Source organism: Peribacillus muralis, assembly GCF_001439925.1.
Taxonomy (GTDB): Bacteria; Bacillota; Bacilli; order Bacillales; family DSM-1321; genus Peribacillus; species Peribacillus muralis.
In genome coordinates, this window is record NZ_LMBV01000021.1 from 1 (window position 1) to 57671 (window position 57671).

At 41.8% G+C, this 57671-nt stretch carries 61 protein-coding genes and 2 other annotated features (1 of these 63 running past the window's edge); of the genes, 15 read left to right on the plus strand and 46 right to left on the minus strand.

All coding sequences use genetic code 11. The features are described 5' to 3' along the window. Positions 1-91 precede the first annotated feature (91 nt). From ASU00_RS19035 to ASU00_RS19065, 7 genes are all read right to left on the minus strand, one after another. The gene (locus ASU00_RS19035; RefSeq protein ID WP_082630478.1) at positions 92-2248 is read right to left on the minus strand and encodes a penicillin-binding protein; all 2157 of its coding nucleotides are present in this window, start codon (positions 2246-2248) and stop codon (positions 92-94) included. A 2-nt stretch (positions 2249-2250) separates the two neighbouring features. Beyond that, the gene (gene ftsL / locus ASU00_RS19040; protein ID WP_057915054.1) at positions 2251-2607 is read right to left on the minus strand and encodes a cell division protein FtsL; all 357 of its coding nucleotides are present in this window, start codon (positions 2605-2607) and stop codon (positions 2251-2253) included. 25 nt (positions 2608-2632) lie between these two features. Beyond that, the gene (rsmH, locus tag ASU00_RS19045) at positions 2633-3571 is read right to left on the minus strand and encodes a 16S rRNA (cytosine(1402)-N(4))-methyltransferase RsmH (RefSeq protein ID WP_057915055.1); all 939 of its coding nucleotides are present in this window, start codon (positions 3569-3571) and stop codon (positions 2633-2635) included. Positions 3572-3622: 51 nt separating this feature from the next. Then, positions 3623-4054, minus strand: a complete 432-nt coding sequence (gene mraZ / locus ASU00_RS19050; protein ID WP_057915056.1) for a division/cell wall cluster transcriptional repressor MraZ — start codon at positions 4052-4054, stop codon at positions 3623-3625. A 325-nt stretch (positions 4055-4379) separates the two neighbouring features. Continuing rightward, positions 4380-6008 carry a bacillithiol biosynthesis cysteine-adding enzyme BshC gene (gene bshC / locus ASU00_RS19055; RefSeq protein WP_057915057.1) on the minus strand — a complete coding sequence of 543 codons (1629 nt, stop codon included), beginning with the start codon at positions 6006-6008 and terminating at the stop codon, positions 4380-4382. 109 nt (positions 6009-6117) lie between these two features. Then, positions 6118-6510: a DUF3397 domain-containing protein gene (locus tag ASU00_RS19060; protein WP_057915058.1), complete on the minus strand. Its 393-nt coding sequence runs from the start codon at positions 6508-6510 to the stop codon at positions 6118-6120. 4 nt (positions 6511-6514) lie between these two features. Further along, positions 6515-7399, minus strand: a complete 885-nt coding sequence (locus ASU00_RS19065; protein WP_057915059.1) for a 2-dehydropantoate 2-reductase — start codon at positions 7397-7399, stop codon at positions 6515-6517. A 445-nt stretch (positions 7400-7844) separates the two neighbouring features. Between ASU00_RS19065 and ASU00_RS19070 the strand changes: the two genes are divergently transcribed. Then, entirely contained in the window at positions 7845-8333 is a 489-nt protein-coding gene (locus ASU00_RS19070) for an N-acetyltransferase (protein WP_057915060.1), read from the plus strand. Positions 8334-8365: 32 nt separating this feature from the next. On the opposite strand, the gene ASU00_RS19075 is transcribed toward ASU00_RS19070, so the two are convergent. The 4 genes from ASU00_RS19075 to ASU00_RS19090 form a co-directional block, all read right to left on the minus strand. Continuing rightward, entirely contained in the window at positions 8366-8983 is a 618-nt protein-coding gene (locus ASU00_RS19075; protein ID WP_057915061.1) for an RsfA family transcriptional regulator, read from the minus strand. Between the two features lie 79 nt (positions 8984-9062). Continuing rightward, positions 9063-9812, minus strand: a complete 750-nt coding sequence (locus tag ASU00_RS19080; protein WP_057915120.1) for an enoyl-CoA hydratase/isomerase family protein — start codon at positions 9810-9812, stop codon at positions 9063-9065. A 154-nt stretch (positions 9813-9966) separates the two neighbouring features. Continuing rightward, positions 9967-10140, minus strand: coding sequence for a 50S ribosomal protein L32 (rpmF, locus tag ASU00_RS19085; protein ID WP_034313929.1), 174 nt, complete (start codon positions 10138-10140; stop codon positions 9967-9969). Positions 10141-10205: 65 nt separating this feature from the next. After that, complete coding sequence (locus ASU00_RS19090) at positions 10206-10727, minus strand: YceD family protein (RefSeq protein WP_057915062.1); 522 nt, start codon at positions 10725-10727, stop codon at positions 10206-10208. Positions 10728-10933: 206 nt separating this feature from the next. Between ASU00_RS19090 and ASU00_RS19095 the strand changes: the two genes are divergently transcribed. Beyond that, positions 10934-12145: a nucleotidyltransferase gene (locus ASU00_RS19095; protein ID WP_057915063.1), complete on the plus strand. Its 1212-nt coding sequence runs from the start codon at positions 10934-10936 to the stop codon at positions 12143-12145. Between the two features lie 54 nt (positions 12146-12199). On the opposite strand, the gene ASU00_RS19100 is transcribed toward ASU00_RS19095, so the two are convergent. Continuing rightward, positions 12200-13225, minus strand: coding sequence for a SepM family pheromone-processing serine protease (locus tag ASU00_RS19100; RefSeq protein ID WP_057915064.1), 1026 nt, complete (start codon positions 13223-13225; stop codon positions 12200-12202). Continuing rightward, on the minus strand, positions 13215-14012 hold the full coding sequence (locus tag ASU00_RS19105) for a patatin-like phospholipase family protein (RefSeq protein ID WP_057915065.1): 798 nt from the start codon (positions 14010-14012) through the stop codon (positions 13215-13217). Before ASU00_RS19105 ends, ASU00_RS19100 begins: the two co-directional genes overlap by 11 nt. Before the next feature lie 279 nt (positions 14013-14291). Between ASU00_RS19105 and ylbJ the strand changes: the two genes are divergently transcribed. After that, the gene (gene ylbJ, locus ASU00_RS19110) at positions 14292-15509 is read left to right on the plus strand and encodes a sporulation integral membrane protein YlbJ (protein ID WP_057915066.1); all 1218 of its coding nucleotides are present in this window, start codon (positions 14292-14294) and stop codon (positions 15507-15509) included. Positions 15510-15560: 51 nt separating this feature from the next. Here ylbJ and coaD read toward each other — a convergent pair whose 3' ends face one another. Continuing rightward, positions 15561-16046: a pantetheine-phosphate adenylyltransferase gene (gene coaD / locus ASU00_RS19115; protein ID WP_057915067.1), complete on the minus strand. Its 486-nt coding sequence runs from the start codon at positions 16044-16046 to the stop codon at positions 15561-15563. Next, a complete protein-coding gene (rsmD, locus tag ASU00_RS19120) occupies positions 16047-16622 on the minus strand; it encodes a 16S rRNA (guanine(966)-N(2))-methyltransferase RsmD (protein ID WP_057915068.1) in 576 nt (191 codons plus the stop codon). It lies immediately after the preceding gene. Between the two features lie 467 nt (positions 16623-17089). On the opposite strand from rsmD, the gene ASU00_RS19125 reads away from it, so the two are divergent. Continuing rightward, positions 17090-17479, plus strand: a complete 390-nt coding sequence (locus tag ASU00_RS19125; RefSeq protein WP_057915069.1) for a DUF7147 family protein — start codon at positions 17090-17092, stop codon at positions 17477-17479. Between the two features lie 35 nt (positions 17480-17514). Here the strand turns inward: ASU00_RS19125 and ASU00_RS19130 are convergent, their stop codons facing one another. After that, on the minus strand, positions 17515-17790 hold the full coding sequence (locus tag ASU00_RS19130) for a YlbG family protein (protein WP_057915070.1): 276 nt from the start codon (positions 17788-17790) through the stop codon (positions 17515-17517). 136 nt (positions 17791-17926) lie between these two features. Here ASU00_RS19130 and ASU00_RS19135 point away from each other — a divergent pair, with 136 nt between their 5' ends. Further along, complete coding sequence (locus ASU00_RS19135; RefSeq protein ID WP_057915071.1) at positions 17927-18250, plus strand: hypothetical protein; 324 nt, start codon at positions 17927-17929, stop codon at positions 18248-18250. A 132-nt stretch (positions 18251-18382) separates the two neighbouring features. Here the strand turns inward: ASU00_RS19135 and ASU00_RS19140 are convergent, their stop codons facing one another. The 4 genes from ASU00_RS19140 to ASU00_RS19155 are packed head-to-tail and all read right to left on the minus strand — an operon-like array spanning position 18383 to position 20062. Continuing rightward, positions 18383-18832: a YlbF/YmcA family competence regulator gene (locus ASU00_RS19140; RefSeq protein WP_057915121.1), complete on the minus strand. Its 450-nt coding sequence runs from the start codon at positions 18830-18832 to the stop codon at positions 18383-18385. A 60-nt stretch (positions 18833-18892) separates the two neighbouring features. Next, the gene (locus ASU00_RS19145; RefSeq protein ID WP_057915072.1) at positions 18893-19318 is read right to left on the minus strand and encodes a hypothetical protein; all 426 of its coding nucleotides are present in this window, start codon (positions 19316-19318) and stop codon (positions 18893-18895) included. A 60-nt stretch (positions 19319-19378) separates the two neighbouring features. Continuing rightward, positions 19379-19621, minus strand: coding sequence for a YlbE-like family protein (locus ASU00_RS19150; RefSeq protein ID WP_057915073.1), 243 nt, complete (start codon positions 19619-19621; stop codon positions 19379-19381). A gap of 12 nt (positions 19622-19633) precedes the next feature. Continuing rightward, entirely contained in the window at positions 19634-20062 is a 429-nt protein-coding gene (locus tag ASU00_RS19155; RefSeq protein WP_057915074.1) for a YlbD family protein, read from the minus strand. A 129-nt stretch (positions 20063-20191) separates the two neighbouring features. Here ASU00_RS19155 and ASU00_RS19160 point away from each other — a divergent pair, with 129 nt between their 5' ends. Then, positions 20192-20701, plus strand: coding sequence for a PaaI family thioesterase (locus ASU00_RS19160; RefSeq protein WP_057915075.1), 510 nt, complete (start codon positions 20192-20194; stop codon positions 20699-20701). Positions 20702-20729: 28 nt separating this feature from the next. Here ASU00_RS19160 and ASU00_RS19165 read toward each other — a convergent pair whose 3' ends face one another. Continuing rightward, positions 20730-21767, minus strand: a complete 1038-nt coding sequence (locus tag ASU00_RS19165) for a CAP domain-containing protein (RefSeq protein WP_082630481.1) — start codon at positions 21765-21767, stop codon at positions 20730-20732. Positions 21768-22116: 349 nt separating this feature from the next. Here ASU00_RS19165 and ASU00_RS19170 point away from each other — a divergent pair, with 349 nt between their 5' ends. After that, entirely contained in the window at positions 22117-22479 is a 363-nt protein-coding gene (locus tag ASU00_RS19170; protein WP_057915076.1) for a YugN family protein, read from the plus strand. A gap of 1096 nt (positions 22480-23575) precedes the next feature. Here ASU00_RS19170 and ASU00_RS19175 read toward each other — a convergent pair. The 7 genes from ASU00_RS19175 to cyoE all read right to left on the minus strand — a co-directional run bounded on the left by ASU00_RS19175 (position 23576) and on the right by cyoE (position 30481). Then, on the minus strand, positions 23576-24037 hold the full coding sequence (locus tag ASU00_RS19175; RefSeq protein ID WP_053345207.1) for a DUF420 domain-containing protein: 462 nt from the start codon (positions 24035-24037) through the stop codon (positions 23576-23578). Positions 24038-24279: 242 nt separating this feature from the next. Further along, complete coding sequence (gene ctaG, locus ASU00_RS19180; RefSeq protein WP_057915123.1) at positions 24280-25182, minus strand: cytochrome c oxidase assembly factor CtaG; 903 nt, start codon at positions 25180-25182, stop codon at positions 24280-24282. Positions 25183-25334: 152 nt separating this feature from the next. After that, complete coding sequence (ctaF, locus tag ASU00_RS19185) at positions 25335-25670, minus strand: cytochrome c oxidase subunit IVB (RefSeq protein WP_057915077.1); 336 nt, start codon at positions 25668-25670, stop codon at positions 25335-25337. Positions 25671-25673: 3 nt separating this feature from the next. Next, positions 25674-26303, minus strand: coding sequence for a cytochrome (ubi)quinol oxidase subunit III (locus ASU00_RS19190; protein ID WP_057915078.1), 630 nt, complete (start codon positions 26301-26303; stop codon positions 25674-25676). Continuing rightward, positions 26303-28174 carry a cytochrome c oxidase subunit I gene (gene ctaD / locus ASU00_RS19195; protein WP_057915079.1) on the minus strand — a complete coding sequence of 624 codons (1872 nt, stop codon included), beginning with the start codon at positions 28172-28174 and terminating at the stop codon, positions 26303-26305. Before ctaD ends, ASU00_RS19190 begins: the two co-directional genes overlap by 1 nt. Positions 28175-28198: 24 nt before the next feature. After that, the gene (gene coxB / locus ASU00_RS19200; RefSeq protein ID WP_057915080.1) at positions 28199-29281 is read right to left on the minus strand and encodes a cytochrome c oxidase subunit II; all 1083 of its coding nucleotides are present in this window, start codon (positions 29279-29281) and stop codon (positions 28199-28201) included. Between the two features lie 261 nt (positions 29282-29542). Further along, positions 29543-30481 carry a heme o synthase gene (gene cyoE, locus ASU00_RS19205; protein WP_057915081.1) on the minus strand — a complete coding sequence of 313 codons (939 nt, stop codon included), beginning with the start codon at positions 30479-30481 and terminating at the stop codon, positions 29543-29545. A 617-nt stretch (positions 30482-31098) separates the two neighbouring features. Between cyoE and ASU00_RS19210 the strand changes: the two genes are divergently transcribed. After that, positions 31099-32091, plus strand: coding sequence for a COX15/CtaA family protein (locus tag ASU00_RS19210; protein WP_057915082.1), 993 nt, complete (start codon positions 31099-31101; stop codon positions 32089-32091). A gap of 391 nt (positions 32092-32482) precedes the next feature. Here ASU00_RS19210 and pyc read toward each other — a convergent pair whose 3' ends face one another. Together pyc and ASU00_RS19220 are read right to left on the minus strand one after the other, a co-directional pair. After that, positions 32483-35920, minus strand: a complete 3438-nt coding sequence (gene pyc / locus ASU00_RS19215) for a pyruvate carboxylase (RefSeq protein WP_057915083.1) — start codon at positions 35918-35920, stop codon at positions 32483-32485. A gap of 573 nt (positions 35921-36493) precedes the next feature. Beyond that, the gene (locus ASU00_RS19220) at positions 36494-36775 is read right to left on the minus strand and encodes an Fpa/YlaN family protein (RefSeq protein ID WP_057915084.1); all 282 of its coding nucleotides are present in this window, start codon (positions 36773-36775) and stop codon (positions 36494-36496) included. 224 nt (positions 36776-36999) lie between these two features. Here ASU00_RS19220 and ASU00_RS19225 point away from each other — a divergent pair, with 224 nt between their 5' ends. After that, entirely contained in the window at positions 37000-37503 is a 504-nt protein-coding gene (locus ASU00_RS19225) for a hypothetical protein (RefSeq protein ID WP_082630483.1), read from the plus strand. A gap of 57 nt (positions 37504-37560) precedes the next feature. Here the strand turns inward: ASU00_RS19225 and ASU00_RS19230 are convergent, their stop codons facing one another. Next, complete coding sequence (locus tag ASU00_RS19230) at positions 37561-38892, minus strand: PhoH family protein (RefSeq protein ID WP_057915086.1); 1332 nt, start codon at positions 38890-38892, stop codon at positions 37561-37563. A gap of 265 nt (positions 38893-39157) precedes the next feature. Between ASU00_RS19230 and ASU00_RS19235 the strand changes: the two genes are divergently transcribed. From ASU00_RS19235 to ASU00_RS19240, 3 genes are all read left to right on the plus strand, one after another. After that, positions 39158-39757 carry a YhcN/YlaJ family sporulation lipoprotein gene (locus tag ASU00_RS19235; RefSeq protein WP_236712780.1) on the plus strand — a complete coding sequence of 200 codons (600 nt, stop codon included), beginning with the start codon at positions 39158-39160 and terminating at the stop codon, positions 39755-39757. A gap of 160 nt (positions 39758-39917) precedes the next feature. Then, on the plus strand, positions 39918-40118 hold the full coding sequence (locus ASU00_RS24720; RefSeq protein ID WP_082630487.1) for a YlaI family protein: 201 nt from the start codon (positions 39918-39920) through the stop codon (positions 40116-40118). Continuing rightward, positions 40063-40533, plus strand: coding sequence for a hypothetical protein (locus ASU00_RS19240; RefSeq protein WP_162531825.1), 471 nt, complete (start codon positions 40063-40065; stop codon positions 40531-40533). The genes ASU00_RS24720 and ASU00_RS19240 overlap by 56 nt, the downstream gene beginning before the upstream one ends. A gap of 37 nt (positions 40534-40570) precedes the next feature. Here ASU00_RS19240 and ASU00_RS19245 read toward each other — a convergent pair whose 3' ends face one another. Genes ASU00_RS19245 through typA form a run of 3 tightly spaced genes read right to left on the minus strand, consistent with a single transcriptional unit; the run spans position 40571 to position 43038 of the window. After that, positions 40571-40855, minus strand: coding sequence for a hypothetical protein (locus tag ASU00_RS19245; protein ID WP_057915126.1), 285 nt, complete (start codon positions 40853-40855; stop codon positions 40571-40573). Positions 40856-40859: 4 nt separating this feature from the next. Next, the gene (locus tag ASU00_RS19250; protein WP_057915087.1) at positions 40860-41168 is read right to left on the minus strand and encodes a YlaH-like family protein; all 309 of its coding nucleotides are present in this window, start codon (positions 41166-41168) and stop codon (positions 40860-40862) included. Positions 41169-41190: 22 nt separating this feature from the next. Further along, the gene (typA, locus tag ASU00_RS19255; RefSeq protein WP_057915088.1) at positions 41191-43038 is read right to left on the minus strand and encodes a translational GTPase TypA; all 1848 of its coding nucleotides are present in this window, start codon (positions 43036-43038) and stop codon (positions 41191-41193) included. Between the two features lie 124 nt (positions 43039-43162). Between typA and ASU00_RS19260 the strand changes: the two genes are divergently transcribed. After that, positions 43163-43345: a YlaF family protein gene (locus ASU00_RS19260; RefSeq protein WP_057915089.1), complete on the plus strand. Its 183-nt coding sequence runs from the start codon at positions 43163-43165 to the stop codon at positions 43343-43345. Positions 43346-43410: 65 nt separating this feature from the next. Here ASU00_RS19260 and ASU00_RS19265 read toward each other — a convergent pair whose 3' ends face one another. Both ASU00_RS19265 and ASU00_RS19270 read right to left on the minus strand, forming a co-directional pair. After that, the gene (locus tag ASU00_RS19265; RefSeq protein ID WP_057915127.1) at positions 43411-44214 is read right to left on the minus strand and encodes an inositol monophosphatase family protein; all 804 of its coding nucleotides are present in this window, start codon (positions 44212-44214) and stop codon (positions 43411-43413) included. 291 nt (positions 44215-44505) lie between these two features. Continuing rightward, positions 44506-44703, minus strand: coding sequence for a hypothetical protein (locus ASU00_RS19270; RefSeq protein WP_057915090.1), 198 nt, complete (start codon positions 44701-44703; stop codon positions 44506-44508). Positions 44704-44901: 198 nt separating this feature from the next. On the opposite strand from ASU00_RS19270, the gene ASU00_RS19275 reads away from it, so the two are divergent. Then, entirely contained in the window at positions 44902-45522 is a 621-nt protein-coding gene (locus tag ASU00_RS19275; RefSeq protein WP_057915091.1) for a YktB family protein, read from the plus strand. 1637 nt (positions 45523-47159) lie between these two features. On the opposite strand, the gene trpA is transcribed toward ASU00_RS19275, so the two are convergent. From trpA to ASU00_RS19320, 9 genes are all read right to left on the minus strand, one after another. Next, positions 47160-47939 carry a tryptophan synthase subunit alpha gene (gene trpA / locus ASU00_RS19280; protein ID WP_057915092.1) on the minus strand — a complete coding sequence of 260 codons (780 nt, stop codon included), beginning with the start codon at positions 47937-47939 and terminating at the stop codon, positions 47160-47162. Further along, entirely contained in the window at positions 47932-49137 is a 1206-nt protein-coding gene (trpB, locus tag ASU00_RS19285) for a tryptophan synthase subunit beta (protein ID WP_057915093.1), read from the minus strand. The genes trpA and trpB overlap by 8 nt, the downstream gene beginning before the upstream one ends. Next, positions 49138-49755: a phosphoribosylanthranilate isomerase gene (locus tag ASU00_RS19290; RefSeq protein WP_057915094.1), complete on the minus strand. Its 618-nt coding sequence runs from the start codon at positions 49753-49755 to the stop codon at positions 49138-49140. Between the two features lie 10 nt (positions 49756-49765). Next, entirely contained in the window at positions 49766-50542 is a 777-nt protein-coding gene (gene trpC, locus ASU00_RS19295) for an indole-3-glycerol phosphate synthase TrpC (protein WP_057915095.1), read from the minus strand. After that, positions 50542-51564 carry an anthranilate phosphoribosyltransferase gene (gene trpD / locus ASU00_RS19300; protein ID WP_057915096.1) on the minus strand — a complete coding sequence of 341 codons (1023 nt, stop codon included), beginning with the start codon at positions 51562-51564 and terminating at the stop codon, positions 50542-50544. Before trpD ends, trpC begins: the two co-directional genes overlap by 1 nt. 29 nt (positions 51565-51593) lie before the next feature. Further along, entirely contained in the window at positions 51594-52199 is a 606-nt protein-coding gene (locus ASU00_RS19305) for an anthranilate synthase component II (protein ID WP_057915097.1), read from the minus strand. Next, the gene (gene trpE, locus ASU00_RS19310; protein WP_057915098.1) at positions 52196-53590 is read right to left on the minus strand and encodes an anthranilate synthase component I; all 1395 of its coding nucleotides are present in this window, start codon (positions 53588-53590) and stop codon (positions 52196-52198) included. The genes ASU00_RS19305 and trpE overlap by 4 nt, the downstream gene beginning before the upstream one ends. 124 nt (positions 53591-53714) lie before the next feature. After that, positions 53715-53951, minus strand: a binding site (T-box leader). Positions 53952-53985: 34 nt separating this feature from the next. Further along, positions 53986-54223 (minus strand) — a binding site (T-box leader). Between the two features lie 72 nt (positions 54224-54295). Beyond that, positions 54296-54568, minus strand: coding sequence for a UPF0223 family protein (locus ASU00_RS19315; RefSeq protein WP_057915099.1), 273 nt, complete (start codon positions 54566-54568; stop codon positions 54296-54298). Positions 54569-54626: 58 nt separating this feature from the next. Further along, positions 54627-55586 (minus strand): NAD(P)H-dependent flavin oxidoreductase, encoded by a 960-nt coding sequence (locus ASU00_RS19320; protein ID WP_057915128.1) that lies wholly within the window; start codon positions 55584-55586, stop codon positions 54627-54629. Positions 55587-55963: 377 nt separating this feature from the next. On the opposite strand from ASU00_RS19320, the gene ASU00_RS19325 reads away from it, so the two are divergent. After that, complete coding sequence (locus ASU00_RS19325; protein WP_057915100.1) at positions 55964-57421, plus strand: aminotransferase class I/II-fold pyridoxal phosphate-dependent enzyme; 1458 nt, start codon at positions 55964-55966, stop codon at positions 57419-57421. A 164-nt stretch (positions 57422-57585) separates the two neighbouring features. Here ASU00_RS19325 and ASU00_RS24725 read toward each other — a convergent pair whose 3' ends face one another. Next, on the minus strand, positions 57586-57671 hold the 3' portion of the coding sequence (locus ASU00_RS24725; RefSeq protein ID WP_082630489.1) for a GapA-binding peptide SR1P. Its footprint extends 40 nt past the window's final position; the window shows 86 of its 126 coding nt (coding positions 41-126); the start codon falls outside the window, past its right edge; it ends in the stop codon at positions 57586-57588.

The window sequence follows — 57671 nt, forward strand, 5'->3', positions numbered from 1 at the left end:
AGTATATAAAAAAATACCTGTATATAAAACACTCTTTTTCAAGTGTCCTAACTACAGGTACCAGTTTATATGGATTCCCCCTCTATCATACTCATTCAGTTTTCTCATTCGTCGGTATATCCTCAGTAGCTCCATCAGGCTGGGATAATTCTATAGTGAAGGAATCGCCTTCCTTCACCTTTTTCCCTGCTTCGAGATTCTGTTTACTCACATATCCCGTTCCTGTCGTTTTCAGGTCCAGTTTTGCGACCTTAGCCAATTTCATGACGTCCCTCAATGACCATCCTTTCATATCAGGAACCTTCATTTCACCTTCCGTTCTCAAGATGATCTTTTCACCCTGTAAAAGCGTACTTCCAGCTTTCGGGGATTGATCGAGAACTCTACGCCCGTTCCCTATCGTGCTTACATCATAGCCAAGCTCCTTCAGCTCCTTCGTGGCAGAGCTGTCAGTTTTATTCGTATAGTCAACGATTTTACTCGCTTTTTGTTTCTTAACATCAGATGGCTTGATGTTTAAATATTGCAGGCTATTTTGCATAACCGGATTGAATATCTCTGACAATGGGTCGGCGCCAACAGAAGATTCACCTAACTTAGGCTGCTTGACCGCGACATACATGACCAATTGCGGGTCATCTTTTGGAGCCATCCCTAAAAAGGAAAATACGTAGTTATTTTTCCCTACTAGATATTTGCCTGTCGGACCGGCAATTTGTGCTGTACCGGTTTTTCCTGCGACTTCATATCCGTCAAGGGCATATTTGCTTCCTGTTCCCTTTTTCGCAGAAATCACCGTTTCCAAATAGTCACGCACCTGCTTGGCTGTCTCTGCTGATATCGGGTTCCCATTCACTTTCGGCTTTGTCGTTTTCAAAACCTTTCCTGTATCTTGATCGGAGATGCTTTTGATTACATAGGGCTGCATCATTTTCCCTTCATTGGCTATCGCGGAAGCAGCCTGGATTTGTTGGATCGGGGTGACGGTCGAGCCTTGTCCAAAGGCCGTTGTCACTTTTTCAAGCTTGTACTTATATTGAATTTTACCCGTTATTTCGTTCGGCAAATCAATTCCCGTTTTGTTATCGAATCCGAATTTAGTCAAATACTCCCTGAAGGTATCCGCTCCGATCTTATCCATTGCAAGTGTTGCGAAAGCGACATTGGAAGAACGTTGAACCCCTTCAAGAAATGTCATGCTTTTCCCTCTTTCGATTCCACTGTGATCATGAATTTCCCCTGAACCGGCTTTGTAGGTTCCCGCAACAAAACTGTCATTCGGATTGAAGACCCCTTCCTCGACAGCAGCAGCAAGCGTGAAGGTTTTCATGGTTGATCCTGGCTCGAATGTTTCTTCAATCGCAAGGTTTCGCCAAGTATCCGTGAGCCCCACCTTCGTTATTGGATGGAAGGTGGGCCTTTGTCCCATCGCCACAATCTCTCCCGTTTTAGGATTGGATACGATCGCGATGATTTGCTCGGGATCATATTTTGCCTGCACCTTGCTCAATGAATCTTCCAAGAAGGTTTGAATTTTCTTGTCGATGGTCAACATCACGTCATTGCCATTATCCGGGGCGACCACTTTTTCCTTCGCATCCGGTAAAAGGAATCCCTCTGAGTCACTGTCAAATGTCAGCTTTCCATCCCTTTCCTGCAATTCTTTATTGAGATACCTCTCAATGCCAAACTTACCAGTCATTTCTTCTGTCTTTTCATCTTTTTCCACATACCCTATCAAATGGGATGCGAAGATTCCATTTGGATAAAATCGTTTATTCGTCCTTCCGAATGTAATACCCGGCAGCTGCATTTTTTCGATTTTCTGTTTGACGACCTGCGTCAAATCCTTGCCCGCGCTGCCAAACTCAACCTGATATGGCCCTTTTTTCGTAAGACGTTCATAAATTTCCTGTTCATCCATGTCAATATATTTAGCAAGCTTAGCAGCGGTCATTTCGGGATCCTTGACGTGCTCAGGTTCTTTTTTACTGAGTACAGCTCTTAAGATATAGGCAGAAGTATCCTCGGCGATGACTTCCCCCTTTGTATCGAGAATGCTGCCCCTTTTTGCTTCCAGGACCTGTTTCTTTTCATATTTCTTTTCGATTTTCGAAGCGAGCACCTCCCCGCCTGCTGTTCCTGTCACCTGAATATACAAAAAGCGGCTGATTAAAACAAAAAAGAGCAGGCCGAATAAGAAGAATAATCCGGCTGCCCCATGCTTCATATTTTTTTGTTTCTGCATTATCACTGCACACCCTTCACATTATTCTTATTTAACTTGAACCCAAGCGCTGCAGCTTTTTTCCAAATTCTCTCGTATGTACTAAGTTCGGCAACTTGCACTTTCAAATCGTCATTCACTTTGCTCTGTTCGTCAATTTTCGATTCAACAAGCTGGATCTCTTTATTCGTTTCATATATGGCCGCTTGATTAGAGACGATCTTCACTCCCATAAACGCAACCATAATAGCAAGGGCACATAGTAAGAAAACTTCACCAATGGATATTTTCGCCTTACGGATGACCACTGTTTGCTGTGCCTGTTGCTGGTGTTGGTCTTCATATTGCTGTTCTTGCATTTTTTTGGCAATGGAACTCATTCCTATTCCCCCTTACTGATATTCTCTATATTTTTTGCTTTTGAGCAATTCTTAACTTAGCCGAACGTGAACGATTATTCCCTTCCAATTCAGCTTCTGAAGGTAAAATCGGTTTTCTGGTAATAATTTTCAAGGTTGGTTTGAATTCATCCGGGATGATAGGAAGCCCAGGCGGAAGGTCCGGCATGCTGCTTGCTTTTTTGAATACCGTTTTGCAAATCCGATCTTCAAGCGAATGGAATGTAATGACCGATATCCTGCCTTCCATATCCAAAAGCGAAATCGCTTGTTCCAGAGAGTCCTCGAAAACGCCAAGCTCATCGTTCACGGCAATCCTGATTGCTTGGAATACACGTTTCGCAGGATGTCCGCCTTTACGCCTGGCAGGGGCAGGGATTCCATCTTTTATCAGCTCTACAAGCTCAAACGTCGTTTCAATCGGTTTTATCTCACGTGCCGCTTCAATTTTCCGGGCAATTTGCTTGGAAAACTTTTCTTCTCCATATTGAAAGAATATCCTAAGCAAATCATGGAATGACCATGTATTCACGACATCATAGGCAGAGATGGCAGCGCTTTGGTCCATCCTCATGTCCAGGGGCGCATCATGGTTATAACTGAACCCACGTTCAGGTGTATCCAATTGGGGCGATGACACACCTAAATCGTACAAGATCCCATCCACTTTCTCGATTCCCCGGGCATTCAACTCTTCTTTTAAGTATTTAAAATTATTCGGAACAAGAACAATACGCTCACCATAGCTTTCCAGTTTTTCCTTAGCATTTCGAATCGCCGTTTCGTCCTGATCAAAAGCATAAAGCCTGCCCTTGTCAGAGAGCTGTGAAAGCAAGTATTCGCTGTGACCGGCTCCTCCTAAAGTACAATCCACATAAACTCCATCAGGTTTGATATTCAATCCATCAACCGTCTCTTTTAATAACACTGTAGTATGTTGAAACATGTTAGTCATCCTTCCAATCGGTTATTGAGTGACTCTATTCTGAGGGCAGCCTTAAATATCAAAGCCAATCATATTTTCTGCTATCTCAGCGAAAGAATCCTCCGAAGCTGAAAAATAGTTTTCCCAAAGGGATTTGCTCCAAATCTCAATACGATTGGTAACACCAAGAATTACACATTCTTTTTCCAATTGGCCATATGAAGTAAGCGGCGCGGGGATATTAATTCGCCCTTGTTTATCAATTTCGCATTCTGTTGCTGCGGAAAAGAAAAATCGGGTAAAGGCTCGGGCATCTTTTTTTGTTAAAGGCAAGGCTTTCAGCTTTTCTTCAAGCAGCTTCCACTCTTCCATAGGGTAACCAAATAAACATTGATCGAGTCCGCGGGTAAGAACAAATTGCTCCCCGAGATTGTCCCTGAATTTCACGGGGACGATCAACCGGCCCTTTATATCGATGTTATGATGGTACTCTCCCATGAACATACCCATTACCCCCACATTCTAATCTCAATGTACCACAATCCCCCACCTTTCTCCACTTGTTTTTACTTTCTCCTTCCAAGTAAAAATTCCCTTCTTTTCTATGCAAGTTTTATTAAGCCAAATTAACCAAAAAAACGTGCATTTCCCTCGAATGGACTCAGACTAGGACACAGTCCCACTATTCCTGTCGAAGCCATACTTGACAAGTGCCCTGGAAACAGAAAAAAGACAGGCTTATCGCCTATCTTTTTTTACTCTCTGTCAGGATTGGTATGTGGCAACCTTTTGACTGGTCCCCCACCTTCCCCCAAAACGGATGGTGTTTCTAAATGAAAATCAGTTTATGCTGATTATTGAATTGGTAATCCAGCTTCATGATATCGCGAATGAATTCCGGTCCATATTGATTCAGGTAATAAAACGCATTCCAAATCCTCTCTTGGGGCGATTCCAGTGGATAAAGAGAATGGGCGATCCGTTCATATTTTTTCAAGGTAACCGAATGGCGTTCCTTTGTACGGTCACCGATTCTACCATATATGAAATCTAATTGCCTTTGGATGAATTCAATGTTTTTATTCAGCATCGGCTCAAGCCCTTTATCTAAAGAAACGGCATGATCGGAAAGTTTTTTATGGTTCTCTTCAAGCTGTGATTTCAGGTTTTCGAACAGATCAGCCGTTGTCTCATCTTCCACCGCTTCCAAGTACCGTTTCACAGCATTAACGGTTCCTTCAGTCAGAACAGTATCCAAGGTCAGTTCCATTTCCTCTAGATCCGTTTGGACACCCCGCTCCACAATCGTGATGTTTAGCCTAGGGATGATCGGCGGCATCTTCATCGAAAACAACTCAAATGCCCGTTTTAATTCAGCCCAATAGGCAATCTCCCCCGGACCTGAAATGAAAGCCAATACCGGAAATAGCATTTCCTGCATAAGCGGTCGCGTGATGACATTGTTGCTTAGCCGTTCCGGATGATTGTTGGCTACCATCAGCAGTTCCGACTCGGAAAACGAAGCCTCTGTGTTTTTGCCGCTAAAGCCGCCTTCCACACGTTCCAGTAAACATCGATCTTTTTTTTCTGGATCATAATAAAATAAATTCGCTGCTTGTTTATCCATTTCTATCATTTTAGGATATCCTTTTGCATGCATGAATGATTGTTGATCCTCGACCACTTCAGCAATCCGCTCACTTTTTTTAATCATCGAGACAAAGTGGCCCTTTTCGATTTGCCTTAAGTCCGGATCTGCTGCATCGACGAGTAAAAGACCATATTCATGGAACCACTCATGTATCAGCCGGGCAAAAAAGTCGACGAAGGTTTTCGATTCCCTGATCGTTTCTTTCATATTAATCAGGAGTTTATTCGTAAAGGCCGTTTCACCATAGGTTTCAATGATTTCTTCGAACCACTTCTCTGCCTTATCCGATTCAAGCTCCACATCCGATACCATCGTTTTATAAGGCTGATAAGAAGGATACGTTTTTTTGTGCGGCTTTCCGTTTTTCATAACATACACATGATTGACCTCAGCCAAATCATGATCTTCGCCAGCTATCCAAAAAACCGGTATGACCGGTCGCCCCAGTTCTTTCTCCTGTTCTTTTGCAAGCTTAACGATCGAAATCACTTTATGGATGGTATACAGCGGACCAGTCAGCAATCCAGCCTGCTGTCCGCCAATTACGACAACGGAATCATCCCTGCGCAACCTTTCAATATTTCCTTTAACTGCCTCACTACTCGAAAAACGGGACATATATCGTTGTATGTAATCGGATAATTCACGACGTGAAAAAGCACGGTTCATCAATTCATCATATCTATCGCGATAAATATCCGGCTTAGATAAGTCATAATGAAAATAATCCTCCGCTTCAAGACGATTTTGTAGATAGTCCGATGCAAAACGGTTTAAAGATGGTAACGCGAGATCTTTCATCTCCATTTCTGTTCTCCCTTTCTCTGCAACTACAATTCTTTTTAGAGTATAACATTCCAGTTTAAGAAAACAAAAGAAGTTGCCCAGCAGCAGAAAATTGATGTGGCGTTCTATTTTATGTAGTAAATATCTCCGTAATACTTGTAATTAAACCTATGGAAAATAATAGAATATACATAACGAAAAAGAAGGCGAAGTTCACTCTCCAAAAGCCCTTTACCACCTTACGGAAAATGATTTCCTCTTTCAACTTATAATGGACCATGGCCACCACGAATGCGTTGCCAATCATGATCAGCAAGATCACCCAAAGGATGTGCTTATCCCAAATTGCAATGATTAAATAATGGACGGATATTACGAATAGTAGCGCACTCATGTCCATCGCGAACTGAACGGAGCGCCTATGGTTTCTCGTGATTTGTTTGGCACCTATAAAAAAAAGTATGTACCCTATAAAAGGCAAGGTAATAAAAATCGCGGCAACACTTGAAACAACGTTCGGCACACCCTCATCCCCCCCGAGACTCTTTCCCCTTGATCATCTTATATAGAGAAGACGCCAGGCCATTCTTTTTCCCATTACGGTTGGCCACCGTAAGGATATGGCCCAATATAGCATCGATTTCCGTTTGGCTGCCCTTTTCCAAATCTTTGAGCATCGACGAACGATTTCCTGCAGTTGCCATGCAAACGGATTTAACATGTTCAAAGGACTCTGCTTTATTCTCCACCTCCAAAATGTCGGAGATTTCATTGAAAAGCTCTTTAAACAATTGATAATAAAAAGCATTGCTGATCAAATCTCCATTTTCCACTTGCAGGATCGCTGTTAATGGGTTGATTACTGCATTAACGACAAGTTTATCGAGGAGGATCGATTGATAGTCCTCGCTTTTCGCAAATGGAAAACGGTCGAACTCTTCATTCACTAACGATAGGTGATCAAGCTCACCTCTATAGGCGGCCACCCTGGTGATGCCAAGACCGGTATGCTCAACGGTATTGGCATCATGTCTTAAGGCTCCATGTTCCACGACCCCAACATAGATGTACGGAGAGTGCAGCTGTTTCAAATGAGTAATATGGCCGTAGCCATTCTGCAAGAAAAGCATTGGCACACCAAGGCGATTGATTGCAGGCAGGATTTGTTGAAGCTGGTATTGTTTAACTGCCGTTATAAGAAGGTCTTGTTCGGTTATCCCTTCATCCAGGCTTTTTGAAAAGATGTTGTCCAACAACCGGCTTTCACCTTCTTTTATAAGCAGGAGCCCGTCATGACTGATGATTGAGGCCTGTTGTGCCGTGCGGGTGTATAGAGTCACACGATGTTTGTCACACAAATGAGATGCAAACAGTAACCCGATCGCCCCTCCTCCAATGATTCCAATTCTCATATTACCAATCCTTACTTTTCTGAAATATATTTACTATTTTAACACATTTTCTTTTTTATCCTGCATCAAATTTCACGCCATTCATTATAGAAAATCCAGCTTATCAGTTTACTGCGCATCACTTGCAAAAAACCTCAATTAAAACTGTTATAAATGTGTCATTGAGGATTTATTTCCTTCTTTAAGCATCAAATTAATGGTATATTAGATACGAAAAGCTAAGCCATTCATTACTTTTAATGGGAATATGAAATACCGCCAACTTCAACCAAATTGAAGATAAGAGGTGAGGGTTGTATGGCTATGGCTATAATCAGCAGGATGGAATGAACCATATCATGCTAGATTTAGCCTTTAGTTGGGATTCCACAGGGTACCGATCAGCGGGATGACTTTCAAGGGCCACTATCGAAGAGGTTTATCAGAATTAAGGGGGAGCTTTTTTATGGAATACAAGGTTGAACGATTACTTGTAAATTTTAAAACGCTTGAGGAATTCAAAAAATTCAAAGAATACGGAATACAGGAATTGTCAATGCTGGATGATTTAGAGGGCAACATCATTGAAAACGACAGCCAATCACCTTTTTATGGAGTCTTTTATGGCGACAAACTTGTAGCCCGGATGAGCCTCTATAAAAGAAGCGCTAAATTCGATCAATATTTTGACAATTCAAGGGATTTCCTCGTTCTTTGGAAGCTTGAAGTCCTGCCTAACTATCAGAAAAAAGGCTATGGAAAAGCTTTGGTCGAATTCGCCAAAAGCCTGAACATGCCTATTAAAACGAATCCAAGAGTTCACTCACAAGATTTTTGGAAAAAGATGGGCTTTTCTGCCGTTTCCTATGATATGGACCGGGACCTTGGGGAAAACCCGCTGATTTGGAGCCCATTCGACCAACAAGCAACGACGGAACTAGATACAGAAGAATAATGAAAGGCGGGCGGAGTTTCCACCCGCCTTTTCTATTTATTGACCCTTTCCAAATTCCCATTCTTATCCATTTGAAAACTCACTTTCGGATTTGTTTTTTCGTCCTCTTGTACACTAAGCTTCCTGGCCCGCTCCATGATTTGCATAAGCGCCCGATAATCTTCCTCCACGGCTTTCAAGTTTTCTCTCAGCAAGGTATTCTCTTCCTGTAAACGGAGATTTTCTTGTTCAAGATATAAGGAGTGTTCGGAAATTCGTTCCTTCTCATCATTATCAATCTGGAAGAACTCATCCATTTTAGTTAAATATAATATAACCTTCTGAAGCGTAATAGAATCTTTTTCATCCTCATGGGGCGCCTGTTCAACCTTGTGATCTTCCAATGCAGCAATAGGTTTAGGCTCCGCATCAGTCTCGAGGACGGCCTGTTCCTTCCTTTGTTTCTTTGCTAGCTCGATGCCAGATTTATATTGCTTCCTTACAAAAGAGTTCCAACGAAATCCACATGCTGCCGACGTTCTCGATAACTGCTTACCCACTTCTTCAAAAGCCTTCAATTGGGTACTGCCCTCTCTTATATGCCTTAAAACCACTTCAGCCAATAGTAAATCCTCATCATGGGTCCATGCATCTTGTCTCGCAATCGACATCTCTCTACCTCCTTAGCAAGTTTTAATTCATAATATGCACATGCTAGGAAAGATAGAAGAAATATAAAGGCAGTATTTTTTATTTTTTCTTGTTTAAGAAACGACGGACTGCAGCATGATGTGCATCGCTTGCCCAAAGTTTAGCACATTCATGGATTTCAGCCTCCATTCTTCCTTTAAGGCCACTCTCCTGCCAATTATTGACCAATAATTTTTTATAGGCCATCAATACCCCTGTCTCATGGCAAAGAATATCTTCTGCGAAACTTTCCCATCCTCCTTCTCCGACTATCTCATCTACGAAACCAAATCCTTGAGCTTCTTCCGCTTTAAATATGTTTGCATCCATTAGTAGCTTTAGCGCCTTTTGCGTTGGTATTTTTTCAAGTAAAAGGGAAGCGCCGCCCCAGCCTGTCGTAATACCAAGCGTACCTTGGATAAAACCTAGCTTGACCCCTTTTTTCGCTACCCTGAAATCACAAGCTGTAGCTATTTCGCAACCTCCGCCAACAGCGCTTCCATTCAGGAACGCCAATGTCGGTTTTGGAAAAACTGCAAGTGTATAAAGAATCTCGCCCATTTTCGATAACATAGTAAAGGCATCTTCTTCTGTATATAAATCTTGAAACTCACTCAAATCCCCCCCTGAGCAGAAAGCGTCTGTTCCCGCACCTGTCAGGACGAGCATTTTAACACCGTCATCGTGGGCCGCTTCCGCCAATATGGTTTGAAGTTCGTCCATCAATTGATAATTCACTGCATTCCGTTTCTCTGGTCTATTGAATATGACCTTCATGAAACCGCGCATATCCTTCTCCACTTTAATCATTCGATTCACGTAATCACCATCTCCACATTCTTCATCCCGGCTTTTTTTCCGAATATTCCGCGAAATCAAGTTATAAAAAAAGCCCAGAGAAAATCTCTGCGCTTTGATTAGCGTGTTGCATCAAGAAAGCCAGGCTTTCAAGTAGGATCAGAAATTATTTTGCGACAACTTCTTTTCCTTTATATGTTCCACATTCTTTACAAACGTGATGTGAAAGAGTCATTCCACCACAGCTTGGGCATTCTACCATACCAGGTACTTGAAGCTTGAAGTGTGTACGACGTTTTCTTTTTACAGTTTTCGACGTTCTTCTAAAAGGTACAGCCATTATTCCCACCTCCTTAAAAAATATAAAAAAGCTGGAAAAATCGGATTAACGATTTTCCGTTCCAATCAAGATTCTTTATTGTTGTCAAAAAAGTCGGCAAGCTTTGCAAATCTCGGATCAACCTTATGCTCATTTTCCTCTTCAGAAATAACAGCCCAGTCTTTTCCGGATTGAGGAGCAGCTTCATTGGAATCGACATCCTCACAAAAAACCTGCATCGGAATTTCTAGCAATAAATTTTCTTTAATTACCGGTATAAGGTCTACAACATCACCTTCTACAACAGTGACATCATCTCCGTAGAAATCAGAGTCCTCTGCCTTTAATAGAAAGGTTTCCTTTGTATCAATATCAATCGGATATTTAACGTCTACCAGTGTACGGGAACAAGGTAATGTTAATTCACCTGAAAGATGCAGGTGAAAAGTAATCTCGGTCGAGCTGATATCAGCCCTTCCTGTTACTCTAATCGGAGAAACGTCGCGTATTTGCGGGTCTCTTTCTCTAATGTCTAAGACATCCACCAGTTCATCAAACCGTAAATCTTTGTCCCGAATTTTTTGAAGTTGACTAATTGTCCATTTCAAATGAAATCACCTCAAGGCAACAAAAATAATTATAGCTTTCAATTATAAGTTTGTCAATATTTTTTCTTTACACTATAATGTAGTCATCCTAACTGATTATCCAACGTTGAAACAAAAAATCATGACGAAACATTATAGAGTTTTACTTGAAATACTATTTTAGCACTAAGTTGAAAAAATACAAAGTTTTTCTCTGAGGTGAACGAATGAAGGCTTGCGGTTTAGTAGTCGAATATAACCCTTTTCATAACGGACATGTTTTACATGCAAGAAAAAGTAGAGAAAAAACCGGGGCGGATATCGTGGTCGCAGTCATGAGCGGGCCCTTTTTACAGCGAGGAGAGCCTGCTTTAGTCAGTAAATGGACACGTGCTGCCATGGCCCTGCAAGGCGGCATCGACCTTGTCATCGAGCTTCCTTACGCTTTTGCAACACAAAAGGCGGAGATTTTCGCAAAAGGCTCCATCTCCCTTTTGGAGTACCTTGGCTGCGACTCTTTTTGCTTTGGGAGTGAGGACGGGAGAATTGAACCGTTCATCACCGCGAATAACGTTATTTCAGATCAATCGGCAGCATTCGATGCCGCGGTCAAATCGGCCATGGATGCCGGGAATAGCTATCCTGCAAGTGCTGCCCAGGCTTATCAAGCGATCATTAAAAATGAAGGGGCCCTGGATTTGACGAAGCCCAATAACATCCTTGGAAAGGAATATGTAAGTGCTGCCCTTACTAACGGTTTTTCGATCCGCCCCTATACGATCAAAAGAGTGGCTGCCGGATACCATGATACTGATTTATCGAATGATTCCATTGCCAGCGCGACAGGAATCCGTAAAGCCATCCATGAAGAACAGGGCAAAAGTTTGGATTCCGTTTCTAGCTACATTCCCAAACCGACGAGAATTGGCCTTGAGCAATACCTATCCAGCTACCGCTCCTTGCATGATTGGGAAATGTATTGGCCCTTGTTGAAGTACCGGATCCTATCTTCTTCATTAAGCGAATTGGCAGCGGTTTATGAAATCGAGGAAGGGATAGAGCACCGAATCCAGCAGATGGCTAAAACCGCTGCGACCTTTTCACAATTCATGACGGCGCTGAAAACAAAACGCTATACATGGACAAGGCTCCAGCGGATGTGCGTCCACATATTGACCCATACTTCCAAGGAACAAATGGCAAATACTCACCTCCCGGCCTATATCAGACTCCTTGGCATGAATAACAAGGGACGGGAATATTTGCACACCGTCAAGAAAGACTTACCGCTCCCGCTCATATCCAAATTGTCTGCCTTTCAAAAGCAGGACATCGAAATGGACATAAGAGCCGCACAGGTTTATGCACTTGGCTTATCCGAGTCGGACCAAGCTTCCCTGATGAAACGGGAATATGCAGCGCCCATCATCACTAAATGAAAACGGATTTCATGACAAAAAAAGCGCAGACAGATTACCTGCCTGCGCTTTTTTTCATTTTTCTTTTCCCTTTAACTTATTTAAATAAGCTACTGCATCATCAAAGTTATCGATTGGAACAATCTTCATCTCAGTACCGATATCCTTCGCCGCTATAAGTGCATCTTCATAGTTCGAGCCCGCTGCTCCGTTTTCGTTTGGGGCGAAGAAAATTTCCGCTCCAGATTTATCAGCGGCTACTATCTTCTGTTGAATCCCGCCAATTGGCCCGACTGTCCCATCATCCGACATCGTTCCAGTACCCGCTATATTGTAACCTTTCGTTAAATCGCCTTCTTTCAATTGATTATAAATCTCCAAAGAAAACATAAGTCCAGCAGAAGGACCGCCTATCTGTTCCGAATCAATGGAAATGGCCGGCTTTGTTGTCACTTTTCGATTGTCATCAAGTGAGATGCCTATGCCCACCCTATTCGGGTCATCTTTAAAAGGCTGTAAAGGTAAAACGGCGGTTTTCTCCGTCTCCTCCCGCTTATACGTCAATTCAACCTTATCTCCAGCTTTCTTTCCATTAATGTAGCCCATGAATTCTTGTGCAGACTTGAATTTAAGATTATCGACCTGTATGATTTGGTCGCCCGCTTTCAATTCTTTTGCAGCTGGCATACCCTTAAGCACGTCCAAAACATATACGCCCAAATATTCATAATCGACTTCTTTCCCTGCTTTTTCATAGGCTATCTGAATGGCATTGTTTTTCGAACCATCCATTAAGTGCAATTGCCTAATATTATATTCTTCATCCGTTTCATCTTCACTCCTGATTGCGGTTTCAGGATAAAGCTCCTGATATTTGCTCCACTTTGCCAGCAGATAGGAATAAATATTGGCCCGGCCCATCCTAACGGTCGTCAACATAAAACTCCCTTTCGCTTCATCCCCGCCTGAAACCTCAATAATCGGCTCCAATTCTTTTGCCATTCCTGGTTTAGATACATAAAAGGGTAGGGAATAAAGTGCTGATGCTATGAGAATGATAGCAACCACCAGGAAAGTGCGTACATAGATTTTACGGTTCATCTTCAAAAGACTCCTTCCAAGTAACAATGCTTTGCTTAATTTGATCGATCTTTCCTCTTGCTGCTTCTTCTCCAATACTAATTATTTCCTGTACGTTTGTAAATGATTTCGAGCTGTATTTCTCGACCCTTGGGCGTATCATGACGTCTGAAGCAAACTCCCTGCTTTTAACAAGCTCCATTTGCAGGATATCGAGACTTTGCATGATAACATCGTATATGGAGTTTATTTCCATATCTTGTTTCACATGGGCGACGTCCACGCCGATTATGATGTCTGCCCCCATCTCCTTCACGACAGAAACAGGAACCCTGTCAACAACCCCGCCATCAACAAGCAGTCGCTTTCCTATTTTTTCAGGTGTGAATATCCCGGGAATTGAGATACTTGCCCTGACTGCAGGAGCGATGGGGCCTTGCCGAAAAATGACCTTATCCCCCGTTTTTAAATCAGTGGCGACAACAGCCACAGGAATATCGAGTTCTTCGAAATTCTTTCCATATGTAAATACCCTGATTAAATCCTTTGTTCGTTTACCGGAAATGAAGCCCATTTTAGGTATCGTGAAATCCAAATAGTACTTTCGTTTAAAAGCACGGGACAGCTTATACAGCCGTTCAATGTCCGATCCCGCTCCATAAAAGGCTGCTACCATCGCGCCCATGCTGCTACCGGCAATCATGTCGATTGGAATTCCTTCTTGCTGCAATACCTTTATCACTCCAATATGCGCAAACCCCCTCGCACCTCCCGACCCAAGTGCAAGCCCGACCTTTGGTTCCGACAAAGATATCCCCCCTGTTGAAAAATATTGAAAATACGACTCATTCAAAGTTATGGTCTTAAACGGATTTATAGAAGCATATTATTTATATTGACAGTGGAACAAGCCAGGCGGAGAAATGTATATTCCGTGTGGTTTAATGAATGGGGTAAATGATTTTTAATTGGACATGTGCTAACACTCGTTACATCCTGCCCCTTCTTTTCGAGAAAAGAAGGTCATATTTTATTATATACGAAACGGACTGCCCTTATTTAGTAACCTTTCAAAGGAGGCTGAATTTTGCTTAAATCAAAATTGAAAACTGTACTGTTGGCCACCTTCGTCACGATGATGGCAGCTGGCTTGATCATTTTCCCCCAAGAATCCTTTGAAGCTTCCACAGGTGGGCTGGATATGTGGTGGAAAATTGTTTTCCCTTCTCTTCTACCATTCTTGATTTTCTCGGAGCTATTGATCAGTTTTGGGGTGGTAAGGTTTATCGGGGTCATGCTCGAACCATTCATGCGCCCTTTATTCCGTGTACCCGGGGTGGGCGGGTTTGTCTGGGCGATGGGACTTGCATCTGGGTTTCCTGCTGGTGCGAAGTTCACGGTACGGCTTCGCCAAGAGGAACAATTGACGCGCATTGAAGCTGAAAGGCTCGTTTGTTTCACTAATTCATCCAATCCTTTGTTTCTATTCGTTGCCGTTGCCGTGGGATTTTTCCACAATCCTCATTTAGGGATCATCCTTGCACTCTCCCACTACCTAGGCAACTTTTGTGTCGGCATCATCATGCGTTTTTACCGGCGGAAAGAGGAGAAAACCGATTTAAAATCCATAACCAAGCTCCCCTCACTTAGACAAGCCTTTAACCAGATGCACCGAACCCGCATTAAGGAAACAAGGCCGTTTGGGAGTTTGTTAGGAGATGCAGTACTCTCATCCATTCAAACCCTATTAATGATCGGGGGATTCATCATCCTTTTTTCCGTAGTCAACAAGCTTCTATTTCACATGAATATTACCGGACTGCTCGCATCAATCGTCTCAGGGATTCTACATATTATTAATTTCCCGGAATCCTTAAGTCCCCCGTTCATCTCAGGAATGTTCGAAATGACACTTGGTTCGAAGTTGACCAGTGCTGTAGAAAATGCGAGTCTTTTCCAGCAGACTGTGATGACTAGTTTCATCTTGGCTTTCAACGGGTTCAGCATCCAGGCTCAAGTTGCCAGTTTTTTAGCGTCAACTGACATTCGTTTCTTGCCGTTTTTCATTGCGAGAATAGCGCATGGTTTTCTGGCATCGATAATCACCGTTTTACTTTGGGTACCATTCTATAGCGGCAATAAAGATAGCGGCAACCCGGTACATGCTTTTCCAGTTGGCGCGACAGGCGAACAGGCAAGCTCACTTTACCAGCATATGATTGACTTCGGTCCCTTCCTCACCCTCATGTTTCTCGTCCTTTATATCATCATTTTCGCAAAAAGATTATTCAAAGGACTATCTTAAACAAAAAAAAGAGCATTGCGCGTATGCACTGCAATGCTCTTTTTTCTATTATTACTGATGTGCGTACTTTTTGGCCAGGGCCTTCTGGACAACAGGCGGAACTAGTTCGGAGATATCTCCTCCATATTTCGCAACCTCTTTCACGATACTTGAACTCAAGAAAGAATATTGATTTTTCGTCATGATAAAGAATGACTCAATTTTACTGTTAAGGAATCGGTTCATTGAAGTTCCCTGCATTTCGTATTCAAAGTCGGAAGTCGCCCTTAATCCCCTGATGATGGCATTCGCGGAAACGCTTTCAGCATAGTCGACCGTCAATCCTTGATAGAAATCCACTTTTACATTTGGCATATGTTTTGTTGCTTCCGTAATTAATTCCAGTCTCTCTTCGACTGAAAAAAGTGAATTTTTCGCGGAATTATTCACGATGACGACATATACCTCTTCGAAAACATTCGCTCCCCTTTGAATGATATCAAGATGCCCGAATGTTATTGGATCGAAACTCCCTGGACAAATGGCTATTTTGGACATTCATAGTTCCCCCTGTTCTTGTGCGTTTCCCCATTGATAAATCGTAACAGCGATGACGCCATACACTTCTTTTCGCTTAATGGTAAAGCCGCCAACACTTTCCGGCAATGTAACATCATGACCATGCTCACAAACAATATATCCAATATCGCTCAACAAACGGTATTTATGTATTTCTTCTAACATATCCACAAGTTTTTGTTTCTTATACGGCGGATCAAGAAAAATTAACTCAAACGCCATTTCCCTTTTAACTAACGCTTTCAAAGCACGCTCTGAATCATTTTTATAAACTTCTGCACGGTCTGTAAAGTTACATAGTTCCAAGTTGGACTTAACCGTCTGATTTGCTTTAAAGTCGCGATCGACAAATATGGCCTTATCCATGCCCCTGCTTAACGCTTCAATTCCGAGGCCGCCACTACCTGCAAACAAATCGAGGACTTGCCCTCCTTCGAAATAAGGTCCAATCATATTAAAAATGGATTCCTTTACTTTATCCGTAGTCGGCCGTGTTCCTGTACCCGGTACAGCCTTAAGTGGTCTTCCTTTACAACTTCCGGAAACGACCCTCATCATTCTCACCACATTTTTTGACAGATTTCTGTTACTTTCCTATCCTAACATATTCGAAAAAGCAAGCCAATATTTAATGCAATTCCTTCATCATGAGGTAAGCACCCGCTTATGATTTCCTATGAAGGACGGAGGACATTCATTCTTTTTACAAATCTCATTCCTTTTGAATAAGATGACAGTTTTTGGCCATAATATGAATAACAACATTCCTTTTTAGGTGTTGTTGCCAACCGCGGAGAAGGCTTACGTTTCCCCATAAGTTCTTCCTCCGGTTTCTCCTCTCCCTTTGCCTTCTGGTCCATAAGTTAGACATAGAAGGACCCTGCAAACATTTTGCAGGGCTTTTTTTTATGTACCGCTTAAACCAATCATCTCTTGTCATGATTCAACCATGAAGTTGTCCTTCTCTTTTATGGGGGAAAATGATAAAGTAATGAATAATAAGTTAGTTAGGAGAGGTTTAATTGATTCAACGTTTTATTGAACTTGGACAAGGTCTTTCTGATATATACGAACTGCTTGAGGTAGGTCGTAATCAGAAACATCGAGTCATCAGGCTTTTGGCGCTGCATACAACCATAAATGATAAAAAGGTAACTTCCGTGGTTATCGTAATGCAACCTACCGATCCAGGTAAATTCCAACCGCTGTACATTTGCCGGGAAGGTATACCAAACCCTCATATCAACAAAAACAAACGCTACGAGCTTTTTGAGAACCTGGCCGAAGAACTGGATAAACCAATCATTGAAATCGATGTGAAACCCTCGGTGCTTTTTGCTGAAACCGAGCTTTACTACCAACACTTAATCGGCATATTGCGAATGAATAGGTACCTTCCGCCATTGGGCTAAAAAAAAAAACTGACTCGTGCTGAGTCAGTTTTTTTTCAAATTCCCATCTTATAATCGTATTCCTTTGCCTTATCGGGTTTTGAGTTTTCAAATTCCACCTTCAAAAACGGCTTATAAGAAAGGTCCACTTTTTTTACGAACGAATAATTATTCAGCTTTGCCACTAGCGGTTCCACTTCGTCCATATTCGTATAAAGGACCACATATTTCAATTTTTTCGAAACATAATGGATATTTCCAAATTTCCTTAGCATTTTAGCTTGTTTTAATGTATGTAAATAGACGATGATTCCTTGTCTCGCTCCAAGCATATTAATAACTCCCTTTTATAAAGGTTTTAACTAAGTGTAGCATAGCAGAATCTTTACTTTCAACAAAGAAAAAAGATTATAAACGAAATTCTCTTACTATTATGAATATACATACTGGAAAGGAGCTCACAAAAAGATGGATTTAGATCATATTTGGCATCAATTTATCGATCACCTTTTGGATAATGATGAAATTACCGAAGTGTCGGTAAAAAAGTTCACCGGCATCCCATTTATATATATCCATTATCACTCACTGAAAACCGATGAAGGATTGCTTTTTTTAATCATAAAAAAAGCGGCAAGCCATTCGATGCGCGGCAAGCAGCTCCATTGTGAAACCATTTTCGTGAGGCAGGAAGATGATGTATATGTATTCCGCCATCGTTTTTTTGTTCCGCAGAAAAAGATGTTTTGCTGCGGAAACCTTTGTCCGGACTGTATCCTTTTTCGCAGTTGACCGCTTCGGATAGTATGGATGATGAAGGGTGCTATAAGGCTCCGTACACGGAAAAGCCATCGAATTCCGTGAACTAACGAATTCCGATGGCTTGAATGCATTGGCCCTAAGTCAACTTAAGGAATCGACTATTCAGGCAGAGCACCCACAGCTTCCGCCAGTGCCACAACTTCCTGTTGAACATCCGCCAGAAGATACAAAAAATGGGTTTCCGGCTGGGGTTTTGACCTGTTCCGAAACCGCACGGCCTAATCTTCCGCTTATTTCATCAAGAACGGATTGCAGCTCGGTCTCCGCCCTTTTGAAATCGGCAACGGCAGGATGCATATCCATATCTCGTTTAGCTTCTCTAGTTTCTAAATTGATGCGCTTATAATCCGGATGATATTTACCGAACCTTTGAACATCTTCAAATAGATCCTTTAATGAATTGAACTTCGAGATTTTTTGCTGTGCCTCTTTGTCGTTCCGTAATGTATATAAACTAAGGAGATATTCTTCCCCTATTTCAGAATGAAGGATCATTTCAGCCAATCCATCAGCCTGTTGCAAAATGTCGATGATTTCCATAGTAGCAAGCATTAACAAGCTCACCTCCACCTTCATTTTACCATTACTCCCTTTCAGATGCTAATGGTTTCATTAAATCGAAGAAGTGATATGTACCTCAAACTCTTTTTGCAAGCCTGTTTTCTCCCCAGAACCATTCAAAATCTCCAGCTTAATTTTATGCAGCCCATTCGGGACTTCTTTTAAAATAAATGCAGCTGTTTTCATATCGACTTTCTTATGATTATCAATAAACACAGACACCGTTGCCATTTTTCCAGGATTTACGTTTGAAAAACTATAGTTTTTCAAGTAACACTCAACGTAAACAGAGTTGCCTTTCACAAACGTTTTCACTCGAAAATCCTCATCAGACATTCGTTCGCTCGATACAGTGGTGGCAGCTTTTAGGGTAGATACACCTTGGATAGCCACTTTTGAATTTTCAGGTTCGGGTATTTTCTTGCCACAACCCGCCACTGCCATCAACACTGCTAGACCCAAAATCAATTTTCTCATACCATCGTCCCCCTTTTGCCTTTATTGTTCGCCAAAAGGAGTAATTTACTCTTTTTTTCTTCATTCACCCGGAGCGTTCATCGCTTGAAACATATGAAGCATCATTGAGGCTACTTGAACGCTTTCCGAAAATTTAGAAACACGATGGGGAATCGACTTCTCAAAATAATATTTCGCCTCGGTTTCAAATACATCCACTTCATGTGGATTACGCATTAACCTTTTGTACCAAGCAGGTTGAACTCTTAAATAATTTCGCATATCTTCATTTGATTGAATGAATTCATATATATTTTGACGCATGAAAGGCCCTCCTTAATCTTTAGTGAATAAAAAAGGATTGGATCTCTGCTCTTTTTCTTTTGAGGGAGGACTTGAATCACTTGGTTTATTCCCCTGAAAAGCAGATAAAACTCCTTGAATGGCTCCGATGGCCTGATTGGCATTCGTAATATATTGTTGAATCTGCCCCATATCCATATTTTTGACTGCACTCATTATCGAACCGATCAATTCCGTACTTTCTCCCTTTTCCGCAGGCTGTGATGGAGATTCAGTGTTCACTAATGAATCATTCATACTGCCTTGAACCTGCCAGCGTGGATGATCTTCACCGAGTAAATACCATTCCTCAAAAAGTTCCTGCCATGTTGCTTGTTTATTTCTCACTTCATTCACTAAATAAGGATGCTCTTTGACAAACTCCCGAAATCCATCCACGGAGGGGCGCTTTTTTTTTGCCATTACTCTCACCTCACACTTAGACATCGCCTATTTCACCATATGCTCCAGGGATATAAAAAGTGCATCCATCCTTTTTAAAGGCAATTGGCTTTCTTTATAGTATAATATTAGCAATAAAGGAGGAATTTCATGTCGGATATAAGTGATTTGATTAAGGATTTTCAAGAACTGGCGGAATTAGCGGATACAACAGAGCTATCGATTTTATCCGGATTGATTTCAGGATTAAAGGCAAGAAAGGATCAAAGTAAATATTCCTATATTTCCAGCCTCCTTCAATTACACAAGAATGTAAATACCGAAGAAACGACAATTACAATGACCATGCCAAACACACCTCTCGTACATAATGAATTGAACATTACCCATGGAGGAATGATTGCCACCTTGATAGATACCGCGATGGGCACGCTAGCAAGCTCAACCGTTCCAACCGGCTATGCCACGGTAACAACGGATATTCAGGTCAGATATGTTAAACCAGCCATTGGTGATTTATTGACATGCACGTGCGAATTAATCCATAAAGGAAGTAAGACAATCATCATCGAGGGCAAGGTCCACCGTGATGATGGGGAACTTTGCGCTGTCTCCACAGGGAATTTTTTCATCTTGAAAATGAAAGAAGCAAGCAAATGAAAAACGGACCCACATCGGATCCGTTTTATTATTTTTTTATGAAATTCTGGGTGTAATACTTGTTATAAACCCCAACACCAAGCCCGGTAAATTCCTCGTTCAGCATCGCATCACGATGGCCTTTACTATTAAGCCAGCCTTCCGTCACCGCTGCAGCGTCCACATAATGCGCAGCAATATTTTCTCCTGCTGCCCTGTATTTGACATGACCTGCATCAAGCCGTTTTTCCAAGTCCCCTTTCGCTTCCGAAACATGCGTCCCTTCTGGCGTGTCCGTCATTTCCCGGCTATGAAGATAAGCAACCTCCGCTGCAGGGCCGTCCCATTCCAGAGGCTTCAAATCGAATCTACGGCGCAAGATATTCGTAATATCAAAAATCTGCTGCTCATTTCCATCCTCGACCTTCTCCAAATCCTCTTGAGAAAGATCTTCAGCCCTTGGAGGAAGTTTACCATGATAAGTCAACTCATAAGGCTGTTGCTTCAAAAGGGCGGAATCATTCAAAAATCGGATGCTTGAAATCGTTCCTGTGAATTTGTCCAAATACAGTTGAACATGAATGTTCCCGAGTTCAATCAATGGCCTCATGTTCATATCTTCCTCAGACAATTCAAAACGATAGGAGCTGTCACCTTCCTTAATATCAACAGTAGGTTCCACATATAAGCTGGAATAGATAGCATCAAGGGATTGCCCGATTTTAAATGGAGCGACATTAACCTTGTCACCGATTCCATATGCAGAAACCACTTTTTCATCTTCAACGGCTAATTGAAAATAATTGCGATAGTCCTTATTATAAATCCACCATTCATATCCATAGGCGGACATATCGATTCGGTCAGGCTCACCGAATTCCTTTTCTATCTCTTTTGCATTTTTCCCAATCGTTACGGCCAGGCCTTCCGTCGCTCTAGGCGCGCCTCCTTTTTCGGAGGAATTGATCTTTTCATTTATATGTTCATTGGGGTTAACACCTTTGTTACCATCAATAAGAGGGTTCCCTTCTTCTTCATTGCCGATATTAAGATAAATACCGATAACGAAAAAAATAATGATTAACACCAATACCTTACCTAATCTACGCAGAGGAACACACCCTCTCTCTATCTATTTTATGTATCCAATGCAATAACCTTCTTACTTACTTGATTATATCATTGTTCAATCATAATTTTCTAATTTACGATAGGATGCCCCATCATTAAATTTATACAATAGTGGTACTTTTGTGAATGATTGAAATACGGTGGTTTTAGTTGATTGCAACTTCCACCATTTCATACTATTATAAAATATAGGATAAAATGGTATATTATAATCATACTTGGATATTTTTAATATATTCTTACACATAATATTTTCCCGGTATGTCATTTTCATTCTCTAATATTGAACATAGGAGGTACTACTCGTGAAATTTGAACGCTTCGAAATCGAAAATATCACAGCCGACCTAAACCGATTAGATGACCTAATGCCGCAATATGGTTTAATTCGTGCAGAACAATGGGATTATGAAAGAGTCAGTTACGACCGTAAATTCGAATTGAAAGAAGGCATCTTTTACTTACGAATACTTGGCTATGCTACAGAAGGCGACGTAGGCGCCCACAGGGCCGTCATCAAACTAATGACTCCACTACTAGGGAAACACTATTACCCACATGGGGTTGAATATGGCGAAGGAGAAGATTTCCCTGCTTCTTTAGTTAAACAAAGCGAAAAGATCCTCGCACAGGTCAAAGAGGAACTTACACAATTCAACGGCCTTTAAAATTAGCTCTCATCACTAAATGATCACTCAATACTAAAGCCTGATGCTTTTAAGAAGCCAGGCAACTTGAAGGAGATGCTGACTGCATGCATGTTGCAGGCGGCATCTTTTTGGGGTTCCATAGCCATCGATTTACACTTCGTATCTTACATCTTTAAAATACCCGATAAATGGATTTTTTTGAAGATGATCCCGCGTAACATGAATTACTCCACTTTCATTTTCTTCACCAACTTTTGAGACAGAGGATTGGCATAGTCGTATCGTTGATTCTAATCGATAAATGGCCTCACTAAAAGCGAATGAGTCATTTTGTATGGAATAGGGCATCTTTGGTCGACATTTAAGCTTTTAGCCTTAATGAGTATGTAATGTCCTTGAACCCTCTTTGTCTACAATCATTTTAATACTAACCATCGGAGCGAAACAATCAGGGTCCCCCCCCTAGAAGCTGACAAACGGAGTGCTACCTTCTTTCACGCACAGTGAAAGGGTCTAAGTCCAAATCTCCCACTTCGTATGAATGCAGAGTGGAATGGAGCGGGTGTGCGACACTCCGGGTTCACGCACCGCGTCCGGAAAGCCTAATGCCCTGCAGTGGAATGAAACAATCCAAGGTACAGTTACTCGCGAATTTAGGCTTTGCATCGAATTTGAGACAGTTTCTCATAAAAATCGCGATTTTTCACACGAAATTTGGGGCCGTTTCTCGTCTATTTCTTGTGTTCCTCTCGAATTCAGCCCAGGTTGCTCATACAATTACTGCTTTCTCTCACCATTTCGGATCGTTACTCGCGAGTTTCCATCTTCATGTTTACGCAAAGTGGATTGAAGCGGGTGTGCGACACTCCTGCTGGAAATGCGCGTCTACTTGAGACCGCGCAGGCTGAAAGCCGAGGAGGCACACGAACCGCCCTCTAGATAAGGGATCGTCTACAGTGCAATAAAACGGTCATTTACAAATCTTCAAATCCCAGCTTCGTTTTGCTCCCAGTATTTTTCCTATAAAAAAACAAAAGTACCCCATAGGATAGACTCTTTCGAAAAGTCTATCCTATGAGGTACAATTCATTTTTGCATAAGGCTAATTCATCTATCAAAATCCGAGGATCGCCTTTATTAAAGAGGTTGTCTCTCCGCCATGATAAATGACATAAAGCAGGATGTAAACGGCCACCCCAGTGATTCCAGTGAAAAACCAAATGATACTTGTCGTAGGTCCGATTTTTTTATGGATGGCAAAATTTCCTTTAAATCCAGTGGTAAGCATGATGATTCCCAAAACAGCTCCAGTCGTGGCTAGCGTGATATGAAAAATCAAAAAAATCGTATAATAAATTTTAATATCATCTGGTCCCCCAAATGACGTACTGCCGATAAACACCGTTCTAGAAAGATAGATAGTGAAAAAGATTACCGCAAAAACCGCGGCTACCATCATCGTTTTTTTATGAGTCTCGATTTTACGTTGCTTAATTTGATACCAGCCTATTGCAACAGTGATCGCACTTAATACAATGAAGGCTGTACTTATCGTTGGAAGGATTGGTAAAGACATAAGAATAGTATTCCTCTCTATATTTATTAATCACCTATCATTTTATAAGAGGCAATCATAAAATTCAATAAAATCAAGCATTATTAACAGAATGCTCACTTTTACAGAAAAGCCAAGACAAATCACTGGCTATTTGGTTTGAATCATTGCCCGTTCATCCCCTTGTCGTCGTTTCGGGAAATCTGGACAGACAAACATCATAAAAAACTTGTCTGCCGCTAGACAAGTTTTTTATGACGAATCTATTTGACAGTCTGAAAATCCGCAGGGATCGGATCGATATCGTTTTGCCCGCCATTCTCCTTTTTGAACCAAGCAAAGAAAATGACCCCTAAAACATAGCCTAACACGATTTCTTGAATCACCTTCATCAGCACCCCACCAAGCTGTTGATCCTCAAGCAAGGGCAATCCATTGAACATTTCCGGACCACTAAGCGTTAAGTTGGACAATGCTGAAGCAGGTACGCAAAGCTCCATCGCGCTCGCCCAAGATTCCGCGTTCGTAAACGTATCATACAGCGGCGCATTAGCAAAAATGATCAAAGCACAAGCTGGGGTCATTAAAATGCCACTCCCGAAAATATAAGCCACTTTTTTCACACCGGATAGGCTTTCGTGTTCTGCCAGTTGATTGACAAGCGGGAACCACATTAGAATGGCTGTAGAAAATAACAGCACTGTATACCCCGCGTGTATCCACATTCCCGTTTTAATGAAGTCGAACACTAACGGAATATGATATAAGGAAAACAGAACATTGAATAGTAAAAGGGCAAAAAGAGGTCTAGTGAAGAAGTGAAATAAACCATGCACTCCCCTTGAATTGATGAAAGTTCTCCAAAGCCAATCTGGAATGGCAATGATGAATAAAGGGGGAATCACTAGATAGAGCAACGCCATCTGAAACATATGGGCGCTGAACATGATATGGCTCAACAAGTCTAGCGGCGAACCTTTCACCACATACAGAAGAAACATGGCAATTAAAAAATAAGATGTCTGTTTACCGGTAAGGGTTGTACTTCCCGAAAACTTGTCTCTTTTTTTTGTCACCAGCCAAAAATAGCCTACGGTTATAAGGACGAGGGCGGCAAAATAGTATGGACTCCATAAAGCCCGAAAACCGAAAATATCAATAGACAAAAAATCACCTCGTTCATTAACTTTTTCCTTGCTTTCATTATACCTAAAATGAAACTTAGTAACAAATATAGATAAACTTGGATACATATTCCGGATAATCATCACATAAAGAAAAACCGGCTATCTTCCAATAGCCGATTTCCTTTATTTTTTTATAACCAAACGATCGTCAAAAAAGTGAGTATGGTTATTAATCCTACTGCAAGTCCAGAGAACAGGAACAAGGTGATTGTTCCATGACCTTTGTGCTTCATATGCATGAAGTAATACAATTGGAAAACCACCTGTATAACCGCGAGCAGTAATATGACCGGCTTGATGAACCAATGTGAAAAATCATCCATCGCCACTGCAACAAAGGAAATTACTGTGAAGAAAATCATTAATACAAAAGTTACTACTTGATGCTTCATCTCTTCAGCATTTTTCTTGCGGCGATATTTTAAATCGACATTCGGGTTCGCTGAGTTTGATTGTTCATTCGCCATCAGTTATCCCACCATTCCCATTAAGTATACGACTGTAAAGATAAACACCCAGACTACGTCAATGAAATGCCAATAAAGACTAGCAATATAAAACTTAGGGGCATTGTACAAGTTCAGGCCCCTTCTTGCATTTCGAACCATTAGGGATATGAACCACAACAAGCCAAAGGCAACGTGCCCCCCGTGAAATCCGACCAACGTATAAAAAGCTGAGCCGAATGCACTGCTTGTAAATGTATGATGAAACTCATGAACATAGTGATTAAATTCATAAATCTCAAGCCCTAAAAAGGCGAAGCCAAGGGCAATCGTGATGACAAGCCAGGCCTGCATTTGTTTGAAATGGTTGTTTTTCATATGGTACATCGCATATACGCTTGTTAATGAACTGGTCAATAACAGCATCGTCGCTACAAAAGTAAGTGGCAATTCGAATAAATCTTTTGCCAAGGCTGCTTCACCATTCGGCACTTTATCCTTTAAGGCAAGATATGTGGCAAACAGTGAGGCGAATAAGACCGTCTCTCCACCAAGAAACAACCAAAATCCCAAATACTTATTTTTCCCTTCCAGGGTTGCTTTCTCGGGAGAGGCAGGCCAAGTGGCATCCGTGAATTTTTCATCTGCGTGCATTATGCCTTACCTCCCTTGTCAGAATCGTCCATCAAGTCTTCTTTATGGATATGAAATCCATGATCATCTTTAACGGAACGAATTAACATTGAACCGAATGTAATCAAAAGCCCGACGATGATAATGGGCAGTGTCCAAGACTTGTCATCCATATGATACAAAGCGCCAAATGCAGCTACGAATAAACCGAAAGCAATCATCACCGGAAGAAAGGATGAATTCGGCATATGGATATCTCCTAGAGGTTCTGCAGGAGTCATTTCCTTCTTGCCTTCCATCTTTTCAACCCAGTAAGCGTCTAAACCGCGAACAAGCGGCAGCTGTTTGAAATTATAAAACGGCGGCGGTGATGGAATGGACCATTCAAGCGTCCGGCCATCTCCCCATGGGTCATTGCCGACTTTTTCATTTTTCACAGATGTGATGATGATATTGATCACCATGACCAAAACACCAAATGCCATCAAGAAGGCCCCGACAGTACTGATCATATTACCTGTATTGAGACCTTGATTATCCAAGAACGTGAATACGCGACGAGGCATACCCATCAAGCCTAGGAAATGTTGAATGAAGAATGTTAAATGGAAACCGATCAGGAACGTCCAAAATGTGATTTGTCCCAGTTTCTCATTTAATAACGTTCCAAACATTTTCGGCCAATAGAAATTGATTCCTGCAAGTAACCCCAATACAACCCCACCGACAATTACATAGTGGAAATGGGCAACGACGAAATAGCTATCATGGTATTGATAATCAGCTGGCGCTGATGCGAGCATGATACCTGTCACGCCACCCATTGTGAAAGTAGGAATAAAGGCAACTGCATAAAGCATTGGTACCGTGAACTTGACGCTTCCTCCCCACATCGTAAAGATCCAGTTGAATATCTTAATTCCTGTCGGTACCGCGATAGCCATGGTAGCGACAGCAAAAATCGCATTTGCGATAGGTCCCAAACCAGTGGTGAACATATGGTGAGCCCATACCATGAAGCCTAAGAAACCGATTAAAACGGTTGCAAATACCATCGAAGAGTAACCGAACAATCTTTTTCTGGAGAATGTAGCAAAGATTTCCGAGAATATCCCAAAGGCAGGGAGAATCAAGATATACACTTCAGGATGACCGAATATCCAGAATAAATGCTCCCAAATAATGGTGTTCCCCCCTGCTGCCACGTCGAAGAAATTCGCGCCAAACATCCGATCGAACATCATTAACACCAATCCTACTGTAAGCGGAGGAAAAGCGAATAATATCAATGCAGAAACAACGAAAGTTGACCAGGTAAACAGCGGCATCCGCATATATGTCATGCCTGGCGCTCGCATATTTATGATCGTTACAAGGAAATTGATCCCTGCCATTAGTGATCCAAAACCTGATATTTGTAGTCCGAGGACATAAAAATCTATGCCATGGCCTGCAGAATGCAGGGAGAGTGATGCATACGACGTCCAGCCAGCATCAGGAGCCCCCCCTAAAAACCAAGATAGGTTCAAAAATACTCCTCCGAAGAAAAATAACCAAAAACCTAATGAGTTCAAAAATGGGAACGCAACATCACGAGCCCCTATCTGTAACGGTACGACCGCATTCATAAGAGCGAATACCAATGGCATCGCCGCCAGAAATATCATGGTTGTACCGTGCATGGTCAAAATTTCATTATAAAAACCGGCACTTACGAAGTCATTATTTGGGATTGCAAGCTGGATACGGATAAACATCGCTTCCAAACCGCCGATTACAAAGAATAACCCGCCAGAGATAAGATATAAAATGGCGATTTTCTTATGATCCACCGTCGTCAAATAATCCCAAATCGTAGCGCCAAATCCTTTTTTATTAGCGTACGTACTCACGATTTAACCTCCTTAATCAAACTTCTATTTTTCTTCCACCTTAAGCTGTAAAAGATAAGCTGTCAGCGCATCAATATCTGAATCTGAAAGTTCGCCGTAAGTACCGGTCATCGTATTGCCCGGTTTATACTTCTCAGGGTCTTTGATCCAATTCTTCACATTTGCTTCGGTGTGATCCAAAACGCCCGCTATTCTTTGACGTTCACCGAACGTAGCGAGATTTGGTGCCTGACGGGCAGCTTCAGGTCTGCTATCATTTGGAGTCACTGCATGACAACCGATACAGCTTTTGTTGAACACAGCTTCTCCCTGCTTGGCAACATCACCCTCCACAACAGGCTCTTTTACGGATTTCATATCTTTTGCCCATGCTTCAAAGTCACTTTTCGATTTCGGAACGACCTTAAAATCCATCAAGGCGTGGGAAGGACCGCAAAGCTCAGCGCATTTCCCATAAAAGATATTGTTCGAATCTTCTGCCTTTTCGCTATCGAACTCTAAGTAAAACTTATTGACGCCATCTGTATTCGTATCCATCTTTCCTCCGGCAGCCGGTATCCAGAATGAATGCTTAACATCTGAAGCAGTTAGATTGAAATAGACTTTTTGATCGGTTGGCACAACCAAATCCTGACTTGTTACAACACCAAGGTCTGGGTACTCAAACTCCCACCAATAAAGGTTTGCCCTAACATTCACCACAAGAGCATCCTTCGTTTTCCCATCCTTATCTTTCTTATCCATCGCCTTTGTGTCAGCCAGGTCGAAGGTCGTGACGACGGTCGGTACAGCCAAAACAATTAAAAGGAGGATAGGGATAACAGTCCAGATAATTTCAAGTTTATGACTTCCTTCAATTTGTTTCGGTATTGTTTCGTCGCCTTTCTTCCTACGGAAGCGCAGTATAACTACAACGAACAAAATAATCACAACAATTATAACCAATACCATGATCAGTGTACTCAATATCAGTAGGTCGAACTGAGATTGCGCAACATCGCCAGCTGGCTTCAGTGCGGATACAAATGGTTCGCCGCAGCCCGAAAGGACAAGTCCTACAATACCCAGCAGAGCAATCAGGCGCCATTTATGCAGCCTTTTTTTCATAGCTTCAGAAACCCCTCTTTCGTCAAAATTTTCTCACAAAATTAAAAATGGGCGCAATTGCGAATATTCCCTCTATGTCAATTTCTAAAAAGAAAGAATCCCTAATCTAAGGATTTTTTTCCGATGGTTCATGTAACCGCTCTTATGAATGACCCTGCTGAAGAACTACCCTTTACTATGTATGTATGGCGGTCAGTGCATTATTTATGGATAAGCTGCAGCCTGTGTAAAACAAACAGGCTGCAGCTTCAATTAACAAAATTAAATGAGTGTGACAATAACCATCGCTACAAATAAAATGGTCATATAATTTAAAGAATATACAAACATGGATGTTGCCCATTTAACATCATCTTTCTTCCTATACCCGTTAATTCCCAAAACAAGCCAGCCTGTACTTAATAAAGCTGCCAGAATGACTAATGGAATTCCTAACGGGATCAAGAAGAACGGAATGAACATTAAACAGATGATCCATAACATAATCGATCGTTTCGTAGCCTTGAACCCTTTTACGACAGGAAGCATCGGAACACCCGCTGCCCGGTACTCTTCGACACGCCTCATTGCAAGTGCATAAAAATGTGGCGGCTGCCATAAGAACATGATCGCAAACAAAACCCAGGCAATCGTATCTAGATTCGGATCAACGGCAGCCCAGCCAATAAGTGGAGGTACCGCTCCGGATATGCTGCCTATAATCGTATTCGAAACGAATCTACGTTTAAAAACCATCGTATATAAAACAACATAGGCGAAGACGCCAAATGCACCAAGCAAGGCCGTTGTCATATTGGTCAAAGCAAGTAAAATCAACCCTGCTGCAATTAAGCCGAAGCTTAACGCCAATACTTTCGAAGGCTGAACTTTTCCGGTTACCGTTGGCCGGTTTTTCGTTCTTTCCATTAAGTGATCTATATCACGATCATAATAATTATTGAAGCTGCATGATCCCGCCATGATGAGCGCCGAACCTGCAAGTGTATAAAACACTACATCAAGATTACTTAAAAAGCTAAGGCCCGAAAAATGCAGGGCTAACCATACACCGGTAAAAGCTGTAATTATATTAGAATTGACAATCCCCACTTTAATAAGTGCGAGAAAATCCTTCCAAGCTGTTGTTTCCGGTATATCCGATTGAAGGGCGGCTTTACTGTCCTTCATGACAGCTTCTGACAAACCCCTTGTTTCTGACATTTGTTTTCCTCCTTTAAATCATTCAGCACAGACGCAAATGTATAAAAAAATACTTACATATGCTATAGAACATTATTTCATACTTTTCGATATTTGTAACCAAGGAAGCGTAAAACAAAAAGTAAATTATTTACCAATGACTGTTGTCAATGGAATGCACCGAGAGCTATTATTCTTTATATCATGCTTAAAAACAGTAAAATTTAGTAAAATCATTTCTTCAATATATTAAAACACATTTTTGGAAGCTTTTGTGAATATTTTTTGGATATTTTTTGACCAATTTGTGTCTCAATATTTTTCACTGCAATCGTAAGCAGCTACCAAATCTTCCATCACTACTTGAAACGTATGTCATTCTCATCATCCCCTAGGCTAAACTCTAGTTTGCACTTACTTGAAGGTTTACACTCCTTTTATTTCTATCAAAGTCTTATGTAACTTTCAACTGTTTCGGGCATTTTAATTCATGGTCCCAAACTTTATCGGAACTTGTAAAAACATTCTATTTTGTGTAATATCGAGGAAGTTCGACAAATATTTGTGAAATAATATATGCTATTATTTATCTTGAGGAACAAAATAACTTGGCTACAGAGAAAAAGGTGGGACTACTAGTGAAATCGTCTCTTAAATGGTTTGCTGTTTTAACTACGATTGTAATGCTATTCATCTTACTAGGTGGTGCTCTAGTCACCAAGACGGATTCCGGAATGGGATGCGGCAGGTCCTGGCCATTGTGCAATGGTCAACTGATACCTGACAAAATCACGCTTGAATTGGTCATTGAGCTTTCCCATCGCCTCGTTTCAGGTGCTGGAGGTTTCTTGGTTTTATTATTATCGTATATGTCTTGGCGGAAAATTGGGCATATTCGGGAAGCGCGATTTTTATCCGTGCTTTCTTTTGGCTTCCTGTTACTACAAGGGTTGATCGGAGCCGCTGCCGTCCTTTGGTCACAATCCGATTTTGTTCTTGCCCTCCATTTTGGCATATCACTCATTTCCTTCGCAGCCGTCTTTTTATTGACGCTGTTGATTTTCGAAGTGGACAAGAAGTTCGAAGCCGAAAAACTCATCGTTGATAAACGAATGAAATTCCATATCATCGGCGTATTGATTTTCAGTTTAATTGTCGTGTATACCGGGGCCCTTGTAAGGCATACAGAATCCAGCTTAATCTGTAAGGATTGGCCTTTATGTATAAATGACAGCCCCGCGCTACCCGCCAATTTATACGAATGGATTCAAATGGGGCACCGAGCAATGGCTGGCACGATATTCCTTTGGGTATCATATGTGACCTATATTGCCCATAAACATTACAAAATCCAAAAAGTGATTTACGGCGGATGGATTGCTGCATTCATTCTTGTTTTTCTGCAAGTCATCGCCGGAGCATTCATCATTTTCTCAAGGCAAAACCTCTATATCGCATTATCACACGCCTTGTTCATCGCTTGCTTTTTTGGTGTCATGAGTTATTTGATGCTGCTGACTTCCAGAAGCAAAAAAAATGCGTTAGCCCAGCTGAAAGGGAGTTCCTCCCACTCAGTCCATGGTCAGAATCAGAATGAACACGATATTACGCCGACGCTACCTGCTCGTTAATATCAGATTGTTCAATTAATAATATATTGATGGAAAAAAGGATGGTATGCGTTGGATTACTTTAAGGGGTTGAAAGATATTCCCTGCTGGCGATGGGGTTCGGAATGTATAATTCTAAAACCCCTCTTCAAATAGCCCATCCTTTTTTAGGTGCCCAAAAAAAGATGGGCTGGGAATGCGCATTCAAAGGATTAACAAAAAAAAAAAACCGTATACATTCTCCATTATCCATGAGAGTGTCTACANCATTCATTTCAGAATGGTGGTTTCTTTTTTAGCTTGCCGTGCTTATCACGACCGTATATTGCCTCTAGGGGGGCATAGGGCAGCTTGAAAGCTTATGCACACCCCAATATACCCCAATACTTCCGCAACGCCACAGTCAGCGATATTACTTAGTTATTTCAATCAATAAATCCCCTGTGCTGATCGCTTCTCCATCTGTAACATAGATATCCTTAATGGTTCCAGAGAATGGGGCTTGGACAGTCGTTTCCATTTTCATCGCTTCCGTAATGATCAGATGATCCCCCTGCTTGACTTGATCGCCTTTTTCCACGACGGCACGAATGACGGTACCTGGCATCGTCGCACCGATTTGTTCTTTGTTTTTTGGATCAGCCTTCAGTTTTGAGATAACGGAAGATTTTATATTTTCATCCTTGATGATCACTTCACGCGATTGTCCATTCAACTCAAAATAAACAACCCGGGTCCCATCAGCCAACGGTTGGCCAATTGATACCAATTTGACGATAAGCGTTTTTCCCTTTTCTATTTCGACCTCGATTTCTTCCCCTAAACGCATTCCATATAGGAAAGTCGCGGTATCCAGATTGGATACATCGCCAAACAGCTCGATCGTTTTATTATAATCCAAGAACACTTTTGGATATAAGGCATATGCAAGCACGTCGAAATCCGTGACAGCCCTTCCCAATTCCTTGAATAACTCTTCTTTAAGAGCAGGGAAGTTCACTTCTTCCAATAATTCGCCCGGTCTCACCGTTATAGGTTTCTTCCCTTTCAGAATAACGTCCTGAAGCTCTTTTGGAAACCCGCCAACCGGCTGGCCCAAATAGCCTTCGAATAACTCAATAACCGAATCGGGGAAATCTATCGATTTGCCTTTTGACAGCACATCTTCTTCGGAAAGGTTATTTTGTACCATGAATAAGGCCATGTCACCTACCACTTTGGAAGAAGGTGTAACTTTAACGATATCACCAAACATTGCATTCACTCGCTGATACATCTCTTTCACTTCATGCCAGCGTTCTCCCAGCCCCACTGCTTTGGCTTGCTGCTGCAGGTTACTATATTGACCGCCTGGCATCTCGTGCTTGTACACTTCCGTATGAGGTGCATTCATGCCGCTTTCGAAGTCGTGATAGAATTTCCTGACTTCTCCCCAGTACTCCCCTAAACGCTCTAGGGCATCGATTTCCAATTTAGGCTGTCTCTTTGATCCTTCCATTGCATAATGAAGGGTTTGTACACTTGGCTGTGAAGTCAGGCCAGCTAAAGAACCGATTGCCGTATCGACGATATCCACACCAGCTTCGATCGCTTTTGAATACATAAGAATCCCGTTTCCGCTTGTATCGTGGGTATGCAAGTGAATCGGCAAGGATGTCGTTGCTTTCAGTTCCGATACAAGCCGGTAGGCAGCATCAGGCTTCAGGAGACCGGCCATATCCTTGATCGCTAGTATATGGGCACCGGCATGCTCCAATTCGATCGCCATATTTTTATAGTAGTCGATATTGTATTTACTTCGTGATGGGTCATTTAAATCGCCCGTATAACAAATGGCAGCTTCCGCAATTTTACCTGATTGACGGACTGCATCTATCGCCACTTCCATACCTTTGACCCAATTTAAACTATCGAAGATCCGGAAAACATCGATTCCTGCATCCGCTGATTTTTCCACGAATTCACGGATGACATTATCAGGGTAGTTTTTATAACCGACTGCATTGGAAGCCCTCAATAGCATTTGCAAAAGGACATTAGGTGCTTTTTTCCTGAAGCTTAATAGCCTGTCCCATGGATCTTCTTTCAAGAATCGATAAGCTACATCAAACGTTGCTCCGCCCCACATTTCCATAGAAAATAAATCAGGAAGGAGTTTTGCGGTAGGCTCAGCGATATCAAGGATATCTTTCGACCTGATTCTCGTTGCCAGTAAGGATTGATGTGCATCACGGAACGTCGTATCAGTGATCAATACCTCGTTTTGCTCTTTAATCCAGTTAACGAGCCCGTCTGCGCCTTTTTGTTCGAGAATGCTTTTTGTGCCCGAAATAAGCGGCAAATCAGTCACTTTAGGAATTGGGGCTGGGTCGAAAACAGGTTTCTTCTTTTTCTCTACGCCCGGGAAACCATTTACGGTAACATTTCCGATATACGAAAGCATTTTGGTCCCGCGGTCCTTCCTGACCGGGAAGCTGAACAGCTCCGGTGTTGAATCAATGAAGGATGTATCGTATTCGCCAGTTATGAATTTTTCATGCTTTACAACATTTTCAAGGAAGGGAATATTCGTTTTAATCCCACGGATCCTGAACTCCTTAAGGTTACGAACCATTTTAGAGGCTGCCTGCTCAAATGAAAGCGCATGTGTTGAAAGTTTAACGAGAAGGGAATCGTAATAAGGCGTGATCACCGCACCTTGAAACCCATTCCCTGCATCAAGACGAACTCCAAAGCCCCCACCTGAACGGTATACCATCATTTTGCCGGTATCGGGCATGAAGTTATTTAAAGGATCCTCAGTCGTCACCCGTGATTGAATGGCAAATCCATGCGTTTTTATCCCTGCTTGTTCGGGAATAGCGATCTTTTTGCCATGGAGATCATGTCCTTCGGCAATCATGATTTGGGATTGGACGATGTCGATGCCCGTGATCATTTCAGTGATCGTATGTTCAACCTGAACTCTTGGGTTCACCTCGATGAAGAAAAATTCTCCGTTGGCTACAAGGAACTCCACCGTACCAGCGTTCACATAGTCAATATTTTTCGCCAATTTGACTGCTGCCTCGCAAATCCTTTCCCTTAAATCATCGGAAAGGGAAACGGAAGGTGCCACTTCGACAACTTTTTGATGACGTCTTTGAACCGAGCAATCACGTTCATATAAATGGACGATATTCCCATGAGTATCTGCAAGGATCTGAACCTCGATGTGTTTTGGATTTTGGATGAATCTCTCGACGTACACTTCATCATTACCAAAGGCTGCCTTCGCTTCTGATTTGGCGCGGTCATAAGCTTCTTCTACTTCTTCGATTTTCCCGACAATCCGCATTCCGCGTCCGCCGCCGCCTAAAGATGCTTTTATAATAATTGGAAAACCATATTGTTCCCCAAACGCCTTTACTTCTTCCACACTGGTCACTGGGCCTTCGCTGCCAGGAATGACCGGTATATTAGCTAGTTCAGCTTGTGTTCTAGCTTTTACTTTGTCACCAAACATATCCAAGTGTCTTGATTCCGGCCCGATGAAGATTATGCCTTCTTCCTCACAGCGCTTGGCAAAGTCAATATTTTCCGATAGGAAGCCATAGCCAGGATGAATCGCATCGACTCCACTCATTTTGGCAATCGCAATTATGCCTTCGATATCGAGGTAGGCATCTATCGGTTTTTTGCCTTCCCCAACAAGATAGGCTTCATCCGCTTTATAACGGTGATAAGAACCATAATCTTCCTTTGAATAGATTGCAACTGTATGAATGTCCAATTCCGTACATGCCCTGAAAATCCGAATCGCAATTTCTCCACGGTTTGCCGCAAGTACTTTTTCTATACGTTTACCCATTGCTATCACCCTAATCAATATGTATTTTTATAGAATTTATAGAAAAAAAGCGTGATGGTTTCACCACTTTTTATTCAAAAAGTTATTTTCTCACTACGGGGTAGAAGATTTGATAATGCTTGTTTTATTGCTAATTGTAATTATTTTGATATATTTTTAGGTTTTTTTTCACGGATTCAATTATTACTGCTAAATACTCTTAGCATTTAGCAACAGAAAATTAAGCTATTATAATATATTATAAAAAAGCAACGTTAGGATTTAAAAATCAATTACTATAACCATAATACTAAAATAAACTGAATACAATAAAAAAATAAAAAATTATGTATATTCATAAGCAGAAAAAGGGATTGAGCATGCTTATTTTTTCATGGCCGGACCTTCCGTAATTCATGGTAATCAGGCATTTGGCAGAATAGAATTTCAGGAGCGAAATTTCGAAAAATTTTATTTAGATGTAACCAGTGGACATCACTTGCACTTGACTGATTCGTATAGCACTATTAAAAAATTGCAAATAAAAAACTCAAACAATCATCGAGATTTGTTTGAGTTAGTATGTTTTATCGATTATTTTTTTAGTGATGCTTCATGCAAACCTGACAATTCCTGTTCGAGTGTTTCCAAAAGGGATTTACCCTCTGTATCCTCTACCAAGCCCAAACGTACGGCAAAGTCGATTTCCCGTGATAGGCCGAACATTTGAGTATCCAGTACCTCTTCATATAAAGGACATTGAGGCATAGTGAGATTCTCCATTTGAACTTTTATCAGTTTTAGAATCTTGTCAGCATCTGCTTTTAATAAAGCATAAGCTTTTTCTCGATGATTGACAAGCATATCAGATGCCATGTTAAATCCCCCCGCTCAGAGCGATTATATCTTATCTTTAAATTTTACCTTTAGTTTTGTGAAAAAGCAAGGACATTGACAAACAATTTCCCCGCCTGAAATGTCACGTTCATCTCTCGCTACCCTATGACCAGCCATCGATATTATTCAACATTCGTGATGATGTGACATTTCATTTATAATTGATTATAATTACTAAAGTGCAACAGAAAGGAATGAGACATTTGGAACCCATCGTGTTTATTAATGGAAGAGTGAAATATCCAATTACACTTGATCCCGGAGTCTGGATTTTTGATGACCGTAAAGTTGAAATAGATACATACTTCCACGCTGACAGAACCGAGGTCAATGAATTGGAGGAGTATACCATGAAAGCTTCCAAACATTGGCAAAAAGAAATTCAAGAGGGAGCAACCATGCCTCCTACTTTGAAAACGGAGCGAAAATTCGAAAAGCAAAGATTGATGGAAGGGACTTTTGGCATCCCCTTCGAGCCTTTCTTAAAAAATGCCGAACCCGAAAGCGGGGTAACGGAAGTCATGGTTACAACCGCAGATAAAGAATTTACATTTCCGTTGGAAGTGGCACTTCAATTTTTTCTTGGCTTTTCCAAGGACGGTAAACCGCTTAAAGTAGCCGATGGCGGCCCTTTGGAAATCTATTTTGGAGATGCAACCAATCTCGAAAATCCGATTAAGAATGTACGGTCCTTCACGATAAAATAGTTGATGTTAAACAAAAAAAAGAATCGGCAAGGGGGACTTCCCCGCTTGCCGATTTCTTTATAATAGCGTAGCGGCAAGCTGGGCTAATCCGGACCTTTCTCCTTTGATCAATTTAACATGTCCGGCGATCCGCTCGGTCTTGAACTTTTCCACCACATAGGTCAAGCCATTATTGTACTCATCTAAATAAGGATGATCGATTTGTTCGGGATCCCCCATCAAGACAATCTTGCTTCGCTCCCCGACTCTCGTCAATATGGTCTTAACTTCATGCTTCGTTAAATTTTGCGCCTCATCAATGATGATGAACTGATCCGGGATGCTCCTTCCCCTTATATACGTAAGGGCCTCGACTTCAATCGAACTCATGCCTGCTAAAATGGCGTCCAGTTCTCCCGGTTTTTTCGTGTTGAACAAATATTGTAAATTATCAAAAATAGGCTGCATCCAAGGTCTTAGCTTCTCCTCTTTTTCCCCCGGGAGATACCCGATATCTTTACCGACCGGCACAATAGGCCTAGCAACCAAAAGCTTCTTATATTGTGACAGATCTTCCGTCTGCATCAAACCGGTTGCCAATGCCAATAACGTCTTCCCTGTCCCCGCTTTACCTATCAGCGTCACCAGTTGGATATCGGAGCGGAGCAATAAATCAAGGGCCATCGTCTGCTGGACATTCCTTGGCTTGATCCCCCAAATATGTTCTCCTTCATAAACCAATTTCTTAACGAACCTGCAGTTCTCATCAACTATCCCGATCGCAGAAGCAGAACTCCCCAGCGTGTCCTTCATCAACAGGAATTGATTGGGATAATACGTATCTTTAGTCAGTTCTTCAAGTGGCAGAAAAGTTTTTTCGTAAAACTTATTCAGATTATCAATTGAAACAAACACTTCTTTATGCCCACCGTATATATGGTCCAGTTCAACGACGCGATCATTCAAAAAATCCTCTGCCTCGAGCCCAATCGCATCAGCTTTCACCCTTACAAGAGTATCCTTGCTAACAAGGATGACCGTTTTCCCATCTTCTTTCGTTTCCTCTTCCAATGATAAATTTTTAGCAACGGCCAAAATTCTGTTATCGTTCGTTTTTTCCACGAAAATTTCCTGAAGCTCATGGAATGAACGGTGATTGAGTTCAATTCTTAAGCTTCCTCCATTATGGAGCGGGATGCTCAGATGAAGCTTCCCCTTTTCACGGAAGCTATCGATCAGCTTTGATACTTGTCTGGCATTTCTTCCTATTTCATCCATATATCTTTTTTTCGAATCCAATTCTTCTAGGACGACTGCAGGAATGACCACTTCATTATCTTCAAATGAATAAATTGCATACGGATCCTGCAACAGGACATTCGTATCTAAAACATAGATTTTTTTCCCCAATATGACGCCTCCTGCCTGCTCTTTAGGATTGGCCTTACCATTTACTGCTCTCAGCAGTTATGTAGCGGACGAGACTGTTGATAAAATATATGTTCCTTTGCATAAAGATAGAAGAACATTTACAGACTATAAAGAAAACTTCCTGTAAAGATATCTTCACATAAATGGAACTTAACATCGTCAGCTGAAATTCATGCTTATATGCATCAGAATTAGTCGGTGTGGACAGGCTGTTACTAACGAAAAATATGAAGGGGGCCATATCTTGCAAAAAATCATTTTATCAGTCGCTGCCATTTTTTTGATGACGGGCTGTTCAATGAATAATAAAAATCAAGCGTCGGAAGATGATGCTAAAAACCATATAACGAAAGTCAATAATTCGACCATTCAGGAAGCGGACAGAGATACTGGTCAGCAAACTGCCGATAGGCTTACTGATTTGGCTACCTCCATTCCCGAGGTGAATGATGCCACCGCAGTCGTACTTGGCAAATATGCGATAGTAGGGATAGATATTGACCAAGATATTGAGCGTTCACAGGTAGGGTCGATTAAATACTCGGTTGGGGAAACGTTAAAGAACGATCCTAAAGGTGCCAGTGCCATCATCGTTGCAGATCCCGATCTAAATGAACGGATCAGGGAAGTTGCAAAGGATATTAAAGACGGTAAACCGATAAGAGGGATCCTAAATGAACTGGCTGACATCACAAGCCGAGTCATCCCTGAGGTACCAGGTGATATATTGACACCTACACCATCAAAATCGATTGACAAGGAAAAGAATCAACTCAATGATAATCAGGAAAAACAAGAACTGGATAAAGAACAAAATGATCAATCCAATGACCATATTGAATGAGTTTCCTTACCCGAAGGTATTTCTTCGGGTTTTTGTCTATATCCGCCATTCTCTAAAATCGTTTCTTGGGTAGAATCCTAGTTGCACTTTATCCTCGTTTTACCATAAAATTATTGGTATACTTAAAAGCATATTCGAATTGAAGTGAGGTTCATATAATATGAAGGTTAAATGTGTAATATGTGATCAGATTGAATCGATCCCTGACGATAGTCCAGAAGCAAAGAAGCTCCGTAACCGACCTATACATACCTATATGTGCGATACATGCAGTCAACGCATAGAAGAGCGTACGAACGAACGGATTGCAACCGGGAACTTCCGGCTATACCGTACAATCAAAACTGAAGATGAATGGTAACATCATTTATAAAGCCCTTGTGATCGGCACCATCAATGGGATCATACTTGGTTTAATAATGAAGTGGATCGAAATGTTTTTTGGAATGAAAGTGTATACGCTTTTATTGAATGTGGATTTCCTTCCTGTAATCGGCACAGTTCCTTGGGTGGAAGAATTCTTGTTCGTTTTCCATCTGCTTTTCTCGATAGCCATTACTTGGAGTTACGTCCATTTCGTCATTCCTTTGAAAATCTTCAAAAACTGGAACAAATATACACTTGCATTCCTGACTATTATGCCTGTCATCCTTTTGTACTTCCCATTGGCAGCATGGTCACTGAAAGAAGCAGTCCTTCCTTCTGATTTGAAGGCCTTCATTGTGTGGTCAATTCTACACCTGATTTACGCACTTTCCCTCCCAAAAGCCATATAAAAAGAACCGTACGAATATCGTACGGTTCTTTTTATCATTACTCGATATTTTTATACTTTTCTGGTTCTAGCTGAATTTGATCTAACATGATATCAATCAGTTCAATCGGAAAACGTTGCTTTTTCGTTTCTTCGTCCATTGTATATTCGACGAAGTAAAAAGGCTCTGCTCGTGAAACTGAATCAATGATTACTTGATGATCGTCTTGCAGCAGCTGCATGAAAAACAATTCCGTTTCGCGTGCAGCGGTATCATCAGGTCTAGCATCACAGACAACTTTGATCGTCAACCAATTGTATAAAGCATCCTGCAATGATTTCATCATCTTATACCTGTTCTTCTTTTCTCGAATTATGAAGACGAATTCTATAAATCCCAAGAACAAGCGATGCGATGACTAATGCTTCCCCCATAGGAAGAAACACCGCAAAGAAAGAAAGAAGGGTACACCCAAGTGCCATTACTGCATAAATTACCAGATTTTTTAGCAAAGGTAACTTTTTGGCAAAACCTAACTGATAGACAAGGATGCATAATCCAAAGACCGTTAAATATAAATACCACATTCCTGCTTCAGGATTTTCATCCACTTTGTACAATGCTGCAAAAAATGATAATCGCTCTTGGATATCCAATCTTTTCTCCTCCTCTTGCTATTTATTTTTCTTCAACAGCCACTTTTTTCCTTTTAGCTGCTCTTTCACGTTCGTTTTTATCAAGGATTTTTTTACGAAGACGGATGGACTCAGGAGTTACCTCACAGTACTCATCATCATTCAAATATTCCAGCGCTTCTTCAAGAGACAAGATTCTTGGTTTCTTCATGGAAGAAGTTTGGTCTTTATTCGCTGAACGCATATTCGTCATTTGTTTCGCTTTAACGATATTTACAGTCAAATCGCTATCACGGTTATGTTCCCCGACGATCATACCTTCGTAAATATCCGTACCTGGCTCAACGAAAATAACACCGCGGTCTTCTACTTGCATCGTACCATATTGTGTTGTTTTTCCTGATTCCATGGAAACAAGCACACCTTGGCGTCTTCCGCCGACTTGGCCTTGTGCCATTGGTTGGTAGCTGTCGAATGAATGGTTCATGATGCCATATCCACGTGTGATCGTTAAGAACTCAGTCGAATATCCGATCAATCCGCGAGCAGGGATCGTGAACAGTAAACGGACTTGACCGCTTCCGCTATTGATCATATCCAGCAATTCACCTTTACGAGCTCCCATAGATTCCATGATAGAACCAGTGTGCTCTTCAGGTACGTCAATCTGAACACGTTCAACCGGTTCACAACGTACACCATCAATCAAGCGAACGATAACTTCCGGTTTAGAAACTTGCAGTTCATACCCTTCACGTCTCATGTTTTCGATCAGGATGGAAAGGTGAAGCTCTCCACGTCCTGAAACAACCCAAACATCAGGAGAATCGGTGTTTTCAACTCTTAAGCTGACATCCGTTTGCAATTGGTTTTTCAAACGCTCTTCAATTTTACGAGCTGTAACGAATTTACCTTCGCGACCTGCGAATGGGCTGTTATTTACAAGGAAAGTCATTTGTAATGTAGGCTCGTCAATACGTAAGATCGGAAGTGCATCAGGATGTTCGACCGGACAAACCGTTTCACCTACGTTAATATCTTCCATACCAGAAACGGCAATCAAATCACCTGCAACGGCTTCTTGGATTTCAACTTTCTTCAAGCCGATATAACCAAAGATTTTCGTTACACGGAATTGTTTAACCTTTCCATCAAGCTTCATTAATGATACTTGTTGACCTACATGCATTTTACCGCGGAATACACGGCCAACACCGATACGACCTACATAATCATTGTAATCAAGTAATGCCACTTGGAATTGAAGTGGTTCATCCGAGTTATCAATTGGTGCAGGGATCGTTTCGACGATCGTTTCGAATAGTGGTGTCATGTCTTCTTCTTGTTTAGCAGGATCTGAATCCAAGCTAGCTGTACCAGCAATACCTGAAGTGAAGACTACAGGGAAATCCAACTGTTCTTCTTCCGCTCCCAGTTCAATGAATAAGTCGATTACTTCATCAACCACTTCATCTGGACGTGCAGAATCTTTATCGATTTTGTTCACGACAACGATTGGCGTGATTTTTTGTTCTAATGCTTTTTTCAACACAAAACGCGTTTGAGGCATGCAACCTTCATAGGCGTCGACAACAAGCAGAACGCCATCAACCATTTTCATGATCCGTTCCACTTCACCGCCAAAGTCGGCATGACCAGGTGTATCCAAAATGTTAATTCTTGTATCTTGGTATTGTACTGCTGTATTTTTCGCAAGAATCGTAATTCCGCGTTCCTTTTCAATCGCATTAGAGTCCATCGCACGTTCTTCCACATGTTCGTTTTCACGGAAAGTACCAGATTGCTTAAGCAACTGATCCACTAACGTCGTTTTACCATGGTCAACGTGGGCAATGATGGCTATATTACGAATATTTTCTCTTAATTTCAAAAAATTCACTCCTAAAAAAGTTTGTGTATAACGTATCACTAGTATTAACTTACATATTATATCACAAACATACTAGAAACAAATACAGAAATTATGTACAATAGATATATTAGGGGTGATATTAATGAATATTAAATGGAATTTCTTAATATTAGCGATATTGGCAACATCCAGTATTGGCTCCATTGGCATCTTCATTGCTGAAAAAAGCTTGATTGGGATACTCGCTGCAATCGTTGTGCTTTGCGGAGTGATGGGCTTCGGTTTCACTCAGAAGAAAAAATTACGCGAAGCTGGAAAGTTATAATATAAAAAACTCGCTGACAGACAGCGAGTTTTTTTGTTAATTTTTTCAATAAGATCAATCCCGCTTCAAAGACTGGAATTACCTGTGAGATATTTATCGAAAACTTCTTTATGCAGACCCGGTTTGGAAACGAACAGTGAATCACCTTCTATAAAATTCAATCTGTCGCCTTTCATATTACTTACTTCCCCGCCCACTTCCTCAACCAGTAACACTCCTCCGGCAAAATCCCAAGGCATGAGCCTCATCGTTATATAGGCATCTATCCTTCCAGCCGCCACGAATGCAAGCTCCAATGCTGCCGAACCATAAGAACGGGTTCCTCGAGAATCCCGAACGAGCGGCGCTAAAAGACGAGGGTCAATCCTCCGGTTTTCCGTCACCCAGCTTGCATTGATGGAAACGATCGCCCTGCTTACAGATGTTGATTCGAGTGAAGGTAGGCGTAGATCATCCATGTATGCACCCTGTCCCTTGATGACATGATATAATTCATCACTAACGACGTCATACACCATGCCGATTTTGCCGATGCCATCTACATAAATTCCAAGCGAAATGGCAAAATCCCGCTGTTGATGAATGAAATTCAATGTCCCATCGATCGGGTCGATGATCCATACCGTCCCCTTTAAATCCTTTATATCATTGCCCATTCCCTCTTCCCCAAAAATGCGGTGATCAGGGAAAACCTCGCCAATTTTGTCGCAAAAAAACTTTTCTATTCCTTTATCCATATTTGTAACCAAATCATTAGGATTCGTTTTCATTTCAATATCCAATTTGGTATTAAAGGACGCCCTTAGCCTCGTTCCCGCTTCTTTCATCCATAATTTTGCATATGTATCCATTTCCTTTACCGATGCCATTATAATATCCCCGTCCTTTATGATCAGAAACTGCATTAAAATGATCCTTTTATAAAGATTAAAGCAAATATAGTTTGTCTTCAAGTTTTTAACATCTTACATTTTTGAAATTCCGCTAGAAGCAAGGAAAGCTTCGTGCGCGCTCTTCACATTTATATAGCTTCGACATTGAATGAAAAACGGACACGTTATTTTTTTATAAAATAAGTGTCCGTTCATCTATAATGAAATTCCTTGTATTGAAATTGATTCATTTCCTTTTAGTCATTCTCCTTCATGATCACTAACTTCCTACAATGCTTTCAACTTCAGCAATTCCAGCCGGATTCGTTCAAGCCTTTGCTTGCATTGTGACCGCTTTTGATCATTGTCTTCACCAATCGCTTCAAAAAGGGTTGCTAATTCATAGTCCATTTCCATTCTTAACACTGCAGCTCTATGTCTTTCAACTTCTTTAGCTTTTAATGCTTGGTTCATGACTTGTTTCATAATTAACATTCTCCCTTCAATTAACCTAATTTTCTGAATTTATTTTTATTTTATCATATGTCTTCCTTCAACAAATAGCAACTAATTTGTGCGTTAACCCATAAGGAATTTTGGCGTATCGCTCCATAAGCGTATTAATTAATTTTTACTTTTACTTATGCTACAATATTTGAAGATATTACGGTAGGAGAGATGATAATGACTTTAGCAAGGTTTACAGCAGATGATTTTAACGTCTTTAAAATCGAAGGTTTAGAACCACGGATGGACGCTTTAAAAGAAAGGATTCAACCGAAATTACATGCTCTTGGCGAGAATTTTTCCCAACAGCTGTCCGTAATGACGGGTGATGAAATGTACCCTCATGTTGCAAGGCATGCTCGAAGGAAAGTGAATCCTCCTAACGATACATGGGTTGCTTTCGCAGCTAACAGCAGAGGCTATAAAATGATGCCGCATTTTCAAATTGGGTTATGGGAAACGCATATGTTCATATGGTACGCCGTCATATATGAAGCTCCGAATAAACCGGAAATCGGAAAGAAACTGGAGCAACAAGCGGACCAACTTGTACAAAGCATTCCCTCAGATTATGTATGGTCAATCGATCATACAAAACCTGACGTTATCCCTCATGATGGTCTTGGCGTTGAAGATTTGAACTCGATGTTCCATCGTTTCCAAACAGTAAAGAAAGCCGAAATCCTATGCGGCGTAAGGATATCACGTGATGATGTTATTCAAATGAATAATGATGATTTCATGAAAACCATTCAAGATGCGTTTGAACATCTTTTACCCTTATATAAATTAAATTAAACGCATTTATTTAACCCATTAGCCGTTCTTGCTGCGAACGAAAAGAAGATCGGTTGCTTGCTCCCCCAGCCTGTAGGCAAACTCGATGGAAATTGAGTTGAACTGCCCCGTACATGTTAGACACCAAACTAACATGTACGGGGTTTTTTTATGCTTCCTTCCAACCCACTCTGTTTTAAAAGAAGGAGTGATTGCCATCTGCCAATAGTTTTGAGGATTAGGTACAATGAACATTTCATTGCACTACAGGCACTCTCTTTCCGCGGGCGGTCCGGGAGCCTCGCATTCCCGCAGGAGTCTCGCACCTTCCGTTCCATTCCACTTAGTATTAAAACAAAGGTAGCGTTCCAAATAAACCAAATAGTGCCTTTCTTAATTCGGATAACGATTCGAAATGGCTTTTTTTCACAAACCCTTTCTAAATAATTTCAAATGTTGCTTCCGCTAAGCATTATCATATGTGCAAACTTACTACTCAAAGAGCGCTTGATGATAGAATTTCTAAGGCTTCATCAATCCATATAATCTTACATTCACTTCCACGACCCGTGTGAAATAGCTTGATCTTGTTTTGATCAATATTAATGGAAGAAATATCTTGTTACACTAAATGAACGTCCTACTGAACACAGGCACTTTATCCGGTAATTTCCCGATTATAAAGATCGACAAATACACAGATGACATGCTTTTTTCTCGATCCTTACATACGTTAAACCATTGACAGCCACGCTGTACACTTCTTACTGTCTGAACTCGAGGTTTAGTTCATTTTTTGTTTTGATTCGTTATTGGTTGAGGCGTGGGATTTAACTGCGTATAGATGAACAAGTAGGATTGCTTTTTCATCACTCGACCAAAGCTTCTTCTTAAAACCTGGTACCCGCACTTCTGGAGTTCCACTTTAATCTTCCGCGTGCCTTAGTTTTGGCCTAGCATGTGAGATTTCAGGCACCTTGAGGCTTACTTCATCTGTTTCAGCAAATATTTTCTTCATAATAGTACGTGCTTCTTTACATTTAAGGGACGTTACACACTGCTGATACCGAGTTTTTGTGTGCGTTGTTCCAAATCACATTTACTTTCGTTCCATGGCTAACCGGCTTGCTTTACCAACTCATTCTCAATTACTAACTGTTTATTTCTCTTCATTACCTAGGCTAATTTCACTTGATCAGGAGATTGACCAACCTGTGTTGTGTTGTTGACTGATCCTTTATCCGGAGAGGAGTGAGTCAGTTGGTACTCTCTAATAATTTCATTGCGAGACTTTCCGTTTACGTATGGTTGTACCATTTGTCCTTTAAATTCTTGGGTGAATGGTCGGCGCTCACATGGTTTTCCATAGTCTACATGACCTTGAAAAAATTATCTAACATAGTGTCCGATGCATTGGTGCATAGCTACTTTCGAAGTTCAGCCTCCACCTGTGGCTAATATAGATTTTAACTTAAAGATTCCTCAGAGTGGATTGGAGCGAGTGCCTGCTGTGGAAAGCAACAGTCTACGTATTTAATCTCCCTCGCCCAAACACATGGTCATGAATGGCCTAGCATGGTGGGCCGTGGAGTTCTTATCTTAAATTGGGCGAAAGTTCAAAAGGAGTTCGGAATGTTTAATTCCGAACCCCTTTTTCTTTATTTTCGAACTAATTCTTTGCTGGCTCGTATCAACTCTTGAATTTGTTCTTCCTTACCTGTTTCGAAGCATTCAATGATTTTGCTGCCGACAATGACACCATCACAGGACTGTATCGTATCCCGCACGTGTTCTGGCGTCGATATGCCAAAGCCAGCTAGAACGGGAACGGGACTCAGCTCTTTGACCTTCTTTAAGTAACCCCCAAGTTCCCCTCCAAAAACGTTACGGGCACCCGTGATGCCTTTGACTGTAACGGCGTAAATAAAGCCTTCTGCCCCTGCTGTAATCTCAGTGATGCGGTCTTTCGAAGAAGTGAGTGTTACAAGTCTGATAAGCACGATTCCTGCCGTTTTGATAGATGAAAACATCGCTTCTTCTTCAATCGGTACATCAGGGATGATACATCCCGAAATCCCTGCGTGAAGACAATCTTCCGTAAACTCTTTAAGCCCATAGGCCAAGATCGAATTGGAGTATCCCATAAAGATGATGGGAATGTTCACCTCATTTTTAATTTCCATCACTTTTTTCAATACAGCCTTTAAAGTGGTACCCTCGCCCAAGGAACGAAGCCCAGCTTGTTGGATAACCGGTCCGTCAGCTACTGGGTCAGAGAATGGGATACCTAGTTCAACAGCTGTTGCCCCGCTTTTTTCCAGAAAAAGAAGCTGGCTCTTTAACCGTTCAAGACCGCCATCGCCTGCCATTATATAAGGAATAAACGCTTTTTCCTGCTTAGCCTGACATTCTTCAAGCGCCTTTGTCAATTTATTCATGTTCGCTACCCCCTATGATTGATTTGACCGTTTCTACATCTTTATCTCCCCGCCCAGACAGGCAAATCACCAATCCTGTACCTTTATCCATTTCCTTAGCAAGTTTCAACCCATAAGATATGGCATGTGAACTTTCCAGCGCAGGAATGATTCCTTCTTCCCTTGAAAGCATCATCAGAGCCTCCAATGCTTCCTTATCTGTAACAGACGTATACTCGACACGCTTCGTATCTTTTAAGTAACTATGTTCCGGGCCAACCCCAGGATAATCCAGCCCGGCTGAAATTGAATGCGCCTCTTCTATTTGGCCGTCTTCGTTCTGTAACACATACATGAATGCGCCGTGCAGCACTCCAGGTTTCCCTTTCGTCAAGCTGGATGCATGTAGATGGGTATCCAGGCCATGACCTGCAGCTTCCACTCCATATAACTTGACCGTTTCGTCTTCAATGAACGGATAAAACATTCCCATAGCATTGCTGCCCCCGCCTATGCATGCAACTACTGCATCGGGAAGAGAATGGTTTTCCTCCATATATTGGCGCTTTGTTTCCTTGCCGATCACGCTTTGAAAATCACGTACAATGACTGGGAATGGATGCGGCCCGAGAACGGATCCCATTATGTAATGGGTGTCATCCACATTAGCTACCCAATAGCGCAACGCTTCATTAACTGCATCCTTCAGAGTCCCGCTTCCTTGTGATACGGATATGACCTTGGCACCTAATAGCTCCATGCGGAACACATTCAGTTTTTGTCTCCTGATGTCTTCTTCTCCCATAAAAATGATGCATTCCAGCTTCAACAAAGCACACACTGTCGCAGTTGCCACACCATGCTGCCCTGCACCGGTTTCGGCAATCACCTTTTTCTTGCCCATCTTCTGAGTCAGCAATGCCTGACCGATCGTATTATTGATTTTGTGGGCTCCCGTATGATTCAAGTCCTCCCGCTTCAGATAAATATCTGCACCGCCAGCTAATTTCGTTAGGTTCTCCGCAAAATAAAGAGGTGTTTCGCGGCCGATATATTGTTTCAGGTAATAGCTCAATTGCTCTTGGAATTCCGGATCTTTTTTAGATTGATCATATACTTCTTCAAGCTCCGTAATTGCAGCCATTAACGTTTCCGGAACGAAACGGCCTCCATATGCTCCAAAATGTCCAGTTTTGTCAGGCAGCGTATAAGTACTCATCTATTCATTCCCCTTTTCCGGCTGATATTTCGCCTCATTAATAAATGCTCTCATTTTCAGCGGATCTTTCATTCCATTTGTTTCGACCCCACTTGCTACGTCGACAGCGATCGGTGAAACAGCACTAATCGCTTTGCCGACATTTTCCGGTGTCAGCCCTCCTGCGAGAATTACCTTCCCAAGGGGCAGGTCCGCTTTGCCGATCATATCCCAATCCAAAGTCAATCCTTTACTAGATGAACCCTTAGGAAGATCCACTAAAAGAAATTCGGCTGGGTACTCGCGAAGGTTTTCAAGATCTTTCTCTGACTGTATGGCAAAAGCCTTGATCACCGGGAGCGGCATCCTGAGAGCGAAGTCGGCTGACTCGTTACCATGCAGTTGAATAAAATCCAATCCTGCAACTTCTGCACTTCTAAGCACTTCTTGCTCGGTTTGATTGGCAAACACTCCGACTTTCTTGACATGATTCGGAAGCTTCTTCCCGAATTCACCAACCAATTCAGGCTCTATTTTCCTGCTGCTCTCAGCAAAAATGAACCCAACGAAGTCCGCACCGCACGTTACAGCTTCTTGAGCTGCAGATAATGTCTTTATCCCACAAATTTTCACTAACATAGCAATCTCCTTAAATATGCATTTGCAGTTCTGCCATAGTATTGGGGAGATTTGCTGAAGTCATCAGTGTCTCCCCAACTAGAATTGCCTTTGCACCAGCTTGTTTCACACGCAAAACGTCTTCTTTTGTTTTAATTCCACTTTCACTGATGATCATGTGGCGTTTGGGATCAAGTAACTTCGCCAACCGTTCCGTGACAGCCAAATCCACCTCGAATGTTTTTAGATTCCGATTGTTTATTCCAATCAGTTCTGCATTAAGTTCCAGTGCTCGTTTTAATTCAGCTTCATCATGAATTTCAGTTAAAACATCCAACCCTTTATTTTTTGCATATTGATATAATTCATGAAGTCGCTCTTGGGAAAGTGCAGCAACAATTAATAGAATGATTGTCGCGCCTGCTTGATAGGCACGATCGATTTGAATTTCATCAATGATGAAATCTTTGCACAACCTTGGAATCTTTATGGCTTCGCTTACCGCCCTTAAATCGGAAATCGATCCCTTGAAGAATACTTCATCCGTCAATACGGATATCGCTGCCGCCCCTCCCCTTTCATAGGAAAGCGCCTGTTCGATCGGATTTACATCCATTTTAATGGTTCCTTTTGAAGGGGAAGCCCGTTTGATTTCCGCAATGATCGCGATGGCCTCGGCCGTTTTCAACGTTTCGACAAGAGAAGGCCTGACCATTTCGATCATGATTGATTCATCTAAACCCTTTTCCTTTAATTTTTTTACTTCCACTTTTTTCTGTTCAATGATTTCCATTAAGATATTTCCCATTACATGACCACCTTATTTCTTTTGCCATAGGCAATAAGATTTTCTAATTTTGAAAGGGCGGAGCCGCTATCAAGGCTTTCCTTAGCCATGGAGATTCCTTTTTTGATCGTTGCTGCCGTACCATGTGCGTATAACCCTAGGCCAGCATTCAACAAAACGGTATCTCGGTAAGCCCCTTTTTCCCCTTTTAGCAGGCGCAGCATGATATCGGCATTTTGTTTGGCATCGCCGCCCCTGATTTGACCGTTATCGTACACGGGCAGATCCACCTCTTCGGGATGCAGTGTAAACGGGATGATATCCCCTTGCTCCAACAGAACGAGCGCGTTTTCCCCCTGCAGGCTTGCTTCATCCATGAATCCGGCGCCATTTATGACGATCGCGCGTGTTCTGCCTAATTTTCGGAGCACTTCTGCAAATAATTCGAGCATATCACGACGATTTATCCCTAATAATTGGGTGTCAAGCTGAACTGGATTCGTCAAGGGTCCGATTAAATTGAATATGGTCGGGATTTTCAATTCTTTTCTCACTTTCATGATCCTTGCAATATTAGGGTGGACGGATGGAGCAAATAGAAATGCTATCCCATTCTCCTCCAACAGTTCCTTTATCATCTCTGGTTCCAAGGACAAATTAACCCCCAGCTCTTCCAATACATCCGCACTGCCCGTTCTGCTTGAAATGCTGCGATTGCCATGTTTGGCAACCTTGACTCCTGCTCCAGCCAGTACAAAGGCCGATGTGGTACTTATATTGAAGCTTTGTGAGCCATCACCACCCGTACCGCAATTGTCCATTACACTTAGCGAGCTTGTTTGGAAACTCCTTGCTTCCTTTCTCATAACTTTAACAAGGCTTGCTATTTCACCTGCCGTTTCCCCTTTCGCTTTCAAGGCAATGATGAAAGCGGCCATTTCGCTTTCAGTGATATCTTTAGAAAATAACGCTTGGGCTGCTCTGCTCATCTCATCTTCCGTCAATGTTTGACGCTCTGCTAACTTTGCTAAATATTCCTTCACCGCTAACTCCCCCAGTCGTTGTTTTGAAATTATAAGATGGATCGTTTTTTTTCTGATTGATAGGTCCCGGCAATTTTATAAAATTGATGCAATAACTCCTTGCCGATTTTCGTCCCGATGGATTCAGGATGGAACTGCAGACCGTATAACGGGTACTCATCATGCTGTAACGCCATGATCTCCCCATCATCCACTGCTGCTGCCGTAACGATCAATTCTTTTGGCAGGCTTCCTCTTTCCACTACTAGGGAGTGATAACGCATGACAGGGAATTGCAAGTCCTGATTCACAAATACCCCTGTACCATCATGCTCGATAACCGAGGTTTTCCCATGCATGATATGCTGTGCCCCAACCACATTTGCCCCAAAGGCTGCGCCAATCGCCTGATGCCCGAGGCAAATGCCCAAAAGGGGAACCTTCTTATGAAAATGACGAATGATTTCCATGCTGATACCAGCATCTTCCGGCCGTCCAGGGCCAGGGGAAATGACGATTGCCAGTGGATTCATATCCTCGATTTCGGCAATGGTGATTTCGTCATTCCTTTTCACGATGATGTCTTTCTCCACTTCCCCTAAATATTGATAAAGGTTGTAAGTGAACGAGTCGTAATTATCAATTAATAAAATCATTTTCTGTGAACCTCCATTAAAGCGCGAGCCTTATTTTGTGTTTCCTCATATTCCGTTTTCGGATCTGAATCATATACAATCCCTGCCCCCGCCTGTACATAGGCCTTGCCATCTTTAATGATCATCGTTCGAATCGCTAAAGCCATATCCAGGTCCCCACCAAAGCCCACGAATCCTATCGAGCCGGAATACACCCCGCGTTTGCAGTTTTCCAATTCATTGATCAGCTCCATTGCGCGAATCTTAGGGGCGCCTGATACTGTCCCGGCAGGAAGGCAGGCAGATAGTGCATCCAAACCCGTGAATCCTTCTCTAAGTGTTCCGCTGATTTTCGATGCAATATGCATCACATGCTGATACCTTTGAATTTCCATTTCCTCGGTAAGGTGAATCGATCCTATTTCACAAACCCTGCCAAGATCATTTCTTCCTAAATCAACAAGCATCTTATGTTCAGCAAGTTCCTTTTCATCCATCAGCAAGCTCTTTTCAAAGCCTTTATCTTCTTCATCCGTTTTTCCTCTCGGGCGTGTGCCGGCAATCGGGTTAACATGGACAATCCCTGACGAAACACTGATCAAGCTTTCTGGAGAAGATCCGATAATGGTATATTCACCAAATTCAATATAAAACATATAAGGGGAGGGGTTGGCTAAACGCAGACGACGGTATGCATCGAATGGCTTTCCATCGAAGTCCGCTTTGAACCTCTGCGATAAAACCACCTGGAATACCTCTCCTGCCACTATTGCCTCTTTAACTTCGCGTACCATTTTCTCGAATTCTTCCTGTGTGAAATTCGATTCGAATTCCAAATATTCCGACGATATTTCCTTTGATGGTTTGTTTGTCTGATTGATTGTTTCCTTCATCCGCAGCAAGCTTTTCTCACTGTCTTCCTCAGCAGTCAATAGATGTATCTTCTGGAGCACATGATCGAATATATACAGTTCCTTAAAAAAGAGAAAATGAGCATCCGGCATTTGCAGAGAATCAGGAGGCACTGAACCGATATTTTCGTATAAACGAATGATATCATACCCCAAATATCCTACTGCTCCCCCGTTAAATGGCGGAATATTTACCGGGGTGTCCCCTATCTCCACCAACAATTCATTTTTCAGAAACTCAATGATGTTTGTGTTCTTTACGATCTGCCCACCTGTCTCGGTATCTTTTACATATACGTGGCCAGCAAGTGACGTTACCTCCAGATATGGATTCGAACCTAAGTACGAATAACGTCCATTGTCATGATGGGAATTCGAGCTCTCCAATAAAAACCTTTGTTTTCCATCTAATTTCTGAAATATGGCGATCGGTGTATGAATATCGCCTTCAATAGTTTCCATTTTGAAGCGAAGCAGCTTTTTTTCATTCAAATTGTTCATCAAAAATTCCCTCCAGATTGTTATAAGATCATGTGAACTCTTTTTGCGGTTTAATTGCCGACGCTTCTGCCTCAATCGAATTAAAATCCATAAAAAAATCCCCTGCAAACACAAATATGTGCCTGCAGAGGACGGTATACCGCGGTGCCACCTCAAGTTGGAAAAACAAAGCATTTTTCCCGCTCAAGCAGGAAATCGAAATTTCCTGCCAACCCCTATAACGGCGGAAGCCGGGTTTCCCTACTTATTTCAAGAAACCACTCATAAGTCCATTCATCCTTTTGTATCGTACCGGTTTCCACCTATCCCGGTTCTCTGTGACGAATCTAAAAGGATTACTACTCTTAATCATAGATTTAATTATCAATTTCAAAAAACGCAAAAAGGCCCCTCATCCAAAGGACGAGGAACCCGTGGTACCACCTTAATTAGCTAATTTAGCTCACTTTACGGCATGATTCTTCCCATGCCTATCTCCATTAACGATGAGATAATCGCCAAAGCCTACTCCGGCCATCCGTTTCGGTTTGGGGCTCGGAAGTCCATTCGCTTAAATTCGTACACCAGTTTTCAGCAACCACTGGCTCTCTGCAGAACAGCATTTAAGGTACTTTTCTTCGTCACAGCCTTTATCTTTTTCTTGGTTATTATGTTAAAACAATCTTTGCAGTAAGTCAATAAAGTTTTCAAATAATTTTATGTTCTTCATTTCATTTTAAGCCAGTCGCCGTCCTCAAGTCCCTTTGCCTTCTTAATGACTTGATAGGCCGAATAAGTGCTGACCGACTCGAACTCATCCGTATATTTCTTTTCATCCGCTTTTCCCGGTACTATTTCCTTGAATCTGCGGTAGACTTTCATGAATGCTTCCTTTTGTATCTTATTCTCGTAAGCCTTTTCCACCGCTTCAAAAAATTTAATTACATCGACGATTTCGTCCGTTGACCAATCAAGGTCCATTGGATATTGATAATCCATACCTTATACACACTCCTTCTAGATTGTTTAATCCTGTTGTCCGGGAGACTATTACCTTTTAGTCTGTCCATTTCGAGCGAATTGCCTCAGCTTGGCCGATGATTCGGCTGAATAGCTCAGCTGTCGTCGGTACATCATGTATCAGACCCATCACTTGTCCAGCCCAGGCATATCCTTCTTCTTCAACACCATCATGGATATAACGCTGGTTCGCTTTGCCACTTATGTACTCCTTCAATTGCTCATATCCACCGTTTTCTTTTTCAATTTCAAGAATTTTATCAGTCCAGCCATTTGCGATTACCCGGGCCGGTGCACCGATTGACCGCTTAATGACAACGGTATCATTTTCCGTACCGGAAACCAAGGCATTTTTATATAATTCATGTGCATGTACACACTCCTTGACTGCAATGAACCTGGTTCCCATCTCGATCCCTTCAGCTCCAAGTGCCAATGCCGCCATTAAACCGCGTCCATCACCAAAGCCCCCGGAAGCGATGACCGGAATTTTAACGGAATCAACTACTTGGGGAATCAATACGGAAGTTCCAATATCATCACGTCCTAAATGTCCTCCACCCTCCTGACCAACTACCATCACCGCGTCTGCGCCTAGCTGTTCTGCCTTCTCTGCTTGTCTTCTTGCAGCAACGAGCACCAGTTTTTTTACCGGCGTACCTTTAACGTTATCAAGAAATGGTGCAGGATTTCCACCCGTCACAGAAACAACTGCGATATCCTCTTTCATTGCTGCTTCCAGCATGTGTTCATAAGGTCTTCCATGCTGTCCTATTGCAAAGTTCACACCAAACGGTTTATCCGTCAATGCTTTCGTTTTCCTTATTTCATTGACCAATTGCTCTGGACTGTCCAAGGACATCGCCGTCACCTGACCTAGCCCTCCTGCATTCGAAACGGCCGCTGCCAGTTCTGCGTAAGCTAAATGAGCCAATCCTCCTTGTACAATCGGGTAATGTATTCCTAGCAAGTCGGTCACACGCGTATTCCAATTCAAACTCCCCACTCCCTTTTTTATGGTAGTTTTCTTTGAATAAAGGCACATTTTCATTATGGCAAATATTGTTTCCTCAATCAATTTTTACACTTCTCGCTTTTCAGCTCTTTAAGAAAAAATCCTACACCCCTCCAAGTAAATGCTAAATTTTAATCGGTTGCTCCTTCCCCAATCAACCTAGAAACAAGATGATTTTTCATTTCAGGAAGGTAAATTGATGCTAGGCATTTATTACAAGACGTGCTATAATTCATTTGTTTTATGTCTTTCCATAAGCTAACTAACGTTGCGAAAGCGGAGAAACGCTCGGTCATTATAGAGGGAGTCATCCTCCCCCATATTTCGTACCTACTATATTGAAAAGGGGCCACAAATAATTGTCACAGAATGAAACACCCTTATACACTGCCTTATTGCAGCATGCCAAAAAAAATCCCGTTCAATTCCATATTCCTGGTCATAAAAAAGGAAAAGGAATGGACATTGATTTCCGTAATTTTATTGGAGAAAATGCATTATCCATAGATTTGATCAATATTGCACCACTCGATGATCTCCACCAGCCGAAAGGGATCATTAAACAAGCACAAGACCTTGCTGCCAAGGCTTTCGGTGCCGATCACACGTTCTTTTCCGTTCAAGGAACAAGCGGAGCGATCATGACGATGGTCATGACGGTCTGCAGTCCTGGGGATAAAATCATCGTTCCACGGAACGTACATAAATCCGTCATGTCTGCGATCGTCTTTTCCGGAGCGGTTCCCGTTTTCATCAACCCTGAAATAGATAAAGAGTTGGGCATTTCACACGGTATCGCCATCGATGCCGTCGAAAAAACATTAAAGGAACATAGTGATGCAAAAGGGTTGCTAGTCATCAATCCTACCTATTTCGGCATTTCCGCCGATTTGCAAAAAATCGTCGAAATGGCTCATTCCTACGAAATTCCAGTCCTGGTTGATGAAGCACATGGAGTCCATATTCACTTCCATGAAGACTTGCCAATGTCGGCCATGCAGGCTGGAGCGGATATGGCCGCAACGAGTGTTCATAAACTTGGAGGATCGCTTACGGGAAGTTCGGTTTTAAATGTGAGAGATGGATTGGTTTCTGCAAACCGGGTGCAATCTATTTTGAGCATGCTCACTACCACCTCAACCTCCTACATCCTTCTAGCTTCTCTGGATACGGCTAGAAGACAGCTTGCCACCGTAGGCAGGCAAATGATCGATGACGCCATCAATCTCGCAGGGTACATCCGGGAGGCCGTCAATGATATCCCTTATTTATATTGTGTCGGCAGTGAGATTCTCGGCAGTAAAGCTGCCTTCAGTTATGACCCTACAAAGCTGATCATTTCGATCAAGGAATTAAACATTACCGGATACGACGTCGAGAAATGGCTACGTGAGAAGCATAATATCGAAGTGGAACTTTCCGACTTGTATAATATCCTTTGTTTAATTACACCAGGAGACTCCAAAACGGAAGCGGACCTGCTGATCGCTGCCCTTAAGGACCTTTCGGATGAGTTTAAGGAAATGGCCGCCGAACATGAAAAAATCGAAGTCCTGCTCCCAGATACTCCACCGCTTGCGCTATCGCCAAGGGAGGCTTTTTATGCAGAGACCGAAGTGGTTCCAATCGAGGAATCGGTCGGAAAAATCAGTGCTGAATTCATCATGGTCTATCCTCCGGGTATCCCGATCTTTATTCCTGGTGAGCTGATTACGGAAGATAATATCAGTTATATCAAAAAAAATATCGAGGCTGGCCTGCCTGTGCAAGGTCCAGAGGATCCAGAGATAAAATATTTACGCATCATTAAAAACTGATTGAATTCGCAAACCAAGGCAGTTAAACGCCTTGGTTTTTTTATATAGTCATGTCAAAAAATTGGGCAAGGCAGCTTAGACAATCGATTTCAAAAAAAAGTGCTCCAGACTAAAAGTCCTGGAGCACTCTTGAATTCTATTAATCTTACAAAAGGTTTTCCATATTATTTCTTAGAGGCAGCTGTTTCACAGCATTGGCAGTTGTGATTGTGTGTATAAAGCACACTTACTTTTTCATCTTCAAAATGTT

Bases quoted from the DNA above. Each gene is read 5' to 3' on its own strand.
- ASU00_RS19270 (WP_057915090.1), bottom strand. From the start codon at position 44,703: ATGAAACAAGTCATGAACCAAGCATTAAAAGCTAAAGAAGTTGAAAGA.
- rsmD (WP_057915068.1), bottom strand. From the start codon at position 16,622: ATGAGGGTCGTTTCCGGAAGTTGTAAAGGAAGACCACTTAAGGCTGTA.
- ASU00_RS19275 (WP_057915091.1), top strand. From the start codon at position 44,902: ATGACTTTAGCAAGGTTTACAGCAGATGATTTTAACGTCTTTAAAATC.
- ASU00_RS19305 (WP_057915097.1), bottom strand. From the start codon at position 52,199: ATGATTTTATTAATTGATAATTACGACTCGTTCACTTACAACCTTTAT.
- ASU00_RS19160 (WP_057915075.1), top strand. From the start codon at position 20,192: ATGTCGGATATAAGTGATTTGATTAAGGATTTTCAAGAACTGGCGGAA.
- ASU00_RS19145 (WP_057915072.1), bottom strand. From the start codon at position 19,318: ATGAGAAAATTGATTTTGGGTCTAGCAGTGTTGATGGCAGTGGCGGGT.
- ASU00_RS19155 (WP_057915074.1), bottom strand. From the start codon at position 20,062: ATGGCAAAAAAAAAGCGCCCCTCCGTGGATGGATTTCGGGAGTTTGTC.
- ASU00_RS24720 (WP_082630487.1), top strand. From the start codon at position 39,918: ATGAAGGTTAAATGTGTAATATGTGATCAGATTGAATCGATCCCTGAC.
- trpB (WP_057915093.1), bottom strand. From the start codon at position 49,137: ATGAGTACTTATACGCTGCCTGACAAAACTGGACATTTTGGAGCATAT.
- rsmH (WP_057915055.1), bottom strand. From the start codon at position 3,571: ATGTTTCAACATACTACAGTGTTATTAAAAGAGACGGTTGATGGATTG.
- coaD (WP_057915067.1), bottom strand. From the start codon at position 16,046: ATGTCCAAAATAGCCATTTGTCCAGGGAGTTTCGATCCAATAACATTC.
- ASU00_RS19175 (WP_053345207.1), bottom strand. From the start codon at position 24,037: ATGTCTTTACCAATCCTTCCAACGATAAGTACAGCCTTCATTGTATTA.
- trpE (WP_057915098.1), bottom strand. From the start codon at position 53,590: ATGAACAATTTGAATGAAAAAAAGCTGCTTCGCTTCAAAATGGAAACT.
- coxB (WP_057915080.1), bottom strand. From the start codon at position 29,281: ATGAAAAAAAGGCTGCATAAATGGCGCCTGATTGCTCTGCTGGGTATT.
- ASU00_RS19095 (WP_057915063.1), top strand. From the start codon at position 10,934: ATGAAGGCTTGCGGTTTAGTAGTCGAATATAACCCTTTTCATAACGGA.
- ASU00_RS19315 (WP_057915099.1), bottom strand. From the start codon at position 54,568: ATGGATTATCAATATCCAATGGACCTTGATTGGTCAACGGACGAAATC.
- ASU00_RS19135 (WP_057915071.1), top strand. From the start codon at position 17,927: ATGGATTTAGATCATATTTGGCATCAATTTATCGATCACCTTTTGGAT.
- ASU00_RS19290 (WP_057915094.1), bottom strand. From the start codon at position 49,755: ATGTTAGTGAAAATTTGTGGGATAAAGACATTATCTGCAGCTCAAGAA.
- mraZ (WP_057915056.1), bottom strand. From the start codon at position 4,054: ATGTTCATGGGAGAGTACCATCATAACATCGATATAAAGGGCCGGTTG.
- bshC (WP_057915057.1), bottom strand. From the start codon at position 6,008: ATGGAGATGAAAGATCTCGCGTTACCATCTTTAAACCGTTTTGCATCG.
- ASU00_RS19100 (WP_057915064.1), bottom strand. From the start codon at position 13,225: ATGAACCGTAAAATCTATGTACGCACTTTCCTGGTGGTTGCTATCATT.
- ASU00_RS19080 (WP_057915120.1), bottom strand. From the start codon at position 9,812: ATGATTAAAGTGGAGAAGGATATGCGCGGTTTCATGAAGGTCATATTC.
- ASU00_RS19130 (WP_057915070.1), bottom strand. From the start codon at position 17,790: ATGCTTGGAGCGAGACAAGGAATCATCGTCTATTTACATACATTAAAA.
- ASU00_RS19245 (WP_057915126.1), bottom strand. From the start codon at position 40,855: ATGAAATCATTGCAGGATGCTTTATACAATTGGTTGACGATCAAAGTT.
- rpmF (WP_034313929.1), bottom strand. From the start codon at position 10,140: ATGGCTGTACCTTTTAGAAGAACGTCGAAAACTGTAAAAAGAAAACGT.
- ctaF (WP_057915077.1), bottom strand. From the start codon at position 25,670: ATGGCGAATGAACAATCAAACTCAGCGAACCCGAATGTCGATTTAAAA.
- ASU00_RS19065 (WP_057915059.1), bottom strand. From the start codon at position 7,399: ATGAGAATTGGAATCATTGGAGGAGGGGCGATCGGGTTACTGTTTGCA.
- ASU00_RS19265 (WP_057915127.1), bottom strand. From the start codon at position 44,214: ATGGCATCGGTAAAGGAAATGGATACATATGCAAAATTATGGATGAAA.
- trpC (WP_057915095.1), bottom strand. From the start codon at position 50,542: ATGGGAAATATCTTAATGGAAATCATTGAACAGAAAAAAGTGGAAGTA.
- ftsL (WP_057915054.1), bottom strand. From the start codon at position 2,607: ATGAGTTCCATTGCCAAAAAAATGCAAGAACAGCAATATGAAGACCAA.
- pyc (WP_057915083.1), bottom strand. From the start codon at position 35,920: ATGGGTAAACGTATAGAAAAAGTACTTGCGGCAAACCGTGGAGAAATT.
- ASU00_RS19035 (WP_082630478.1), bottom strand. From the start codon at position 2,248: ATGCAGAAACAAAAAAATATGAAGCATGGGGCAGCCGGATTATTCTTC.
- ASU00_RS19150 (WP_057915073.1), bottom strand. From the start codon at position 19,621: ATGCGTCAAAATATATATGAATTCATTCAATCAAATGAAGATATGCGA.
- trpA (WP_057915092.1), bottom strand. From the start codon at position 47,939: ATGAATAAATTGACAAAGGCGCTTGAAGAATGTCAGGCTAAGCAGGAA.
- ASU00_RS19260 (WP_057915089.1), top strand. From the start codon at position 43,163: ATGAATATTAAATGGAATTTCTTAATATTAGCGATATTGGCAACATCC.
- ASU00_RS19075 (WP_057915061.1), bottom strand. From the start codon at position 8,983: ATGTCGATTGCGAGACAAGATGCATGGACCCATGATGAGGATTTACTA.
- ASU00_RS19190 (WP_057915078.1), bottom strand. From the start codon at position 26,303: ATGCACGCAGATGAAAAATTCACGGATGCCACTTGGCCTGCCTCTCCC.
- ASU00_RS19140 (WP_057915121.1), bottom strand. From the start codon at position 18,832: ATGCTTGCTACTATGGAAATCATCGACATTTTGCAACAGGCTGATGGA.
- ASU00_RS19070 (WP_057915060.1), top strand. From the start codon at position 7,845: ATGGAATACAAGGTTGAACGATTACTTGTAAATTTTAAAACGCTTGAG.
- cyoE (WP_057915081.1), bottom strand. From the start codon at position 30,481: ATGTCAGAAACAAGGGGTTTGTCAGAAGCTGTCATGAAGGACAGTAAA.
- ASU00_RS19220 (WP_057915084.1), bottom strand. From the start codon at position 36,775: ATGGCATCTGATATGCTTGTCAATCATCGAGAAAAAGCTTATGCTTTA.